At 71.3% G+C, this 53,029-nt stretch carries 62 protein-coding genes and 5 pseudogenes (2 of these 67 cut by a window edge); 34 read left to right on the forward strand and 33 right to left on the reverse strand.

The genetic code is table 11. The annotated features are described in order from the left end of the window. Positions 1-193, reverse strand: partial view of an NAD-dependent epimerase/dehydratase family protein gene (locus AC07FK_RS27830; RefSeq protein WP_479107705.1) — the start only. 749 nt of this gene lie to the left of the window's left edge; 193 of the gene's 942 nt are visible here — the first part of the coding sequence; it begins with the start codon at positions 191-193; its stop codon lies beyond the left edge, outside the window. Positions 194-461: 268 nt separating this feature from the next. On the opposite strand from AC07FK_RS27830, the gene AC07FK_RS27835 reads away from it, so the two are divergent. The 5 genes from AC07FK_RS27835 (at position 462) to AC07FK_RS27855 (ending at position 2,976) form a co-directional block, all read left to right on the forward strand. Then, complete coding sequence (locus AC07FK_RS27835) at positions 462-908, forward strand: DUF4383 domain-containing protein (RefSeq protein WP_479107706.1); 447 nt, start codon at positions 462-464, stop codon at positions 906-908. Positions 909-985: 77 nt separating this feature from the next. Next, complete coding sequence (locus tag AC07FK_RS27840) at positions 986-1,663, forward strand: hemerythrin domain-containing protein (RefSeq protein WP_479107707.1); 678 nt, start codon at positions 986-988, stop codon at positions 1,661-1,663. A 169-nt stretch (positions 1,664-1,832) separates the two neighbouring features. Then, complete coding sequence (locus AC07FK_RS27845; protein WP_479107708.1) at positions 1,833-2,321, forward strand: ATP-binding protein; 489 nt, start codon at positions 1,833-1,835, stop codon at positions 2,319-2,321. Continuing rightward, positions 2,318-2,647, forward strand: a complete 330-nt coding sequence (locus AC07FK_RS27850) for a hypothetical protein (RefSeq protein WP_479107709.1) — start codon at positions 2,318-2,320, stop codon at positions 2,645-2,647. The genes AC07FK_RS27845 and AC07FK_RS27850 overlap by 4 nt, the downstream gene beginning before the upstream one ends. A gap of 80 nt (positions 2,648-2,727) precedes the next feature. Then, positions 2,728-2,976 (forward strand): DUF5133 domain-containing protein, encoded by a 249-nt coding sequence (locus tag AC07FK_RS27855; protein ID WP_479107816.1) that lies wholly within the window; start codon positions 2,728-2,730, stop codon positions 2,974-2,976. Between the two features lie 228 nt (positions 2,977-3,204). Here the strand turns inward: AC07FK_RS27855 and AC07FK_RS27860 are convergent, their stop codons facing one another. Both AC07FK_RS27860 and AC07FK_RS27865 read right to left on the reverse strand, forming a co-directional pair. Further along, a complete protein-coding gene (locus AC07FK_RS27860; RefSeq protein ID WP_479107710.1) occupies positions 3,205-3,870 on the reverse strand; it encodes a GOLPH3/VPS74 family protein in 666 nt (221 codons plus the stop codon). 193 nt (positions 3,871-4,063) lie between these two features. Further along, positions 4,064-5,059 carry an NAD(P)/FAD-dependent oxidoreductase gene (locus tag AC07FK_RS27865; protein WP_479107711.1) on the reverse strand — a complete coding sequence of 332 codons (996 nt, stop codon included), beginning with the start codon at positions 5,057-5,059 and terminating at the stop codon, positions 4,064-4,066. A gap of 198 nt (positions 5,060-5,257) precedes the next feature. Here AC07FK_RS27865 and AC07FK_RS27870 point away from each other — a divergent pair, with 198 nt between their 5' ends. From AC07FK_RS27870 to AC07FK_RS27880, 3 genes are all read left to right on the forward strand, one after another. Next, a complete protein-coding gene (locus AC07FK_RS27870) occupies positions 5,258-5,734 on the forward strand; it encodes a hypothetical protein (RefSeq protein ID WP_479107712.1) in 477 nt (158 codons plus the stop codon). A gap of 89 nt (positions 5,735-5,823) precedes the next feature. Further along, the gene (locus tag AC07FK_RS27875) at positions 5,824-6,327 is read left to right on the forward strand and encodes a cupin domain-containing protein (RefSeq protein WP_479107713.1); all 504 of its coding nucleotides are present in this window, start codon (positions 5,824-5,826) and stop codon (positions 6,325-6,327) included. Between the two features lie 67 nt (positions 6,328-6,394). Then, positions 6,395-6,847 (forward strand): hypothetical protein, encoded by a 453-nt coding sequence (locus AC07FK_RS27880; protein WP_479107714.1) that lies wholly within the window; start codon positions 6,395-6,397, stop codon positions 6,845-6,847. An 83-nt stretch (positions 6,848-6,930) separates the two neighbouring features. Here AC07FK_RS27880 and AC07FK_RS27885 read toward each other — a convergent pair. After that, a pseudogene (locus tag AC07FK_RS27885) lies at positions 6,931-7,403 on the reverse strand (nucleoside monophosphate kinase). 147 nt (positions 7,404-7,550) lie between these two features. Then, a complete protein-coding gene (locus tag AC07FK_RS27890; protein ID WP_479107715.1) occupies positions 7,551-8,444 on the reverse strand; it encodes an NAD(P)-dependent oxidoreductase in 894 nt (297 codons plus the stop codon). A gap of 171 nt (positions 8,445-8,615) precedes the next feature. Here AC07FK_RS27890 and AC07FK_RS27895 point away from each other — a divergent pair, with 171 nt between their 5' ends. Continuing rightward, the gene (locus AC07FK_RS27895; protein ID WP_479107716.1) at positions 8,616-9,506 is read left to right on the forward strand and encodes a GNAT family N-acetyltransferase; all 891 of its coding nucleotides are present in this window, start codon (positions 8,616-8,618) and stop codon (positions 9,504-9,506) included. Here the strand turns inward: AC07FK_RS27895 and AC07FK_RS27900 are convergent. The 3 genes from AC07FK_RS27900 to AC07FK_RS27910 all read right to left on the reverse strand — a co-directional run bounded on the left by AC07FK_RS27900 (position 9,479) and on the right by AC07FK_RS27910 (position 11,566). Further along, a complete protein-coding gene (locus tag AC07FK_RS27900; RefSeq protein WP_479107717.1) occupies positions 9,479-10,087 on the reverse strand; it encodes a GNAT family N-acetyltransferase in 609 nt (202 codons plus the stop codon). The two genes, AC07FK_RS27895 and AC07FK_RS27900, sit on opposite strands and share 28 nt — an antisense overlap. Positions 10,088-10,095: 8 nt before the next feature. Further along, entirely contained in the window at positions 10,096-10,404 is a 309-nt protein-coding gene (locus tag AC07FK_RS27905) for a hypothetical protein (protein WP_479107718.1), read from the reverse strand. A gap of 193 nt (positions 10,405-10,597) precedes the next feature. After that, the gene (locus tag AC07FK_RS27910) at positions 10,598-11,566 is read right to left on the reverse strand and encodes a LysR family transcriptional regulator (RefSeq protein WP_479107719.1); all 969 of its coding nucleotides are present in this window, start codon (positions 11,564-11,566) and stop codon (positions 10,598-10,600) included. Positions 11,567-11,830: 264 nt separating this feature from the next. Here AC07FK_RS27910 and AC07FK_RS27915 point away from each other — a divergent pair, with 264 nt between their 5' ends. Both AC07FK_RS27915 and AC07FK_RS27920 read left to right on the forward strand, forming a co-directional pair. Then, positions 11,831-13,054, forward strand: coding sequence for a M20 family metallopeptidase (locus AC07FK_RS27915; protein WP_479107817.1), 1,224 nt, complete (start codon positions 11,831-11,833; stop codon positions 13,052-13,054). Further along, entirely contained in the window at positions 13,051-13,650 is a 600-nt protein-coding gene (locus AC07FK_RS27920; protein ID WP_479107720.1) for a hypothetical protein, read from the forward strand. The genes AC07FK_RS27915 and AC07FK_RS27920 overlap by 4 nt, the downstream gene beginning before the upstream one ends. A gap of 543 nt (positions 13,651-14,193) precedes the next feature. Here the strand turns inward: AC07FK_RS27920 and AC07FK_RS27925 are convergent. Continuing rightward, positions 14,194-15,117, reverse strand: a complete 924-nt coding sequence (locus tag AC07FK_RS27925) for an RNA polymerase sigma-70 factor (protein WP_479107721.1) — start codon at positions 15,115-15,117, stop codon at positions 14,194-14,196. Between the two features lie 291 nt (positions 15,118-15,408). On the opposite strand from AC07FK_RS27925, the gene AC07FK_RS27930 reads away from it, so the two are divergent. Then, entirely contained in the window at positions 15,409-15,891 is a 483-nt protein-coding gene (locus AC07FK_RS27930; RefSeq protein WP_479107722.1) for an MSMEG_6728 family protein, read from the forward strand. A 93-nt stretch (positions 15,892-15,984) separates the two neighbouring features. Here the strand turns inward: AC07FK_RS27930 and AC07FK_RS27935 are convergent. Further along, positions 15,985-16,511, reverse strand: a pseudogene (locus AC07FK_RS27935) (cytosine permease); the annotation flags it as partial. On the opposite strand from AC07FK_RS27935, the pseudogene AC07FK_RS27940 reads away from it, so the two are divergent. Further along, a pseudogene (locus tag AC07FK_RS27940) lies at positions 16,512-16,927 on the forward strand (amidohydrolase family protein); the annotation flags it as partial. Between the two features lie 419 nt (positions 16,928-17,346). Continuing rightward, positions 17,347-17,841 carry a lamin tail domain-containing protein gene (locus AC07FK_RS27945; RefSeq protein ID WP_479107723.1) on the forward strand — a complete coding sequence of 165 codons (495 nt, stop codon included), beginning with the start codon at positions 17,347-17,349 and terminating at the stop codon, positions 17,839-17,841. Positions 17,842-17,965: 124 nt separating this feature from the next. Here the strand turns inward: AC07FK_RS27945 and AC07FK_RS27950 are convergent, their stop codons facing one another. Beyond that, positions 17,966-18,535: a TetR/AcrR family transcriptional regulator gene (locus AC07FK_RS27950; protein ID WP_479107724.1), complete on the reverse strand. Its 570-nt coding sequence runs from the start codon at positions 18,533-18,535 to the stop codon at positions 17,966-17,968. A gap of 113 nt (positions 18,536-18,648) precedes the next feature. On the opposite strand from AC07FK_RS27950, the gene AC07FK_RS27955 reads away from it, so the two are divergent. Then, positions 18,649-18,795, forward strand: coding sequence for a hypothetical protein (locus AC07FK_RS27955; RefSeq protein ID WP_479107725.1), 147 nt, complete (start codon positions 18,649-18,651; stop codon positions 18,793-18,795). Beyond that, positions 18,792-19,340 carry a hypothetical protein gene (locus AC07FK_RS27960; RefSeq protein WP_479107726.1) on the forward strand — a complete coding sequence of 183 codons (549 nt, stop codon included), beginning with the start codon at positions 18,792-18,794 and terminating at the stop codon, positions 19,338-19,340. The genes AC07FK_RS27955 and AC07FK_RS27960 overlap by 4 nt, the downstream gene beginning before the upstream one ends. 43 nt (positions 19,341-19,383) lie before the next feature. Here the strand turns inward: AC07FK_RS27960 and AC07FK_RS27965 are convergent, their stop codons facing one another. Both AC07FK_RS27965 and AC07FK_RS27970 read right to left on the reverse strand, forming a co-directional pair. Continuing rightward, positions 19,384-19,791, reverse strand: coding sequence for a four-helix bundle copper-binding protein (locus tag AC07FK_RS27965; protein ID WP_479107727.1), 408 nt, complete (start codon positions 19,789-19,791; stop codon positions 19,384-19,386). A gap of 142 nt (positions 19,792-19,933) precedes the next feature. Further along, positions 19,934-20,458, reverse strand: a complete 525-nt coding sequence (locus AC07FK_RS27970; protein ID WP_479107728.1) for a DUF4396 domain-containing protein — start codon at positions 20,456-20,458, stop codon at positions 19,934-19,936. A 274-nt stretch (positions 20,459-20,732) separates the two neighbouring features. Between AC07FK_RS27970 and AC07FK_RS27975 the strand changes: the two genes are divergently transcribed. Next, positions 20,733-21,830: a glycosyltransferase family protein gene (locus AC07FK_RS27975; RefSeq protein WP_479107729.1), complete on the forward strand. Its 1,098-nt coding sequence runs from the start codon at positions 20,733-20,735 to the stop codon at positions 21,828-21,830. Here AC07FK_RS27975 and AC07FK_RS27980 read toward each other — a convergent pair. Continuing rightward, positions 21,726-22,169: pseudogene (locus AC07FK_RS27980) on the reverse strand (ATP-binding protein); the annotation flags it as partial. The gene AC07FK_RS27975 and the pseudogene AC07FK_RS27980 overlap by 105 nt on opposite strands. A 167-nt stretch (positions 22,170-22,336) precedes the next feature. Between AC07FK_RS27980 and AC07FK_RS27985 the strand changes: the two are divergent. Together AC07FK_RS27985 and AC07FK_RS27990 are read left to right on the forward strand one after the other, a co-directional pair. Further along, positions 22,337-22,570, forward strand: coding sequence for a DUF397 domain-containing protein (locus AC07FK_RS27985; RefSeq protein WP_479107818.1), 234 nt, complete (start codon positions 22,337-22,339; stop codon positions 22,568-22,570). An 87-nt stretch (positions 22,571-22,657) separates the two neighbouring features. Beyond that, positions 22,658-23,563, forward strand: a complete 906-nt coding sequence (locus AC07FK_RS27990) for a helix-turn-helix domain-containing protein (RefSeq protein WP_479107730.1) — start codon at positions 22,658-22,660, stop codon at positions 23,561-23,563. 179 nt (positions 23,564-23,742) lie between these two features. On the opposite strand, the gene AC07FK_RS27995 is transcribed toward AC07FK_RS27990, so the two are convergent. Together AC07FK_RS27995 and AC07FK_RS28000 are read right to left on the reverse strand one after the other, a co-directional pair. Next, positions 23,743-24,555 (reverse strand): SAM-dependent methyltransferase, encoded by an 813-nt coding sequence (locus AC07FK_RS27995; protein ID WP_479107731.1) that lies wholly within the window; start codon positions 24,553-24,555, stop codon positions 23,743-23,745. A gap of 187 nt (positions 24,556-24,742) precedes the next feature. Beyond that, positions 24,743-25,006, reverse strand: coding sequence for an HU family DNA-binding protein (locus AC07FK_RS28000; protein WP_479107732.1), 264 nt, complete (start codon positions 25,004-25,006; stop codon positions 24,743-24,745). 231 nt (positions 25,007-25,237) lie between these two features. Here AC07FK_RS28000 and AC07FK_RS28005 point away from each other — a divergent pair, with 231 nt between their 5' ends. The 3 genes from AC07FK_RS28005 (at position 25,238) to AC07FK_RS28015 (ending at position 27,557) form a co-directional block, all read left to right on the forward strand. Then, the gene (locus AC07FK_RS28005) at positions 25,238-25,867 is read left to right on the forward strand and encodes a hypothetical protein (protein WP_479107733.1); all 630 of its coding nucleotides are present in this window, start codon (positions 25,238-25,240) and stop codon (positions 25,865-25,867) included. Positions 25,868-26,027: 160 nt separating this feature from the next. After that, complete coding sequence (locus AC07FK_RS28010; protein WP_479107734.1) at positions 26,028-26,297, forward strand: hypothetical protein; 270 nt, start codon at positions 26,028-26,030, stop codon at positions 26,295-26,297. Positions 26,298-26,606: 309 nt separating this feature from the next. After that, positions 26,607-27,557 carry an alpha/beta fold hydrolase gene (locus AC07FK_RS28015; protein WP_479107735.1) on the forward strand — a complete coding sequence of 317 codons (951 nt, stop codon included), beginning with the start codon at positions 26,607-26,609 and terminating at the stop codon, positions 27,555-27,557. Between the two features lie 122 nt (positions 27,558-27,679). Here AC07FK_RS28015 and nadE read toward each other — a convergent pair whose 3' ends face one another. After that, complete coding sequence (gene nadE, locus AC07FK_RS28020; RefSeq protein ID WP_479107736.1) at positions 27,680-28,510, reverse strand: ammonia-dependent NAD(+) synthetase; 831 nt, start codon at positions 28,508-28,510, stop codon at positions 27,680-27,682. Between the two features lie 256 nt (positions 28,511-28,766). After that, positions 28,767-29,072, reverse strand: a complete 306-nt coding sequence (locus AC07FK_RS28025) for a hypothetical protein (protein ID WP_479107737.1) — start codon at positions 29,070-29,072, stop codon at positions 28,767-28,769. Positions 29,073-29,361: 289 nt separating this feature from the next. Here AC07FK_RS28025 and AC07FK_RS28030 point away from each other — a divergent pair, with 289 nt between their 5' ends. Continuing rightward, the gene (locus AC07FK_RS28030) at positions 29,362-30,312 is read left to right on the forward strand and encodes a helix-turn-helix domain-containing protein (protein ID WP_479107738.1); all 951 of its coding nucleotides are present in this window, start codon (positions 29,362-29,364) and stop codon (positions 30,310-30,312) included. Between the two features lie 142 nt (positions 30,313-30,454). Here the strand turns inward: AC07FK_RS28030 and AC07FK_RS28035 are convergent, their stop codons facing one another. From AC07FK_RS28035 to AC07FK_RS28050, 4 genes are all read right to left on the reverse strand, one after another. After that, positions 30,455-30,985, reverse strand: coding sequence for a GNAT family N-acetyltransferase (locus AC07FK_RS28035; protein ID WP_479107739.1), 531 nt, complete (start codon positions 30,983-30,985; stop codon positions 30,455-30,457). Positions 30,986-31,225: 240 nt separating this feature from the next. Further along, positions 31,226-32,704 carry a membrane-associated oxidoreductase gene (locus tag AC07FK_RS28040; RefSeq protein WP_479107740.1) on the reverse strand — a complete coding sequence of 493 codons (1,479 nt, stop codon included), beginning with the start codon at positions 32,702-32,704 and terminating at the stop codon, positions 31,226-31,228. A gap of 247 nt (positions 32,705-32,951) precedes the next feature. After that, a complete protein-coding gene (locus AC07FK_RS28045) occupies positions 32,952-33,857 on the reverse strand; it encodes a hypothetical protein (protein ID WP_479107741.1) in 906 nt (301 codons plus the stop codon). A gap of 11 nt (positions 33,858-33,868) precedes the next feature. Further along, the gene (locus tag AC07FK_RS28050) at positions 33,869-36,064 is read right to left on the reverse strand and encodes a hypothetical protein (protein ID WP_479107742.1); all 2,196 of its coding nucleotides are present in this window, start codon (positions 36,062-36,064) and stop codon (positions 33,869-33,871) included. Between the two features lie 103 nt (positions 36,065-36,167). On the opposite strand from AC07FK_RS28050, the gene AC07FK_RS28055 reads away from it, so the two are divergent. Next, entirely contained in the window at positions 36,168-36,683 is a 516-nt protein-coding gene (locus AC07FK_RS28055) for a RipA family octameric membrane protein (protein ID WP_479107743.1), read from the forward strand. A 97-nt stretch (positions 36,684-36,780) separates the two neighbouring features. Then, positions 36,781-37,272 (forward strand): hypothetical protein, encoded by a 492-nt coding sequence (locus AC07FK_RS28060; RefSeq protein WP_479107744.1) that lies wholly within the window; start codon positions 36,781-36,783, stop codon positions 37,270-37,272. 183 nt (positions 37,273-37,455) lie between these two features. On the opposite strand, the gene AC07FK_RS28065 is transcribed toward AC07FK_RS28060, so the two are convergent. Beyond that, complete coding sequence (locus tag AC07FK_RS28065; protein WP_479107745.1) at positions 37,456-38,040, reverse strand: TetR/AcrR family transcriptional regulator; 585 nt, start codon at positions 38,038-38,040, stop codon at positions 37,456-37,458. An 89-nt stretch (positions 38,041-38,129) separates the two neighbouring features. Between AC07FK_RS28065 and AC07FK_RS28070 the strand changes: the two genes are divergently transcribed. Next, positions 38,130-38,993, forward strand: coding sequence for a class I SAM-dependent methyltransferase (locus tag AC07FK_RS28070; protein WP_479107746.1), 864 nt, complete (start codon positions 38,130-38,132; stop codon positions 38,991-38,993). 365 nt (positions 38,994-39,358) lie between these two features. Further along, positions 39,359-39,739: an STAS domain-containing protein gene (locus AC07FK_RS28075; RefSeq protein ID WP_479107747.1), complete on the forward strand. Its 381-nt coding sequence runs from the start codon at positions 39,359-39,361 to the stop codon at positions 39,737-39,739. 249 nt (positions 39,740-39,988) lie between these two features. On the opposite strand, the gene AC07FK_RS28080 is transcribed toward AC07FK_RS28075, so the two are convergent. Then, positions 39,989-40,708, reverse strand: coding sequence for an SMI1/KNR4 family protein (locus AC07FK_RS28080; RefSeq protein WP_479107748.1), 720 nt, complete (start codon positions 40,706-40,708; stop codon positions 39,989-39,991). A gap of 166 nt (positions 40,709-40,874) precedes the next feature. Here AC07FK_RS28080 and AC07FK_RS28085 point away from each other — a divergent pair, with 166 nt between their 5' ends. Then, positions 40,875-41,000: a hypothetical protein gene (locus AC07FK_RS28085; protein WP_479107749.1), complete on the forward strand. Its 126-nt coding sequence runs from the start codon at positions 40,875-40,877 to the stop codon at positions 40,998-41,000. Positions 41,001-41,089: 89 nt separating this feature from the next. Here the strand turns inward: AC07FK_RS28085 and AC07FK_RS28090 are convergent, their stop codons facing one another. From AC07FK_RS28090 to AC07FK_RS28100, 3 genes are all read right to left on the reverse strand, one after another. After that, complete coding sequence (locus AC07FK_RS28090) at positions 41,090-42,625, reverse strand: hypothetical protein (RefSeq protein ID WP_479107750.1); 1,536 nt, start codon at positions 42,623-42,625, stop codon at positions 41,090-41,092. Continuing rightward, positions 42,625-43,806 carry an FAD-dependent monooxygenase gene (locus tag AC07FK_RS28095; RefSeq protein ID WP_479107751.1) on the reverse strand — a complete coding sequence of 394 codons (1,182 nt, stop codon included), beginning with the start codon at positions 43,804-43,806 and terminating at the stop codon, positions 42,625-42,627. Before AC07FK_RS28095 ends, AC07FK_RS28090 begins: the two co-directional genes overlap by 1 nt. 256 nt (positions 43,807-44,062) lie before the next feature. Further along, entirely contained in the window at positions 44,063-44,455 is a 393-nt protein-coding gene (locus AC07FK_RS28100; RefSeq protein WP_479107752.1) for a cupin domain-containing protein, read from the reverse strand. Positions 44,456-44,581: 126 nt separating this feature from the next. On the opposite strand from AC07FK_RS28100, the gene AC07FK_RS28105 reads away from it, so the two are divergent. Then, positions 44,582-45,109: a DinB family protein gene (locus AC07FK_RS28105; protein ID WP_479107753.1), complete on the forward strand. Its 528-nt coding sequence runs from the start codon at positions 44,582-44,584 to the stop codon at positions 45,107-45,109. Between the two features lie 33 nt (positions 45,110-45,142). On the opposite strand, the gene AC07FK_RS28110 is transcribed toward AC07FK_RS28105, so the two are convergent. The 3 genes from AC07FK_RS28110 to AC07FK_RS28120 all read right to left on the reverse strand — a co-directional run bounded on the left by AC07FK_RS28110 (position 45,143) and on the right by AC07FK_RS28120 (position 47,274). Continuing rightward, the gene (locus AC07FK_RS28110; RefSeq protein WP_479107754.1) at positions 45,143-45,595 is read right to left on the reverse strand and encodes a protein kilB; all 453 of its coding nucleotides are present in this window, start codon (positions 45,593-45,595) and stop codon (positions 45,143-45,145) included. Between the two features lie 318 nt (positions 45,596-45,913). Continuing rightward, positions 45,914-46,357 (reverse strand): hypothetical protein, encoded by a 444-nt coding sequence (locus tag AC07FK_RS28115; RefSeq protein ID WP_479107755.1) that lies wholly within the window; start codon positions 46,355-46,357, stop codon positions 45,914-45,916. Next, complete coding sequence (locus AC07FK_RS28120) at positions 46,354-47,274, reverse strand: LysR family transcriptional regulator (RefSeq protein WP_479107756.1); 921 nt, start codon at positions 47,272-47,274, stop codon at positions 46,354-46,356. The genes AC07FK_RS28115 and AC07FK_RS28120 overlap by 4 nt, the downstream gene beginning before the upstream one ends. 85 nt (positions 47,275-47,359) lie before the next feature. Between AC07FK_RS28120 and AC07FK_RS28125 the strand changes: the two genes are divergently transcribed. After that, positions 47,360-48,301: an EamA family transporter gene (locus AC07FK_RS28125; protein ID WP_479107757.1), complete on the forward strand. Its 942-nt coding sequence runs from the start codon at positions 47,360-47,362 to the stop codon at positions 48,299-48,301. A 109-nt stretch (positions 48,302-48,410) separates the two neighbouring features. Then, on the forward strand, positions 48,411-49,004 hold the full coding sequence (locus AC07FK_RS28130) for an NAD(P)H-dependent oxidoreductase (protein WP_479107758.1): 594 nt from the start codon (positions 48,411-48,413) through the stop codon (positions 49,002-49,004). Between the two features lie 214 nt (positions 49,005-49,218). Here the strand turns inward: AC07FK_RS28130 and AC07FK_RS28135 are convergent, their stop codons facing one another. Further along, positions 49,219-49,392 carry a hypothetical protein gene (locus AC07FK_RS28135; protein WP_479107759.1) on the reverse strand — a complete coding sequence of 58 codons (174 nt, stop codon included), beginning with the start codon at positions 49,390-49,392 and terminating at the stop codon, positions 49,219-49,221. Between the two features lie 207 nt (positions 49,393-49,599). On the opposite strand from AC07FK_RS28135, the gene AC07FK_RS28140 reads away from it, so the two are divergent. After that, positions 49,600-49,722, forward strand: coding sequence for a hypothetical protein (locus AC07FK_RS28140; RefSeq protein WP_479107825.1), 123 nt, complete (start codon positions 49,600-49,602; stop codon positions 49,720-49,722). Continuing rightward, a pseudogene (locus tag AC07FK_RS28145) lies at positions 49,719-50,165 on the forward strand (SAM-dependent methyltransferase); the annotation flags it as partial. The gene AC07FK_RS28140 and the pseudogene AC07FK_RS28145, both read left to right, overlap by 4 nt. Positions 50,166-50,263: 98 nt before the next feature. Here AC07FK_RS28145 and AC07FK_RS28150 read toward each other — a convergent pair. After that, positions 50,264-51,766, reverse strand: coding sequence for an FG-GAP repeat protein (locus tag AC07FK_RS28150; protein ID WP_479107760.1), 1,503 nt, complete (start codon positions 51,764-51,766; stop codon positions 50,264-50,266). A 404-nt stretch (positions 51,767-52,170) separates the two neighbouring features. After that, positions 52,171-52,524, reverse strand: coding sequence for a hypothetical protein (locus tag AC07FK_RS28155; RefSeq protein WP_479107761.1), 354 nt, complete (start codon positions 52,522-52,524; stop codon positions 52,171-52,173). A 218-nt stretch (positions 52,525-52,742) separates the two neighbouring features. Between AC07FK_RS28155 and AC07FK_RS28160 the strand changes: the two genes are divergently transcribed. Further along, positions 52,743-53,029, forward strand: the 5' end (the start) of a protein-coding gene (locus tag AC07FK_RS28160) for a pyridoxamine 5'-phosphate oxidase family protein (protein WP_479107762.1). 301 nt of this gene lie beyond the right edge of the window; the window shows 287 of its 588 coding nt (coding positions 1-287); it begins with the start codon at positions 52,743-52,745; its stop codon lies off the right edge, out of view.

Consider the following 53,029-nt stretch of genomic DNA (forward strand, 5'->3'; position numbering starts at 1 on the left):
AGATCGCCGCCGCGCCCCGCACGGCCTCCGTCAGTCGCCCGCTGTCCGCGGCGTCGAGTGCGACGTGCTCGATGCCGGGTTCCGGGCTGCGGCCCGACGCGGTGATCACCCGTACCGAGTGGCCCTTTTCCACCAGCAGCCGGGCGGTGGCCGCCCCGGCGGGCCCGAATCCTATGACGACATGAAGATTCACACCGGCACACTAGCGCGTGCGCCGTCCACTCCCGTTGGTGTTTCTGTCGTCACGAGCGGTAGTGCCTGGGGCGCGTGCCACGAAATGACCGTAATATCAGGTTTGGTAGCTGTGTGGGGGGAATTTGAAAGGTGTGTAAACGCTCGGCCTGTGGCGGACCCGGGGTTTGTCGTCTGTGGCTAACGCGGCAAGCGCGGGGTAACCGACGCCTTGAGCAACGGGAAGGGCGGCGACAGCAGCCGTCTTCGGGAAAGAAAGGGACTGGGTCATGACCACCCAGCATCGTCCGGTTTCCACCGCCCGCACCCCTGTACAGCAGGCCGCGCTGCTGGTCGGGGCGGTATTCCTCCTGGTGGGCGTCCTCGGCTTCATTCCGGGGATCACCACCGACTACGACACCATGAAGTTCGCCGAGCACCACTCGGAGGCGAAGCTGCTGGGCGTCTTCCAGGTGTCGATCCTGCACAACATCGTGCACCTGCTGTTCGGTGTCGCCGGTGTCGCCATGGCGCGCGCGGCCTCCACCGCCCGTACCTACCTCATCGGTGGCGGTGTCATCTACCTCGTGCTGTGGCTGTACGGCCTGTTCATCGACCACGACAGCTCAGCCAACTTCGTCCCGGTGAACACGGCGGACAACTGGCTGCACTTCGTTCTGGGCCTCGGCATGATCGCCCTCGGCGTACTCCTCACCCGCCGGCGCGTGGGCAGGTGACCGAACAAGCCCGCGTTTCCCACCCGGCCCTCCGCCGCACCCCGGTGCGGCGGAGGGCAGCCGAGGGAGAAGACCGTATGACAGTTTCCATCGCGGAGCAGAGCATTCAGGAACTCGGCGGCGATGCGAGCGTCCTGGCGCGGCAACGACGTGACCACGACGAACTCGACCGCCTCATGACCCTCTACGAATCGGGTGCCGGGACCCCCGCGGAACGCCAGGAAACGCTGAAGGACATCGTTCAGCTGACCTTCACGCACGCCTTCGCCGAAGAAGTCGTGCTGTGGCCCGCGTTGCGGAGGCTCGCCCGCGACGGTCCGGAACTCACCGCCCGGGTGGAGGAGGAACACCAGGAGATCAACGACCTGGTCGCCGAGATGGAGCGCACCGACCCCGCCGATCCCGCCCACGACCAACTGGTGCGCCGGGCCTTCGCGCTGATCCGGCAGGACATCCGCGACGAGGAGGACCTCCTGCTGCCACGCCTGCAGGAGGCACTGGACCGCGCCCGCCTGCGGAGGCTGGGATCGGCGTGGGAGACCGTACGCCGTACGGCCCCCACCCACCCGCACCCGGCGGTGTCGCGCAGGCCTCCCGCCAACGCGGTCGCCGGCGCAGTGCTCAGCGCCTTCGACCGGGCCCGCGACCTCCTGCCCGCCGGCGTACGCGCGCCGGGCGCGCGGAGGGCGGCGGTCGCCGGGGCTGGGGTGGTCGCCGTGTGGCTGGTCGCCAGGACGGTACGACGCCCGCACTGACCAGGGCAGACGGGCAGATCCGGACGGGCCCGCGGGCCCGTCCGGGCGGCGTGCCGACGTACCGGGCGGCCGACGTGATTTTCGTGTGACTAGGTTTGGATCTCCTGGGTACTCAGAAAGATTTTCCTCGTCCTGATTAGTGAAGGGGTGCGGGGGCAGACGCTCAGCCATGAACGGTGACCCGGATCTTCGCAGTCCACAGGCCGAGCGCGCTGCCGGAGACGAGCCCCGGGACGTCGCGACACCCGACGACCGGCGGGCGTGGGCCGAGGCGGCCTACGACGGGACGTCGGAGGCCATCGGCAACGCCCGGCGCTTCGTCGTCGGCTTCCTCACCCGGCTGCGGGAGGAGCGGCGACTCGACATCTCGTCACACGTGACCGGCGTCGCCCAGTTGGTCGTCAGCGAGCTGGTGACCAACGCCTGCAAGTACGCACCCGGACCGTGCGTCGTCAACGTCGAGCTCGCCGGGAGGGCTCTGGAGATCACGGTGTGGGACAGCGATCCGGTCCTGCCGGTGGCCCGCGCCGCGGACCCCGGCCGGGTCGGTGGCCACGGACTGGAGATCGTCGGCGCGTTGTGCGAGCGCGTCGAAGCACGTCGCGAGCCCATCGGGAAGCGGGTCAGGGCCCGGGTCCCGGTGGAACCCGTCGCTTGAGCGCCTCCGACTTCGGCACGGTCCGCGACTTGTGCCGCCCGGTCAGCGCCCGCCCGCTCGTCGTCCCGTTCGAACGAGAGGGGCGCGCGCCGCAGGGAACCCAGGTCGCTGCGTACGGCGGGCGAATCGGCGGCCGGGACCGCGATCAGCACCTGCCGGCGGTCGCCGAGCCGGTGGGCGAGCAGGGTGGAGTACGGACCGCGAGCGCCCGCCGCCTGGGCAGCGGTACGTGGCGCGTCGAGCGGCCACCGCCGCTGGGTGGTGAACAGCAGGTCCAGCGGACGGCCCGGGCCGCCGGCGCTGCCACCCACCCGGCCCATTGCTGAAGCTGGGGAATAAGTGTGGCGATGGGGGGCATTCGTACGGCACTTCCGCAGGATGAACTGGAGGGGCGGTAGCCGTGTTGATGCCCGATCGGCGCTATGTGAGATCTCTTCTTGCCCGGTACGCGAGCGCGCGCATCGCGCTGGCGCACAAGAGTGAGCCGGCGTGGCAACGAGAGCTGGAAGACGTCAGCTACACCCTGTGTGTGGTGACCGGGACGCGTTCGGTCGCCGATGCGATCGCCGCCGCCGACGAGATCCTGGCGGGCACCCGGCAGCCGGAGGCGGCGCCCGAGCCGTCGGCGGCACCCGACACAGCGCTGGCGGCCTGAGGCGACGGTGTCACCCCGTTCGCGGAGTGGTGGGGCACACTCCCTCGCTCACGCGAACCGATCGCCGTCCCCGGAACACGGCCCCGCGGCCGGTGTTCCGGGGACGGCGCCGTCCTGGGCCGGAAGTCCGTCCGGAAGTCCCGGCCAGGGACGGCCGCATGACCGCTGCTACGGCGGCCTACGACCGCGAAGAGCGCCCGCATGCGTACGGTGTCGCGCTCGGCCGGGTCACCCGAGGACCGCGGCAGCGGTGACGACGGTGGCCGAGGCCATCACGGCCTGCATGGTGCGGATCGCCTCCCGGACGCTGTCGCCCGTCCACTGACCGTCCGCGATCTTCTCCATCCTCGGCCTGAACTCGTTGCGCGGGACGCCGGGGAAGGCGAGACGGTGCAGCTTGGCCGCGTGCAGGAGGGCCACGAGGCCCGCCGTGCGGTCGTCAGGAGCGGCGCCCTCCAGGACGGTCACCGTGAGGCGGGCCCGTAGCTCACGTTCGACGGATCCGTCGGCCTCGGGATAGCGCCGGACCGGGAAGATGCCCAGTACCTTGTGCTCCTCCTCGCTCACCAGGCCCCGCTCGCGCAGGCTGTCGATCGTGTCCTGCACGGCCTTGGAGTGGTCTCTGGTCAGCCACTCGGAGACCTTCGGGGCCTTCGTCCTCTTGCCGGCCCAGGTGTTGATCTGCGCCAGGCGGCCGTCGAGGAGGCGGACTCCGGTGGGCGCCGTGTCCGTGACGCGCACCCGGCCGTCCCGGACGCAGACGCGGTCGGCAAGGACCAGGTCGAGCAGAATGCCCCCCGCGACCGCCCATCCGGCGGACTGCCGCTCCTTGGCGGCGCCGGAGTCGTCGTCCAGCGACAGCAGCATGATCTCCTCGGCCAGTGTGACGGCCATGCGGTGTTCCCCTCGATCGGTCGGCGCTCCGGGCCCGGGTCCGGACGGTGCGCGGTGTCGATCTTCTAGACAGGCGTACGCGCTCGCGGGTTCCGCCGACCGCCGATTCGTCCGGCGAGGGCTGATGACGTCAGCGATCGGGGTCAGGCCGTCGATCCGTCCGAAGGGGCCGCGGGCTTGGTACGCGAACCCGTTACGGCGTTGGCGTCGCGGCGCGTTCCAGGTCGCCGAAGAGCAGCTCGGCATTGATCGTCACTCCGGCCCGGTACCCCGCGCTCGCGGCGTTGATCACTTGCTCGGCAGGGCCCGTCGCGTTCCCGACGGCCCAGACGCCGGCGACACTTGTGCGGCCCGTCGCGTCGACCGCCGGGTAGTGACCCGCCGGCGTCTCCGTGGTCTCGGCGCCGAGTTCGCGGAGCAGGGAGTCCCTCGCCGCGGGGCGGCCGCCCGCGAACAGTACGGGCCGGGCGAACACCCGGCCGTTCGCCAGTCGCAGCCCGGACAGCCGGCCGTTCTCGGTCTCCAGCCCGGCGATCTCTCCCTCCACGACGGCGACTCCCGCTGCGGCCAACTGCCGCCACTCGGCCTCCGGGAGATCGCGGACCGTGTGCAGGAAGAGCGTCACGTCCTTCGACCACTGTGTGAGCAGCAGGGCTTGATGTGCCCCGAAAACCGGAGAGGCCAGCGCCGCAAGCGGCCGGTCGCGCACCTCCCAGCCGTGGCAGTAGGGGCAGTGTAGTACGTCGCTGCCCCAGAGCTCGGCCAGGCCGGGGATGTCCGGCAGCTCGTCGACCAGGCCGGTGGCCACCACGACCCGCCGCGCGTGCACGGGCCGACCGCTCGCGAGAGCGATCCGGAACCCGCCGTCGCCGTCCGGGCGTACCGCCGTCACCTCGTCCCCGACGAGCTGAACGCCGTACCGCTCCAGCTCCCGGCGCCCCTCGGCCAGGAACTCGGCCGGCGGCATTCCGTCCCGGGTCAGGTAGCCCTGCAGGTGGGCGGCAGGGGCGTTGCGGGGCTCGCCCGCGTCCACGACGAGGACGCTGCGCCGCGAGCGGCCGAGTACCAGCGCCGCGCTCAGACCGGCCGCTCCACCGCCTGCGACGACCACGTCGTAGGCGGCGTACTCCTCGTGTGCGGGCGTGTCCTCGACGGCATCCTGCCGCTTGTTCTCAGTACCGCGGGTCATGGTGACCACCTCCTCGCCCAACGTCGCACCGGGCGTACTGGGCGGCAATCGAATTTGCCGAGTCGGCAAGAGAGGTGCGGCCCACCCGAGTGGTCCGTCGTGGCTCGTGTGCGGCGTCACCTTGTTCGCCCGCGCCAAGACCGGTCGCGCCCAGCCCACGTGGGGAACGTCCGCCTCCCGAGCCGCGTCTCCCTTGGTATGACTGAACTCTTAGACTCCGGTTCCGGCGACTCCGAAGAGACCGTGCGGCCCGGGCCTCTGTGGCGTCACGCCCTGTGGGTCGCGGGCATCGCCGTTCTCGCGGTGGCAGTGGGCTGGGCGAGCGCGCTTTTCCGTATCGGCCCCGAGGAGTACGGGATGCCGTCCGCCGCGCCGGGCGCGGTGTGGCCGTACCTGGTCGCCTGGATCGCCGTCGGCCTGGTGGCGGCGACCGCGCTGCGGGCGGCCGCCGCCAGGGTGCCCGTTTACGCCCCGGGCCGGGTCGCGGCCGTGCTCACGGCCCTGGGCGCCCGTCTCTCGCTGGGCTGGCGGCCCGAGGCGCCCGTGCTCGCCGCCATGGCTGCCGCGGCACTGGCGGCCACTGCCCTGTGGTGCGGTTTGGCGCTGCGCGCCCGTACCCGTGTCCGCCCGGCACCGGCGGCGGAGGAGACCGGCGGGCGGATCGCAAGGCCTTGAGTTTCGCCGGGGCGTCCGGCGTGGCGACAATGGGGTGCGGCCCTCGCGCGATCTGCGCCGGGTCGCCCTTTCGGAACGGAGGTCGTGCGGTGGAGCCCAGCGGAGCGGCGAAGGCCACGGCGGCCGGCGGCGTGGCGGCACGCCTGCCGGAACTGCTGCACGACCTGTCCCCGGGCCGGGGCGGCGCCCTGTGGCGGCTCGACCCGGAGGGCCGGCAGCTGGACGCCAACGTGATCCGCCTCCCGGCCGGCGCCGATGTCGGGGCGTCGGTCGAACCGGATCTGGACGTACTGCTGTACGTGATGGACGGCGGCGGCCGCCTCGAAACGGACGGCGGCGCGCATGACCTCCGGCCCGGGTGCGTGGTGTGGCTCCCGCACGCCACCCGCCGGTCCCTGGCGGCGGGCGACGAGGGGCTGGTGTACCTCAGTGCGCACCGCCGCCGTGCGGGCCTGACCATCCGCAACGCGAGCAGCGAAGGGGGCGAGGCGCCCTGCCTGCTCGACCGCGTCTGCCTCGCGTGCGGACGCCTCGCCGCGGAGGGGGACGCCCTGTTCTGCAGCCGGTGCGGAGAGCGCCTGCCCCGGGAATGACCCTGCGGTCCCGGGGGCTGAACGGCGGACACCCGGGGCGACGCACGGCCCCGACAACCCGCTTCATGTGCAACCCGCAGGGTGCGCGGGGCGGGCCGGCCTCGGCGACGCGGCGGACGGGAGGTGGAACGCCGACCAGGTACTCGCCCACGTCCTCAGCGTCGACGCCGCAGTGACGGCGGTCGCCCTCGGCGTCGTCGCCGGCGCGCGGCCCGCCTTCGACAACCGGATCTCCCTCGACGCCTGGAATCTCGACCGGATCATCTCCGAGCACCCGGACAGGACTCACCTGATCGCCCACGTACGGAGTCAGGCCGGCGTCCTGTGCGACATCGCCGGGCAGCTCAGCGAGCGAGCCGCCGCGGTCCGGGTGCCGTCGCTGATCCTGTCCGACGACGCCCTCGTACTGGACCAGCCGGTTCCGCTGGCCGGTCTGGTCGACGGCCTCGCCGACGACCACCTGCCCGTCCATACGCGACAACTCCTCGACCTTCGCACCGCGGCCCCCGGGCACCCCTGAACGTCGGTGCGCGACGCCGGCCACGTACGCCCGCTCGGCAGTGTGCCGCCGACCGCACGGCTCCTGCGGTCCTCGGCGGCGGTTTACAGAGACGGCGGTCCCGCACGTTCATGGCGGAGGGGGCAGCAGCCCGACGTACCAGCGGCGTCGGCCTGGCCTCGGCCGAGTGCGTTCAGCGCGCGGTGCAGGACCTCCTGGACTTGGCCGTGGGCCGAGATGCTGGTCACCAGGCCCTGGGCCCGGGTAGTGGTCGACGACCGGCGCCGTCTCGGCGCGGTAGACCTCCAGTCGCCTACGAACGGTTGCCTCGCGGTCGTCTTCGCGCTGGTACAGCTCACCGCCGCAGAGGTCGCAGACTCCCGCCACTTCAGGAGGGCTGTAGGCGACGTGAAAGATGTGTTCGCGTGTGGGCGTTCTGGCCGAGCTCGGTGCCCTGGGTGATGTGCTCGCGAAACAGGTCACCGGTGGAAATGTGCTGGATCGACAGATGCGCGGCAAGGCGGACTGCCTGCGTGCCCTTGCCGGCCCCGGGCGGCCCGATCAGGAGGATGCGCATTGCTTCGTGAGATGGCCGCGCGGGATCCGGAACTCAAGCGGCCCGGCGACGCTGGTCACCGGTACGAGATCGGGTGCGCGCCGAGGCGGGACTGCGCGCCTTCGAGATTGCTTACGGCGTCCGGCCACCTGGCCACACCGTTCCGGTTCACCGCTTCCTGAAGTGCTCGACCAGGCGCGCGTAGCTGTCATGGGCGTGTCCCTCTTCCACGGCCTTGGTCACGAGGTCGAGCGTGTAGCCGGGGAATGCGGCGTCGATGTTCCGCGCCCCGCTCTCGCGAACCAGGTCCTCGACCGAGGGACGGTGGTGCTGGAGCGCTCCGTACTCCGTCGCGTACTCGCCTCGGTCGACTTCGTCGGCGATCATCGGCAAGGTCGCCAGCAGTGCGGAGACGGATGGGCCGGCGTCGTCCAGGAACCGCTTGACCTCGATGCCCTCGCTGGACAGCAGAGCGGCTGCGTGCAGGAATCCGTTGAGCGTGCCCCACATGGTGTCGTGCACGGCCATTCCGTACAGGGTCGGTACACCGGCGTCGGCCGCGATCAGGGATCCCCGACCGCCGATGAGCTGGAGCGTCCGCCGGCAGCGGTCGTACACGGCCTCGGAACCGCCGTAGAAGATCACCGTCTCCGCCGCCCCGACACCCGGAGCGATCGTCATGATCTGCCCGTGGAGGTACTGCGCGCCCCGGCCCTCGACCCAGTCGGCCACAGCCCTGACCTCCGCCGATGTCCCGTCCGTCAGGTTGACCACGGCGCGGCCTGACAGTGCGTCACCCGCCGACTCCAGAAGTTCGCGGGCCGTGGAGTTGCCCTTCACGCTGACCACCACGAGCGGACTGGCGGCGACGGCGTCGCGGACGGTCGGGGCCTGCTCGGCCCCCTTGGCGACCAGGGCGTCGGCCTTCTCCGGCGTACGGTTCCACACCGTGGTCGGATGCCCGCCGTCCAGGAAGGCGCTCGCGAGTGCGAAGCCCATTTCTCCCAATCCGATCACGGTCACGGCCGGCTGGGCGTCAGTCTGTGCTGCTGCAGTGCTCATCGGCGTCATCCTCATTCAGGTGCCGTGGCCCGCCCCCGTGGAGGGCCACCTACGGTGCTACGGAACGGCACGCTAGAAGCTGAACCGCACTTGAGGTCAAGAGCGGAAACACTTGAGGTCAAGAGCGGAAATCGGATGCGGCGCCTCCTCGCGGATCCTTACCCTGCCCTGATGGACGCTGCGCAGATCAGGCCGATGCGTGTGGGTGATCTCCCGTCGGCGGAACGGACGTCCGCGGCGACGTTCTTCGCGGCGGATCGAGCCAGCAGAAGGGTCAGCGACCCGCACCCTGAGCCTCGTTCGGCTGTCGCCTCGAAGCAGTGGATCGATCGGATGCGTTTCTTCCTCGGCGTCGACCCGCAAGGGTGCTGGGCCGCGGTGGACACCACCGCAGACGCAAGCGCAGTGGTGGGGTTCGCCGTCTCCCAGAATCGCGGCGATCTGTGGTATCTCGCGACGTACGGGGTCCTGCCCGGCCATCAGGGACAAGGCATCGGTGCGCGCCTGATGGACGCCGTGCTGGACCATGCTGACGGGCGCCCCGGCATCTTCTCCTCCAGCGTGCATCCCGGCGCCACACGTCGTTACCGGCTGGCGGGCTTCTCCCTGCACCCGCAGATGCGGATGGTCGGCACCGTCGACCGCTCCACACTCCCCGCAGTCCATGGACTCCGCGAGGGCCGGGCCGACGACATCGAGTGGATGGACCGGCTGGACTCGGACGTGCGACGCGCGGGCCATGGACCCGACCACGACTACATGCTCAAGACCTTGCGACTGGTCGTTTCGCAGGACCGGACCAAGCCGGGATACGTGTACGTCGATGACCGCGGGCAGGCATCGCTGCTGGCTGCCGCGCACCCCGAGGTCGCGCAGACGTTGTTGTGGGAGGCCCTGGCCTCGTCGAGGGGAAGGACTCTGGTGAACTGCATCACCGCCCCCAACGAGTGGGCGCTGGACGTCGGCCTGACCGCCCGTCTCGACATCGGTCAGGAGGGCTACATCGCCGTCCGTGACTTGCCTGTTCCTGCTCCCTACCTCGCCAGTGGGCACTTCCTCTGACCCGCAGGACTCTGAGCGTCCTCCATAGCGGCGCCGTGCGACTCAGATCTCGGAAGGGATGAATCGGGCGTCCAGGGGTGCGGTGCGTTGATGGCCCAGCGTTCGTGGTCCCGCCAGTCCCCGTCGATGTAGAGGTAGGCGGGCGAATCCCCCTCGTAGCGGAAATCCAGCCGCTGGACCAGGGCCGGGGATGCCTTGTTCGCCGGCTGAATGCTGGCCTCCAGCCGGTGGAGCCGCAGATCCGTGAAGGCGTGCCGCAGGGTGACCGCGAGCCCTTCGGTCATGTACCCGCACCCCGCGGACGGGGAGAAGGACGCACAGCCGAGGGAAGCGCCCTGGTAGCGGCCCCGGACAATCGGGTTGATGTTGACCATGCCGGCCACCGCGCCGGTCTCCCGGACCCGGACCAGAGACCCCCGGTTGGCGCCGTCGTCGAAGCGGCGCATCCAGACCTGGAACTCCTCTGCGGTCGTAAGCAGTTGCATCCATGGCCGGTGCAGCTCGGAGCTTGCCTGCACGAGCGCGCAGAGCTCGTCCTGGTCGGAGAGGGTGAGCGGGCGAAGTTCGACCCGCGGCGGCATGATCGCGCTCAGGGGCGCGGATTGACGCGGTGCCACCGAGGGCGGGCGTCGCCGCCGCGGCGGCCGGCGACCGAGGCGCAGCGCGGACATTGGAGCCGGACGCGGTCCGCCGCACCGCCCGACTCCGGGAAGGTGTCCGGCCAGGCGATGTGCGGGAAGCGCGTCAGCTGGGAGCGGCTGAGGGACAGGCCACAGACGGTCTGGTTCATGCCCGGTTCCCAGGCGTGGACTTCTCCGGCAGGCAGGCGGCGCCTGCCCTCCTCCTCGTCGATCCGCTGCCCGGAGGCGGCGACGGCGTACTGCTTGGCGCGTGGCATGTCCTACCTGTCCCGGCGCTCGCCGGCCGACCGCCGTGCCGGTTTGCATGACGCGGATCCGCCGGGATCGTCGGCGTGTCCGGAAGCCGGTCGCGTCGGCAGGGACTTCCCCGGCACAGTCGCCCTCCCGCTCTGCACCCGCGACCGCCCGCCCTCATGCCCCGCATCCGCGCCTGTGGAGGGCCAAGCGGCGTCACTCCGGCCGTCGGGCGTGCACTGGACGCCGAAGGCGATCGTCGGGGTGGGGAGATGTCGTCGCCTGTTGCGGAAGTGACCGCTGACGGCAGCTGTCCCGGAGCAGATCGCGCAGCGTCAGCGCCGCCGGCAGCGGAGTGGCGGGCAGCGCGACGTGGACGGTGCGCCGCACCGCCGGGTCGGTGAGCCGGCAGAGGACGAGTCCGTCCGGGACCGCCCAGGCGGCCAGCGAGGGGACCAGCGCCACCCCCAGCCCGGCCGCCGCGTAACCGAACTTCCCCGTCCACTCCGCGATTCGGATGATCTTCCGGGGGGTGAAGCCCGCTCGCGCGCAGGCGTCGGCGAGCATCGTGGGGCGGTCACCGTATGCGTCCTGCAGCCAGGCTTCGTCGCGCAGTTCACGCAGATCGACCACGTCGGCTCCGGCCAGGCGGTGCTCACGGGAGAGGGCTACGAGCAGCTCGTCCTCGCACAGCGGGGTCGTCGTGACTCCGTCGGCCGACGGCAGCCCGGACGGGTAGTCGCTGACGACGGCCAGGTCCAGTGCCCCGTCCGCGAGCCGCGCCGTCAGCGTGCCGCTGCGGCCCTCGACCGCGACGACCTCGACGTCCGGCCTGGCCTGCCGGAACGCCCGCAGAGCGGCGGGCACCAACGAGATGTTGGCGGTGGAGAACGCCCCCAGGTTCAGCAGCCCGCCGTGTCCGGCGTGCAGCACGGTCAGCTCCCGCTGAGCCCGTGACAGGCGGTCGATGACCTCCATGGCGTGGTGATGCAGGGCACGGCCCGCAGGGTTCAGCCGTACGCCTCGCGGGAGCCGCTCGAAGAGCGGCCCGCCTGCCGCCTGTTCCAGCGACGCGATGCGTCGGGAGACCGCCGACTGCGTGTAGTTGAGGCGGACCGCCGCCTTGGTGAAGGACCCCGTCTCGGCCACCGTGACCAGCAGCCGCAGCGCGTCGATCTCGAACACAACCCACCCCTTCTCCCGGCTTCTTCCGGCACATTCCCTGGACGCATGGCTCCCATCCGATCCAGTCGCTGGTGGAATGTATCGCCTCGTCCTAGCGTCAGCGGAGCGGCCGTGTCCGACGGAGGGGGCGTACGGACGCGGCCGCGCCGGCCACTTCGGAGGGCCGACCGCAGATGCCGTACGAGGGGGAAGTGTGCTGCCACCACGTCGAGTTGAGACAGGGACGGACCGGTGACCCGCGAGGGTGTGTGCGCGTTGCCGGTGATGCTCGCCGATCTGGAGGGGCTCGTGCGCTGCGAGTCCTTCTCGGGCGACCACGCGGCGGTCGCGCGGAGCGCCGGGGCGGTCGGCGCACTCGGGGCGAGGCTGCTCGGGACCGAGCCCGAGATCATCGTGGTCGGCGGGGTGCCGCATGTGCGCTGGGTCTTCGGCACACCGCGGGTGCTGCTGCTCGGGCACCACGACACGGTGTGGCCGGTGGGCACGCTGGCGACCCGCCCGTGGTCGGTGGCCGACGGGATCGCGCGGGGGCCCGGCGTACTCGACATGAAGGCGGGGCTGGTCCAGATGTTCCACGCGCTGGCGTCCCTGCCCTCCCCGGACGGGGTGTGCGTGCTGGTCAACGGAGACGAGGAGGTCGGCTCCCCGACCTCGCGCGAGTTGATCGAGGAGGCCGCGCGGGGGAGTGCGGCGGCGTTCGTGCTCGAGGCGTCCGGCGACGAGGAGGGGGCCCTGAAAACCGCGCGCAAGGGGAGCTCGCGGTACGAGGTGATCGTGCAGGGGCGTGCCGCGCATGCGGGGCTGGACCCCGCCAAAGGGGTCAACGCGGCGGTCGAAGCGGCGCATCAAGTGCTGGCGATCGCCGCGATCGGAGCGTCGGTGACAGGGAGCGCCGAGGCCCATGACACCGCCCCGGCCGCTCCGGCCGTCAGCATCGGCTGTGCACGGTGTGCCGCACCCGGGGCGGCCGCCGGTTCTGAATACGGCGGGGTCACTTCGTCCCCGGCCGCTGAGGCCGCGCCCCCCGGCCTGGACGCCCCGACCGTCACACCCACCCTGCTGTCGGCCGGCAGCACGCCCAACACGGTGCCGGCGCTGGCGCGCATCACGGTGGACGTACGCGCACCGACCTCCGCCGCACAGCAGCGCATCGACGCACTCCTCCGGGGGCTCACACCCCGTACGCCCGGGGCCCGACTGGAGGTGCTGAGCCGCGGCGGGCGGCCGCCCATGGAACCCGCGTCCTCGGCCGGACTGTTCGCACTCGCCTCCCGCATCGCCCTCGAACTGGGCCAGCGGCCACTCCGCGGGATCGCCGTCGGAGGTGTCTCGGACGGCAACTGCACCGCCGCCGTGGGCTGCCCGACGCTGGACGGGCTGGGGGCAGTGGGTGCGGGCGCCCACGCGGACGACGAATACGTGGAGGTCGCGCGGATGGGCCCCCGAGCCCGGCTGCTCGCCGAACTGATCACAAGGAGCTTGCGATGAACCGTCTCGTATCCGCCCGCGCCCTGCTGCTCACCGTCGTGACCGCCGGGTCGCTCGCCGGCTGTTCGGGCAGCGACTCCGAGGCGGCGCCGACCGCGGCGCCGGTGCGGACCAGCGCCACGCCGGTCGCGGATCCGACCCCGACCGCCACGCCGACGCCGACCACTGCCGCGCAGATCGCCGACAGCGTTGCCGAGTGGTACGAGACCGGGGGCGAGACGGTGATGGTCAGTCTGATCAGCGAGGCCGCGAAGGTCCAGGCCGCTCGCATTCCCGACAGAGTGGGCGTCGTGCGTGTGGACTTCGGACCTCTCCTCGACACCATTCCCACCGCCGAGGCGTACGGGGACATCGCCGACCCGAGGCTTCGGACCGCCTGGTCGGCCGCCGTCGTACACCTGCGGAGCGGCGCGCGCGAGGTGCTCGCTTCGTCGCCGAGGCTCTACACCTTCCCGTCCGCCGAGGAGTCCGAGCAGGCGCATCGGGGGTGGATGGAGTTCGACAAAGGCATCAAGGGCCTCAAGGCGGCGGAAGCGCGCCTCGACCACACCTTCGGTCTGCAGCCGCCGTCGGATCCGTGGAAGGCCAAGCGGTGAGACCCCGGTCCTGGAACGCGCCGCCGGAACGCACTCGTCCCCGCTCGCCCATCGCCCACGCCCCCCACGCACGGCCGGTGGAACCGCATGATGGCCGGAAAGCCGCCGAGAACAGGCTGAAACCCCCGCAGGGGCTGAATCCTTCGAGGAGGGCCGCGCCTCTTGTACCTGTGCTTGCCGGCGCGACGCCGAAGCAGGAACTGGGAGGTTGCCATGATCGTTTGACATCGCTGTGGCCGTCGGAGCCGTGCTGCTCGCTGCGCGGGTGCCCCATGTGCTGGACGATCGGCCTCGTGCAGACCGTTTCGCGGGGCCGTCTGCAGCGCTCCTGCGAAGACGGGCAGTGCACGCTGTCGGTGGGCGGCCACCGCGAGCGCGTGCCCGATGCGGCCGCGCAGGTGCGTTGAGTACGGAGGCATGCCCAGCCGCGCGTCACCGGTTCCGGCGCGGAGCACCGGCCCGGTGACGCCGGCTTCGCCCGTGGGGCCCGCCGCGGTCGAGTGAGCGGACGCCCCACGGGACGCGGCACCGGCGCCCCCACCGTCAACGCGCGTGGCGGCGCGCCGCGTCCGCCTCCCGTTTGACCGCCCAGGCGTCCGCCACCGGCCCCACGTGCCCGAGCTTGTCGGGGTTGAGCACCGAGCGGATCGTCTGGATCCGCCCGTCGAGTACGTCGAGCGCCAACGTGTTGAGGACTCTGCCGTCCCGGTCGCGCAGGATGGCCCCGGGCTGACCGTTCACCTCCTGCGGCTCCCACGTCACGTCGATCCGGACCAGCGAGGGGAACACCGAGGCAAGCACCCTCGCCACGTTGTCGGCTCCGGAGACGCGCCGGGCCGACTGCGGGGCTTTGCCGCCGCCGTCCCCGACCATCGACACATCGGCGGCCAGCAGCTCCCGCAGGCTGTCTACGTCGCCCTCCCGGAGCGCGCCGAAGAACCGCGCCGCCAGTTCCTCCCGCTCCCGGCGGTCCGCCTCGAACCGGGGTCGGCCCGCTTCCATGTGGCGCCGCGCCCGCACCGCGAGCTGACGGCACGCCGCCTCCGAGCGCTCCACGGCCGCCGCGACCTCGGAGAAGCCGAAGCCGAACACTTCCCGCAGTACGAACACCGCCCGCTCCAGCGGGCTCAGCCGCTCGAGCAGCAGCAGGGCGGCCATCGACACCGAGTCCGCCAACTCCGCCGACCGCGCGGGATCCTCGTAGGGGTCGGTGAGCAGAGGCTCGGGGAGCCAGGCACCGACGTACTCCTCCCGGCGGACGCGGGCCGAGCGCAGTACGTCGATCGAGATCCGGGTGACCACGGACGAGAGGAACGCCTTGGCCGACACGGGCCGCGTCGCGGAGGTCTCGTAGCGCAGCCAGGTCTCCTGCACCGCGTCCTCGGCCTCGCTGACGCTGCCGAGGATCCGGTAGGCGATCGAGAACAGCAGCGGTCGCAGCCGCTCGAACTCCTCGGCGCCGGTCATGCCGGCACCTCGGCGCGGGGGTGGGGCCGCTCGGCCGCACTCGTCGTCGCAGCCGTCACCCGGTGGCCGGCCCCCATGAGCCGCGGCATCGGCCGCAGTCCCACTTTGCCGGCCCCACCCGCCACACACACCCGCACGAACATCACCGTCCCGATCGCAGAACCGACTCTCTTCATGGAGACGAGACAGCTCGGCCGTTCATGACATGCGGGAGAAACGCCACGGTGGTATTCGACGTACACCACGGATGATCGTGCGGCACACGCGGAGGTCTGCGGGTAGACAACACCTATGCAGACATTTCTCCCCTTTGAGAGTTTCGCGGAATCGGCCGCCGTGCTCGACCCCCGGCGGCTCGGCAAGCAGCGGGTGGAAGCGCTGCAGGTGCTCCGCGGTCTCATCGTGCCGGGATACGGCTGGCGCAGGCATCCAGCGGTCCGTATGTGGGCCGGTTACGAAGAGGCGCTCGTCCGGTACGGGCTGGAGATGTGCCGGGTGTGGACGGCGGAGGGGCGCGCCGACACGTGTGCCGCCACCCTGATGAGCGACCTCATGGCGTGGATGCCGGGCGTCAAGGTGCGTACCCAGGAGCGGCTGGCATCGGACGGGGACGTTCCGCCCTGGTCCGGCGCCACGGAGTTCCACCGCAGTCACCAGTCGGCGCTGGTGCGCAAGGATCCCGATTTCTACGGCGATCGGTTCCCCGGTGTGCCGGACGATCTGCCGTACGTCTGGCCGAAATCGGACCGCGACCCGGAACCCGGACCGGTGTGAAGCGGCGGGCTTCCGTGTCACCCCTCCCATGGGTGGGCGTGGGCTGCCGACGGCAGCGGCCGCCCACGGACGTCCGGTGGTGGGTGGTGACGGTCAGGCGCGGGCGGCGGGGTGGTGTGCGCCGACCGTGCTGCGACGCGTGAGCAGCGCGTACAGGGCCGACGAGACGGCCATCCCGGCGGGCAGTGCGAGGTCCAGGCCGCCCAGGGCCCGCGCGATGGGCCCGGTGTAGAGGGTGTTGACGCACAGGGCGCCCGCCGCGACGCCGCCCGTGAGGGCCAGCGCGCCCGCCGCGTTGACGCCCGCGCTGTACCAGAAGGGGCTGTTGCGGGTCTCGTCCATCAGGGTGGGGCCGTCGTAGCGGTTGCGGCGCAGCATGATGTCCGTGGCGTAGACGGCCATGGCCGGGCCGAGCAGGACGACCGTGAGCTGGAGGACGTTGCTGTGTCGAGGAAGTCGGAGACGAGGAGCCCGTACAGGGTGAGGGAGACGGCGGCGACCCCGTCGGCGATCACGCTGAGGGAGCGGCGGACGCGGATGCCGACGGCCTGGAGGGCGAGTCCCGCGCTGTAGGCGGTCAGGGCGTTGATGGCGATCGTGCCGAGGACCAGGGCGAGCAGGACTGGTCGCGCCGCCTCGGTGAGGAGCGCGCCGCACGTGCGTGGCGCTGCCGCGACCTGCACGACTCCGGCGCCGTTGGTCGTCCTCGGCTCCGACTGGCCCATCGCCCCTACCCGCCGCTGGGCGTCATGGCGGGAGCCCGTCACCGGCGGCCGTCGCGCGGGACCTCGACCGGGCGCCGCACGGCCCGGAACAGGCGCTCACACCCCTGGAGGCCCTTCAGGGCATGACCGTCAACGCCGCCTACGCGGCGGGGGAGGAGCACGAAGCCGGCCGCATCGCGGTCGGCCGTCGCGCCGACCTGACGGTTTTCGCCGCCGACCCGCTCACCACCGCGGCAACCGAACTACCGGACCTCCCGGTGCTGCTGACCGTTCTCGACGGCGAACCGACCCACCGCGACGCGCGTCTGTGAACGGCAGACGGGGGCGGCGACGCCCCGCCCGGCCCGGGCGGGGCGGCCGTACGGCGCGATGGGAGGATGCACCGAACACGACGGTGAAGAGGGGGAAATGGGCATGGCTGTACTGGTGCTGTCCGGGGTCCTGTTGCTCGTGGCCGGAGGGTGCGTCTGTTGTGTGGTGTGGGCGGCACGCGGCGGTCCCCGCTGGGTGCGCGCGGTCTCCGCCGTGAGCCTGGGCGCGGCCGAGCTGGTGTCCGTGGCAAGCCGTAGGAGCAGCAGTTCGGGCTCCCGCGGCGGCTCGGACGACTGACTCGCCGCTCCACCGGCCGTAACGGCGGATGTACGCAGAATTACTTGAAATGGTAATCAGGCGTTCATCGTGTCGGTAGGCTCCTGTTTGCTCATCGGCACTACTGAGGGGGGACCTCACCTTGCGTTACACCCATGCCGCCGCTGCCGCCGCCGTCACGGTCGGATCGCTCGCCGTTCTGCTCGCGGGCCCGGCCCAAGCCGCCGAGTACTCGTCCGCACTGAAGATTCGCGGCATTCAGTACGACGCACCGGGGCGGGACTCCAACAGCTGCTCGTCGGGCAACACCCGCGACGAGTACCTGACGGTCAAGAACTACTCGGCCACGGCGACCGTGAACCTCAGGGGTTACGTCGTGAAGGACGCCACCGGCAACCGCTTCGCCTTCACCGCCGACCACTACCTGCAGCCCGGCGACTACGTGAAGCTGCGCGGCGGCAACGGCACCGACTCGGACGCCAACAACGTCGTCTACCGCGACAACTGCAACTTCATGTGGAACAACGATCGCGACACGATCTACTTCTACAAGCCCTCCGGCAGCCGCGCCGACGTCCACTCGTACAGCAAGAGCGGAAACGACAGCGACGGCAACGGCTACATCACGTTCCACTGATCCGCGGTCTCCGGCCCCCTTCGCCCAGTGGCGCAGGGGGCCGGAGCCGTACCCGGCCCCGATGGGCGGCCGCTAGCGCTGCCCGCGCCCTCGGAGGGCGCCGGCGAGGGTTGCGCCGCGACAGTCAGGCCGGCGGGCGCAAGCCGCTGTACGTGACGTCGACGAGTCGTTGGACGGCGGGGCGAGTGGTGAGCCCGGCCGCCGCGGTCAGGGCGTGCAGGCAGTACTGGGCGAGCTCGGCGGGTGGGACGTCGTCGCGCAGGGCGCCGCTCCCGGCCCCTTCGGCGATCAGGCTCTCCAGCAGCTGCGTCAGGTGCTGCTCGGCGTGCGTGACGTGGTCGCCCTGGTGGAGGAGGGCGGAAAGGTCTCCGCCGTGACGACGGCGGGTGATGTCCGCGAAGGCGGCGAGTACGGCCCGCAGGCGCTCAGGGGCGGTGCCGGACTGTCCGGCGACCTCCGCGAGCCGGTGAAGGTGGCCGGTGACCTGCCGCTCGTGCCAGGCCACCAGTACCGCCTCGACGTCGGAGAAGTATTTGTAGAGAGTGGCCCGACCGATACCGGCCCCCTCGGCGATCCGCGACATGGTCACCGAGCGCAGGCCGCCGGCCTCCACCAGCGTGGTGGCGGTGTCCAGGATCGCCTCCCGCACCGCGTGGCGGTGCGCGTCGATCGTCTCGTTCCAGAGCTTCGGCACGCGTGAAGACTACAGATGAGCGCAGGGGGGATACACTGCGCCGCGAGAGAGACACTGTGTCTCGTAAAACCTCTGTGGCGGGTCCGTTCCGTCCTGATCACCTGGAGGCCGTCATGGCCGATTCGCCGAACTCCGGCAGTCCCGACGAGGACGGCGCCCCGCGCTGGGTGAAGATCTCGGCGGCGGTGGCTGTCGCCCTGGTCGTGGTGTTCGTGATCGTGCACCTGGCCGGGGGCGGAATGGCCGGGCACGCGCCGTGAAGCTGTATCCGCCCAGGCTGCGCAAGGCCGCGCTGACCGCCCACGTCGCCGCGTCTCTCGGCTGGTTCGGCGCGGTCGTCGCGTTTCTCGCCCTGGCCGTCGCCGGTCTGGTCAGCAGCGGTCCGCAGACGGTCCGAAGCGCCTACGTGGCGATGGAACTCGTGGCATGGGCGGTCGTCGTGCCGCTCGCCGCCGCGTCGCTCGTGACCGGTGTGGTGCAGTCGCTGGGCACGGTATGGGGTCTCTTGCGCCACTACTGGGTGATCGCGAAGCTGTTGATCACCGTGTTCGCCACCGTCCTGCTGCTGGTCCACATGCAGCCGGTCGGCCACCTCTCCGACGCGGCCGGGCGGGCCGTCCTGGCGGAGGGGGAGCTGGAGGGCATGCGCGTCCAGTTGATCGTGGACGCGGGCGCCGCCGTCGTCGCGCTGCTGATCGCTGCCGGGCTGTCGGTGTTCAAGCCCCGTGGAATGACCCGGCGCGGCCGCCGCAGGCAGCGCGCACAGCCCGCGCAGGCATCGGAGAACGCCGTGGCCCCGGCGTGAAGCGCGGGCCGCCGGACCCGGGTCCGGCGGCCCCGCCCGTCGGTCAGCCCAACGTCTGCAGCAGTTCGTTGCACGCCTGCTCGCAGGAGCGGCAGGCTTCGGCGCAGACGCGGCAGTGCTCGTGCATGTCGGCGTGGGACGCGCACTCGTCGGCGCACGCCTTGCAGGCAGTGGCGCATGTCTGGAGGACCGCGCGCGTGATGTTGGCGTCGTAGCCGGTGTGGCGCGACAGCACAGCCGCGGTGGCGGTACAGATGTCGGCGCAGTCCATGTCGGTGCGGATGCACTTCGTGAGGTCGCCGACCATGCCTTCGGAGAGGCAGGCGTCCGCGCACGCCGTACACGCCTGCGCGCAGGCGACGCACTCCTCGATGCAGCGGGTGAGCTTGTCGCGGTCGACGCCGCCCAGGTCGGCCGGGTAGGTGGCGAGCATGTCCTTGACCATGGTCATCGCGGTGGCCTCCTTCGCAGCGGAGGCCGGCGCGCCTGGTGGCCGCGCCTGTTCGAGCCCCTGGATTCAGCGTCCAACCGGGGCGTGGGATGCGCAAACGCGTCGGGGCGTCCCCGCTCCGGTCCGGTGGTGGGCCAAGGCGTCAGTGGTAGGCGTGGACGACGGCGTGGCCCTTGCCGCGGCCGATCATCCACTTGTTCACCGGCGTCGTGATCAGGAAGGCGACGGCGAAGCCGCCCAGGAGCGCGGTCCAGAACAGCGAGTCGGACAGATGGGCGTCCATAGCCCCGGGGGTCAGGGCGATGATGGCGTTGTCGACGAACTCCATCACCGTGATCGAGACGGTGTCTGCGGCCAGCGCCACCTTCACCGCCGACTTGAAGTCCAGCCCGGCCCGCCGGACGGCGAACAGGGTGAAGGAGTAGCCGAAGACGAAGGCCAGCGCGATCGCGAAAGCCATCGTCGGAACGTTCCCCCACAGCAGAGCGGTGCCGACAGCCATGCCGAGGATCTCGCCGATCGCGCATCCGGTCAGGCAGTGCAGCGTCGCCTTCGCCGCCGTGCTCCAGGACGCCCCGCCGTGCCCGTGGCCGCCGGGCTCGTGCTGTCCGTGCACGTCATGTGCCGCGTGGTCGTGCGCACCGGTCTGGTGAGCGGTGTGGTCCATGGCCTGTCATCCCCAATCCGGTTCACCGGAGACGTCGATCCCTGCTCACGCCCTCCACTTTATACCCCTGGGGGGTAGGTGGCCAGTGTGGTGTGCAACGTCCTGCCGTCCCCGTCCTCCTCGACGCCATCGAGAAGCCCGACGAAAGAGGGAAGGGGGAGCACCCACTCCTTCCATTGTGAACGTACAGCGCACTGGGGCGCTTGCGGCAAGACCCCGGTCGTGCCGCAGAATCACCGACCGAAGCCACAACTGCTGCAAGGGGAGCTGCGGAATGCGTGTGTTGGTGTCGACGTACGGGGCGCGGGGGAGCGTCGAACCGATGCTGGGGCTCGCGGTGCGGTTGCGGGAGCACGGTGCGGAGGTGTGGATCTGCGCGCCGCCGGACGAGGAGTTCGCGGAGCTGTCGGCCGCTGCCGGTGTGCCGCTGGTGCCGTTCGGCCGACCGGTGCGTCCATTGGTGACCTCGGTGGCTCCGGGGTCGGCGGCGGGACTGCCGCAGCGTGCGGCGGAGTTGATCTCCGCGCAGTTCGGCACGGTGGCCGAGGCGGCCAGGGGGTGTGACGCGCTGGTGGCGACCGGCCCGTTGCCGGTCACGGCCGGCGCGCGGTCGGTGGCGGAGAAGCTGGGCATCCGCTACGTGCACGTGAGTCACCAGCCGATCAGCCTGCCGTCGCCGCACCAGCCGCCGCCCGGGCGGCGAGGCCGGCCGTTGCCGGCGGAAGTGAGCGACAACCGGGAGCTGTGGGACCTGGACGCCCGGAACGCGAACGACATGTTCGGTGCGGTGATCAACTCCCACCGTGCGTCGGTCGGCCTGTCGCCGGTGGCCAACGTCCGCGACTACGCCTTCACCGACCGCCCGTGGCTGGCGACGGACCCGGTTCTGAGCCCGTGGCGGGCGACCGAGCTCGACGTCGTGCAGACCGGCGCGTGGATCCGTCACGACGAACGCCACCTCTCCCGCGAGCTCTCGGCGTTCCTGGACGCCGGCACACCGCCGGTGTACGTGGGCTTCGGCAGCACGCCCCTGCCTGCCCCGAAGGACGTCGCCCGGGCGGCCGTCGAAGCCGTCCGGGCGCAGGGGCGCCGTGCGATCGTCTCCCGGGGCTGGGCCGAGCTGGACCTGATCGACGACCAGGACGAACCGACGTCCCGGCTGCCGCCGTGGAGGCGGGACGTCGGGTCAGCTCGCGGGGAGGTGCAGCGTCGCCCAGACCGTCTTGCCCTGCGGCGCTGTCGGCTCCCACGACCAGCTGTCGCTCAGTGCGCTGATCAGCTGAAGACCTCTGCCGCCGACCGCGCAGGCGTCCGCTGCGCGCTCGCGGGGCGCGGCCGGGCTGGGGTCGGACACGGCGCACATCAGGTGTGAGGGGTACCGGAAGAGGCCCAGCCACAACGGGTATTCGCCGACATCCGGTCGCATGGGCTCTACGGCATGCCGGACCGCGTTGGTGACGAGTTCGCTGACGACCAGCTTCGCGTCGCCGGCCGCCGCCCCGAGGGCCCACCGCTCGAAGGTGTGCCCGACGAACCGGCGTGCCCGGCCGGCGTTGTCGGGGCGGCCGTCGAGACCGCAGGCGGCGAAGTCGTCCGGCAGTACGAATGGTTCGGCCTCGCTCGCCACCGCCGGGGGCGGCGCGGAGTCGTGGGCGGTGGCCAATCCGCCCCGGCCTGCGGGTCCGACGTGCGGGCTCGCCGAGTGCGCCATGTGAATCACCACGGATCACGTCCCTTCGCAGGCTTCGGAGCCCGATGCTGCGCCAACCGGTGGTGGACGAGTATCGTCGACCTGGCCCACGAAGTGCAATTGCAGTTGGGATTGCACTGTCCGGAACTGTGGGCTCGGTGGACGTGTTGCAAGAGGGAGCGGTGGGCGTGGAGTTGTTCAACGGGGTCAGTTCACGAGCGCTGGGGTCCGCGAAGTGGATCAAGAGCGGCCGCAGCAACGCCACAGGCAACTGTGTTGAGCTGGCCGCACTTCCGGACGGCCGGGTTGCCGTCCGCAACAGCCGCGACCCGCAGGGGCCCGCCCTCATCTATACGCGCGAGGAAATCGCCGCGTTCGTGGCGGGAGCCCGGGACGGCGACTTCGACTCCTTCATCGGCTGAAATCCGTCGCCTCACCGCGGAACCCCTGGCTCATGTGTGCGGCGGGTCGATAGTGTCGTTCCTCCTCATCGTCCGCAGGAGAGCGTGATGGCAGCCGCAGCCGAATCAAGCCCGTCCCTCTTCGCCCGCCCGCTGGGAGCGGCTGAGCGCAACCCGACCGCGCTGAAGGTCATCCTCGGTGGGAAACTGCGCGAGCTGCGCGTCGCCGCGGGGCTCGATCCCTCGCACGTCGACTCCAAGCTCGGCTTCTCCCGCTCCAAAACCAGCCGTATCGAGCTGGGACGCCACGGCTGCAAGCAGAGCGACGCCGCGGCGCTGCTCCACCTGTACGGGGTGGACGACGACGTGCAGGTCGCGGAGTTCATGCGGCTGCTGGAACAGTCCCGCCGACCGGACTGGTGGCGGTCCTACAGCGACGTGCTGTCCGACTTCTTCGCCCCGCTCGTGGCACTCGAAGGCGCCGCGTCGACCATCAGGACGTACGAACCCTTCTACGTACCGGGCCTGTTGCAGACGCCCGCGTACACCCGGGCGGTGGTGCAGTCGGGCCCGGGGCATCTGCTCACGCACGAGGTGCAGCGCAGGGTGGAGCTGCGGCAGGAGAGGCAGCGGCAGCTCGACAACGCGGACGGGCCGCGCCTGTGGGCGGTGATCGACGAGTCCGTGCTGATGCGCACAGTGGGCGGCGTGCCGGTGATGCGCGAGCAGTTGGAGCACCTCGTGGTGATGATGCAGCGCGCCCGCGTCACCCTGCAGATCGCCCCGCTCGACGTGACGGCCTCGGTCGGGGTCGGAACCGGCCTCACGTATCTTCGGTTCGCGCCGGGTGATCTCAAGGACGCCGTGTACATCGAGCACCTGACGGACAGCACGTTCACGCAGAAGCCGCGGATCGTCGAGCAGTACCGCGACATGATGGACCGGCTCGGCGCGTGCGCCCTGACGCCCCGGCACTCGCTCGAAACGATGAGGGAGCGGCTCGCCGGTCTCTGACGTACGAGCGCCCGGTCTGCGATGGGCCGAGCCCGCTCTCCGGCCTGCCGAAACCCCGGTCTCTCGGTCACCGTGCCCAGCAGGGTGCCGGTGGGGGAGCGCACCGGAGACCGGAGTGCCGTCGGCCCCGCCCCCGTCGCAGCTGTGCGGCGGGGGCGTCGGCATCGTGGGGCCCTGGATCAGGGCAGCCGGGCCACTCCGCCCCATTCGAGCCACTCGTCGGACGGCTGCACCGGTGCCAGGTCGTTGTCCGGGCGCCAGGTGGACACTTCCACCAGGCCGGGGTCGAGAACCTCCAGGCCGGCGAAGTACGCGGCGACCTCGCTCTCCTCACGCACCCTGCCCCAGTGGCCGCCGGTCGCCTCCGCCATGAAGTCGGTGACGAACTTACGGATCTCCGGCCGGTCGCTGACCAGTTGGCAGACGACGAGGAAGCTGCCCGGCGCCAGCCGCGCGGCCACACGCCGGACGAGGGCGGCCGGGTCGTCCTCGTCGGGGATGCAGTGGAGCACCGAGACGAAGAGCGCCGCCACCGGACGGCTGAAATCAATCAGGCGTGTCGTCTCGGGGTGGTCGAAGATACCGTCCGTGTCGCGCATGTCGGCCTGGATGACGGCCGTACGGTCGTTCTCCTCCAGCAGCGCCCGTCCGTGCGCCAGGACGATCGGGTCGTTGTCGACGTAGACCACGGTCGAGGAGGGGTCCACGGCCTGGGCGACCTGGTGGACGTTGTCCTGCGTGGGCAGACCGGATCCGTGGTCGATGAACTGCCGGATGCCGTGGTCGGCCGCCAGCGTGCGCACCGCACGGCGCAGGAAGCGCCGGTTGTTGACCGCCAGCACCTTGGTGCTGGGCACCTGCTCGAGCAACTGCTCGCAGGCTTCACGGTCCGACTGGTAGTTGTCCTCGCCCCCCAGGAAGTAGTCGTACATCCGTGCCACGCTCGGCACCTTCGTGTCGATGGCGTCCGGCCGCCACGACTCCTGTCGCATCCAGTTCTCACCCGTACCCAGAGGGAGCCAGCTTCTTAGGACCGACATGCTAGGACCGTTGCGGCCCGGGGGAGGCCCATGTCCGTACTGACCGAAATGCTGGGTGTGCTTTCGGCCGACTTGGCAGATAGTCACGGCTCCGCGTCAGGTCACGGCTTCACCAGTCGGCCGAGGGCCGGCCGGGCCGTCATCGCGTGGCGCCCCGAAGGTACTCGCTGAGCGCTTTTCCCGGCCGGAAGGACGCCGTACCGTCCGCGGGGTCGAACCCGCCGAAGCTGCCCAGCAGGACCGACTCGCCCCCCGCCAGCGCCTCCGCGATCGCGCCCGGGCGCTCCACCGTCCCGAAGAGGGCGTCGAGCACTCGCTCGACGTCCTCCCGCCGCAGAGCGCCTGGGGACTCCGCCGACGCGGTCTTCTCCACGGTCGCTTCGATCAGGCGCGACTTGTCCATGCGGCCCACCCGTTCCCATCCATCCGGAAGTCCGGCTTCGTACGGTCGTCGATCGACCCAAGCCTGACGGCACCGCGCGCCGCCCGCACCCGCACGGCGCGCCCGCGCCGTCCACCGGTGGCCCGGGCCCGTAACCCGTGTGCCCGCTCTGCGGTGGTCGGCGCCCGCGATCACGCGGAGGCTGTTTGCGGTGCCCTGAACCGACGGGGCATGCGTCTCGGAAGGATTCGAATGTCAGAACGCATCACGGCCCTGCGCAGCCTGCACGACGTCGGCCTGGCAGCCTGGTTCGGCGGTTCCCTGATGGGAGCCGTCGGCCTCAACGGGGCGGCGAGAAGGACCGGCGTCGACGAAATGTCGACCGCGCGCATCGCCAGCGCCGGCTGGGCGGCCTGGACGCCGGTGAACGCGGCGGCGATCGGCGCACACCTGGTGGGAGGCGCCGGCCTGCTGGGCGCGAACAGCGCCCGGGTGGCCTACCAGCAGGGGGTGGCCGCCTCCACCGTGGCCAAGCTGGTGCTCACCGGAGCCGCCCTCGCCGCCACCGCCTACACCCGTGTCGTGGGGAAGAAGGTCGAACTCGCCTCGTCCCCGGACCCCGCGGACGCCGAGGCGGCCGCCGAGCACCCGGTCAAGCTCAGCCAGGCACAGCGCCAGCTCATGGTGCTCCAGTGGGCGGTGCCCGCGCTGACCGCGGGCGTACTGGTCCTCAACGCCCTGCACGGCGAGCAGCAGCGTCCCGAGCAGCAGCAGCTGGGGATGATGCGCCGGGCCGCCTCGCCCCTCGTCGCGGCGGGCGGAACCGGCATGGCGGCCGTTCGCCGCGCCCGTGAGCGGGGTCTGCCGGGGCGGCACTGCTAGGCACGGTTTCCGCCGCCGGCCGTTTCGCGGCCCCCGATGCGGCGCGAGCGTACGCGTCCGCCGCGCGGCGAGCACTCGGGCGCGGCACGTTCGGAAGGACAACAAGATCAGCCCACAGCGGAACCGCAACCGCCCGTCCCCACGCCACAAGGAGAGACTCATGGCCAAGGTCACGCAGCCCGTCACCGACGACAGCATCAAGGTGCGCCAGCTCAGCCACTACCAGTTCAGCTGGGTCGCCGGTGGGCCGGCGGCCCCGGGCACCATCACCCTGCAGCTGGTGCTCGACGAAGGCGCGTGGGAGGAAGTGCTGACCGTTGACGCCGCCGACGCCGACGTCCTGCAGGACCTGCTTTCCGAGACGGAGACCGTCCACTACGACGTCGGCCGCCGGACCCTGATGTTCGGCGTCACCCCGGTCGGCAGCTGACCGCCCCCGCACGGACGCCGCTCACCCCGCCCGTCCGGGCGGGGCGGGCGGCGCTGTGCGTACGGGGGCGGTCAGCGTCGGCAGCCGGACAGGGTGCCGGACGGTCGTCCGTCGACCGGATGGCCGCTTCCAGCAGGTGCCTCCGGCCGCGCGGTGCGTTGCTGGAGTGATCGAGGAGCAAGGCCGGGACGCGCCAGGAGGAACGCCGTGGCCGTGCGGACGCGCGCTTCCGGTGTGGTCGCCCCCTGCGGGACGCGAGCGCCCGGGATGCGCCTGATCACCTGCAGCAGCGAGGCAACGGAGGACGAGATGCCCACGCCCACAGACGACCGTACGCGGGACACGCGCCGGGCCGGCGCTTCCGGCGATGTGCGGGCAGCCGTCCGGGTCCATCACTGGGAAGGATTCCGGTTCGAGTCCCGCCTGGTACGGGCGCCCGAGCGCAGTCTGCCGCCGGTGCTGCTCATCGGCGGCGCCTTTCAGCGCAAGGAGCGGTGGGGGTACGTCGAACAGGAGATCCTGCGGTACGCCGATGTCCTGACCGTGGATCCACCGGGGTGGGGGAGCGCCGACCTGCTGCCGGAACAGCACGGGGTGGAGATCATCGCCGACTGCCTGCACCACATGCTGGGCGAACTGGGTCTGCGACGGCTCAACATCGCCGCCGGCTCGTACGGAACGGCCATCGCCTACCGTCTCGCCCAGGCACATCCCGAGGACGTCGGCCGGATGCTGCTGTTCGGGACGATGCGCCGGATTCCGGAGCACGCGCAGACCGCGATCCGGCACACCCTCGACCTGCTCGACGCCCAGGAGATGCACCTCTTCGCCCAGGCGACCGTCGACCTGTTCATGTCGCAGAAGCCCGGTGCGGGCGTCGTCAACGGCCGCGCGCTTCGCCGCATCCTGCACACCCGCTTCGCCACCGCCGACGCCGACGAGACCGACAAGTACCGTGCCAACACCCGGCGGCTGCTCCGCCACACGACGCTCGACACGACCTCGCCGCCGCCTCACCCGGTTCTCGTCGTCACCGGCGAGCACGACACGTTCACCACGCCCGAACTCTGCCTCGAGATGGCAGCCTGCTGCGCCGACAGCCAGTACGCGGAAGTCGCGGACGCCGATCACATGGTCCACCTCGAGAGGGCCCACGAGATGAGCGAACTCGCCGCGCGCTTCTACTCGGGGCTTCCCCTCGCCGACCTGCCCTTCATCCGCAGCGTGCGGCGGGTCAGGGGCGAGGGGGCCGCCGGCTAGTCACCGGTCGTCCCCCGGCGGACCGGCAGGTGATCGTTCCCGTGTCCGCCGGGCAGCCCGGCCGGCCACGGACCGGGTAGGCGCGGCGCCCGCCGCACCTGCCCCCGGTCGTTCCCGAGCGCTCAGGGCGCGATGGGCAGCCGGCGCTTGTGCTCGGTGAGGCGGTAGCGGTTGACGATCGTCTCGAAGGCCCGCTCCTCCACCGGCTTGCCCTCCAGGAAGTCGTCGATGTCGTCGTACGTGACCCCGAGCGCGTCCTCGTCCGCCTTGCCCGGGTCGAGGGTCTCCAGGTCGGCCGTCGGGACCTTCCACACCAGCTCGGCCGGCGCGCCCAGCGCGTCCGCGACGGCGCGCACCCGTCGCTTGGTCAGGCCGGTCAGCGGGACCAGGTCGGCGGCGCCGTCGCCGAACTTGGTGAAGAACCCGGAGACCGCCTCGGCGGCGTGATCGGTGCCGACGACCAGGCCCTCGTGCGCGCCTGCCACCGCGTACTGGGCGATCATGCGCTGACGTGCCTTGATGTTGCCGAGCACGAAGTCCTGGTGGAGGGCGTCGCGAAAGGCCACGTCGGCCGCCAGCGCAGCCGCGAGAGCGGCGTCGCTCGCGGGCTTGATGTCCACGGTCAGTACGTGGTCGGCGCGGATGAAGGAGAGCGCGAGCTGCGCGTCGTGCTCGTCGGCCTGGACCCCGTACGGCAGCCGCATCGCGTAGAACCGCGCCTCGTGCCCGGCGGCGCGCGCCCGCTCGACCGCGAGCTGGCACAGCCGTCCGGCGGTGGTGGAGTCCACACCACCGCTGATGCCGAGCACGAGGGAGCGCAGACCGGTGGAGGTCAGCCGCTCGGCGAGGAAAGCCACCCGGCGCTCGATCTCCTGATCGGCGTCGAAAGTCCCGGCGACCTGCAGGTCCCGGGCGATCTCCTGCTGCAGGGCGATGGACGCCGGCTCGCTCACGTCTGCTCCTTGTTCCGGTTCACGATGTCTGTAGTGCCCACCCTACCCAGGGAGCTTCCGAAGACACGGGGCCGGAGGCCGGGCGGCTCGTGCGTGATGATCGCGGTGGCGGGGGGAGGCCCGATGTCCCCCAGCCGTGGCTGGAGGACATCGGCGACCGACGCCAGGGCGCCGGATCGCGGTCCGCGGGCTCTTCCGTACGGAGCCCTGCCGGGGCTACCCGGGCTCCTCCCTACGAAGCCCTACCTGGCGGGGCTCAGCCCTTCTGGAGCCACAGCTGGTAGTTCCTGTTGGCGGAGCTCCAGCGGCAGTCCCAGCTGTAGACGGTCGGGTAGTTGTCCCAGTACCACTCACCGCGGGTGTTGCAGGGGGCAAGCCGGTTGAAACGTTCACCGGAGTCCACCCAGCGCAGTGCCTGGCTGTCCACGGGGGCCGCCGTCACCTCGGCCGACCGTACGGCCGGCTGGCCGGCGGGAACAGCGGCAGCGGCCGGGACGACTGTCGCCCCGAGCGCGAGTGTGGCGCCGATCCCCGCTCCCACCAGCAGTGTGCGCATACGCATGATTCGACTCCTCGTCGGTCGTACGGATTCTGCGAACGGTCCGGGTGAGGTTCTTCGGCCAGGAAAGGGGCCGTACCTCCGGGTCAGCCGGACGGACAGAACGCTGGTGCAGGTGGAGGGGGCGATGCAATGGCTGGTCCTGTCCCGGACAGGTTGCGGCTGTCCGGCCTGGTCACGGCCTGTCCGGCTCTTGTCCGGATGCCGGGGCACACGGCTTGCGCCGAGCAGATCGCGCGAATGGCCACAATGGTGATTGCCGCGACGGACGCCCCTGGCAAGGATTGACGCCATGGACACCGGGGACTTACGACCCGAAGCGGCGGGCTCGGCGCGCGAGTTCGCCGAGCAGCTCCGCGAACTGAAGAAGCACTCCGGACTGACCTACCGGGAGTTGGAGGAGCGGGCCCGCCTCCGGGGCGACGTACTCGCCCGCAGTACGCTCTCCGACGCTCTGCGGGGCGAGAGCCTGCCGCGCCCGGAAGTCCTGGCCGCATTCCTGCGGGCCTGCGGCCAGGAGGCCGCACTACCGGTCTGGCTGGCGGCGAGAAACCGTATCCGCAGGGCGCCACCCCCTCCCTCGGCCACGCCCGCCGCGCCTGCCACGCTCCGACCGCGGGCTCCGGTGCTGATAGCCGCCGCGGTGGCCGTGCTGACGCTCGTCGCCGGAATCTGGTTTCTGGCGGCACAGGAACGGGAGCCGGAGGGAGGGGTGAACGGCAGCCCGCACGCGCAGGTCCCGGTCGGGGCGGGAAGCCCCGGGCCGGGTGCCCTCTTGCGGGGCTATGTGGAAATACGTCCGGTGCGCGCCCAGCACCTGTGTCTGAGCGAGGGCCGGGACGCCAAGGGAAACTACGCTCACGCCATAGCCGTCCAGCAGCCGTGCACCGAGGCCCGGCCGCCGCACACCCGCCTCAGGCCGCTCGGCGCGGCCGCGGCGGGACCGTACTACGTCGAGTGGCAGCACCCCCGGCACGGAACGGGCTGCCTCACCCTGCGCCGCAGCGGTCTCGCGCAGGGCGCGCTGGAACCGTGGGACAGCTGCTCTTCCACCAGGCGTTTTCAGCATTTCTGGATCGAACCCGTCGGCACGCCGGAAAGTGATCGCTTCCGGCTGCGGATGCGCGGAGGGTCCGCGTGCGTAGGCATGAGCGGGGAAGCGGCGGCGGTCGGGGCGCAGGCGCTGGTTTCCCGTTGTGATCGGGGCCGCGACCAGGAGTTCGTGATCAGACCGGTGGCCTGATCCTGCCGAGGAGACCTGCGCCGGTCGCCTTCCTACCCGCCCGCGCCCGAGCCGACCCCTTTTCGCAGGACACGCGGAAGCGGTTGCCTTCCGGTCAGACCGAAGCTTGCGCAGCGCCGGCCGATCCGCCGACGGGCGCCCGTCAGGCGACGCGTCGGGCCAGCACTTGGCCGGGCCAGGAACCGGACAGGAAACGGTCGGTGGGGGTGAAACCGTTGCGCTCGTAATACGCGACCAACTCGCCCCCGCCGCCCGCCCAGCAGTCGACCCGCAGCAGCTTCACGCCGGCCCGCCGGGTCTCCTCGGCGGCATGGGCCAGCAGTGACGCTCCGATGCCCAGTCCGGCGTGCCGCCGGTCGGAGACAAGCAGCCGGACGTACCGCTCGGGCTCCTCGGCCGGTGCGATCGGCACCTGGGGGCTCGGCCCGGAGTCCAGCACCAGGGCTCCGACAGGCACTCCGTCCCATTCCGCGACGTACGGCGCGTTCTCGGTCGTGTACCGCTCGACCCGCGCCACCCCGCCGGGCAGCTGGGAGTACGGTGTGGTGCCCCACTGCTCGGTGTTGCCGCGCTGGTTCATCCAGGCGATCGCGGAGTCGAGCATCTCCAATATGGCGGGTGTGTCGGCCGGACCGCCGGGCCTGATGCGCATGCCGTGTGTGGTGTCGTTCACGCCCGGAAGCTTAGGCACGGTCGAGGGCGTGACGAGGGCGTGACGAGGGCGAGGGCGACGCGAACAGGCCCTCCGTACACGGCTCCACGCCACGCAGTGCCACGCCGCATCGGTCCGGAACCTCCCGCAGCCAGGACCGCTCCGCGCGACTGGTGGCGCGGCGGTGGTGAGCATGAGCGTGGCTACCCTCCCGCCCGGGGAGGGGGCGTCCGGCGCGGTGGTCCCGGTTCTCGGCGGGGGTCATTGGCGGCTGACCGTACGCGTCACGCCCGTGACGATCGTCGTCGCCAGGATCCAGCCCGTGATGATCAGGGTGTACGCCAGCCACTGATACGGGCCGTCCGGGGCGAACGCCGGCTCCTGACCGAAGCTGATGACCGGCAGGAGCAGGTCGAGGGTGTAGAAGACGGGGTTGAAGTCGGGGGCCTCGTCCGCCTTGACGGGGCGGGGGTGGTCCAGGCCGTACGCGATCGACCCGACGGCCACCAGGGACAGCAGCCACACGGCCGCGCGCAGAGGGCGGAAACCGTAACCGACGGTGGCGTCCTGGGCGTACCCCCACAGCCGCCCGTACCGGGTCAGCGTGGTGCGTCGGCGTCGCTGCTTGGCGAGTTGGACGAGTCGGGCCGCGTCGTCGTCCCCGACATGGCGATAGGCCGCCGTCAACTGCTCGTAGCCGTACGGCTCGTACCGGTCGCCATCCCGCTCCAGCATCGGAAGGCGGCGCTCGGCGGGCTCGTGCGGGGCGAGCACCGTGTAGGTGAGATTGCTGAGAAACACCTCGTCCGGCAGCATCTCCGGGTCAAGCGTCAAGATCTCTATCTGGGAACGCCGAAGATTCAGGGCGCCCTCGATCCGATCGCCCCCGCGCAGCCACAGTTCGCCGATGACGCAGCTGCTCGCGCGCAGCGCAGTGTCCCCCGGATGTGACAAGTGGGCGTGGAGCAGGTCGAGCCGCCCCGATATGCGCGAGCCCCGCAGCTCGATCCGGCCCCGCGCACGGATGTACCGGGCTCGCACATGGGCGCCCACGTTGAGGTTCTGCGCGTCCAGCGCGGTGCCGTCAGGCGTGATGAACTCGGCGTCCTGCACGTTGATCCGCCCGGCGACGGACGCGCCGGTGAGCCGTACCTGGCCGTGCGCGCGCATCTCGGGCGCCCACAGATCGTCCCCGATCGCTGCCTGGTTGAGCTGGAGCACCGGCTCGGAGTCGTCCGGGGCCGTGAACTGCGCCCGCTCCATGAACAGCGCCCCCGAGATTTGCGCCCCTCCGAGCCGCACCGGCCCCCGCACCCGGCAGTCCGTCATCCTCAGCACCCCCTCGACACGCAGGGTCGCCGCGGCGAGTCCCGGCAGAACGGAGTTGCTCAGGTTGAGCTGACGCAGTTGGGCGCCGTACAGGTCGGGTGCATCGTCGAACCGGCAGTGGCTCAGCCGGACGGCAGCTTCGACGGTGGCGTACCGCAGGTCCAGTACGCCGGTGATGCGCGCGCCCGTGATCTTGAGGGCGGCGATCTCCCCCTCCTCCTGCGGAGCCCTGAGCAGCAGAGCCCGCAGCACACTCGCCCGTACGGTCCGCTGCGCGCCCCACGACTCGTCGAGCGCCGGATCGTCCTCGTTCCCGTCGGCCCCGTCGGCGCGGAAGTCCACGGACGCGCCGCGCGGAAAGGCCCGCCATACGCGTACCTCGGCCGGTGTCAGATCGTCGGTCTCGTTCACGCGGGGACTCTGACGTGGTGCGTTCCCCGCTGTCAACTGCCGCACGCCGGGACGACACAGGGCCCGGCAGTCACCCGCGAACACCCGCGCACCACAAGGCGGGGAAGCGGACAGCCGCCCCGGGCCGCCACGCCTGAGCACCCGCGGCGCCCCGCGCGACCGCCGGTGCGGCGGCTGGGACGCGTACGCCCGCCGACCTCAGCACTCGCCGCGGACGTCTACGAGCAATCACCTCATCAGGTGCGGACTACCGACTGCGGCCGATCTCCCTCAAGTTGGCCGTGTAGACCTCCTCGCCGGTGCGGTCGCCGTGTCGCCGGCACTCCCGCACGGCTTTGCGCGTCCAGGCCCTGGCCTCGTCGCGTTCGCCCACGTGGTAGTGGTTCAGTCCCATCAGACCGCAGAGTTTGCCCATGAAACGGCGGGCGGACGCTTCGTCGGGGAGTGTGTCCAGGTCGTCGAGCAACCGCAGCAGCACGTCATTGCTGTCGGTGAACAACGCCCGGTCGCTGAGCTGCTGCGCGTGGGTCAGGGCGTCCCGGCAGGCGACGAGCCGGCGTCCGTCGGGCGTGCCGCGCCGCAGTTCGCGGGCGGTGAGCAGAGCGTCCAGGACCGCTGCGGCTGTCGCCACGTCCCGGCCGCCCGCGCGCAGTGCCAGGTCGTGCGCACGGCGAGCGTGCTCCACGGCCGCGTCGAGTTCGTCCCGCAGGGCAGCGTGCGCGGCCAGGCGGGAGTGAATGGCTGAAACCGAGGCGTCGTCGGCCGACCCCGGGCCGAGTTCTTCGCGGAGCAGCGCGTCGGCGGCCTCGTACTCCCCGTCCTCGGCGAGGACATCCGCCTCGTGCAGCCTCTCCAGCAGATTGCCCGGCCGGTCGGCCCCCGACAGCCGGCGCAGTGCGGCTGGACGGCCCAGCCCGTCCAGCTCGCGCGCGAGCCGCTGCAGCGTCAGCGGGTACGCCCGCATGGCGTTCATGTTCCGGCGGAAGTGCTCTCGAAGCTCCTCCGGTACCCGTAGCCATTCGTCACTGCGGGCGTCGAGTTCGGCGGCGTGCTCTCGGCACAGCGCGTGGAAACCGGCGTCGTCGCCGCTCCGGTCGGCCGTGCTGAGGGCGCGCAGCACACGGCCCAGCTCCCCGTCGATGAAATCTCCCACATGCGGCACCCTCACCGGACCGGAGCCCCCCACTGCAGCAGATGGCGGTACAAGTGCATGTAGAGCAGTCCTGCCGGGTGCTCGTGCCCGGTGCTCCACCCGGACAGGCGGGCGCTGTGCGGCGCGCCGGGCGCCACGTCACCGACGATCTGTTCCACATTCTCGCCGGTCCGGTCCAGGGACACGGTGACGGCCGGGAGGCGGGCCTCGAACACCACGCGGCACAGGGCCTGGCCCACGTCGTGCGCCAGCAGCCCCGACTTGCCCACCAGCACCCACACGTCGGCCCGAACCGGCCGAGCCAGCAGGCGCCCGTACGGCAGGTGCCCGACGGGGACGGGGTCCACCGCGGTCCAGCTCCCCGAGACGACCCGCACCCCCAGCGACTTCTCCAGATCCGCCCGGTGTCGCCGCGCCCAGGACGAGATCAGTACGGCCTCCCCCTCGCACTCGGCGACGACCGCGACGTGGCAGGTCGGCGCGGTGCTCGAAACTTCGGACGGGGGGACGCGCCAGTACGGCGTCACGTCGGGGGGCCCGGCGTCGGGGCGTCTGTTCTTTACGTACGCGCGGAGGTCCAGGCCGTCCCACCCGTCGAGGGAGCCGATCACGCGGACCGGCCGCTCACCGTCGACCGGCTGCAGGCCCTGGTAGTCCGGCGCCGGAATCAGAACGTTTCGCTCTCCCATGTCCGGCAGCGGAACCACGCCTGTGACCAGGGCCTGCCGGCTCGTGCGGCCGTTCGGCACGGCGAAGGACAGCAGACGGTCGTAGAGGTAAGGGAGGTCGTCCGCCTGGGCCATGGACAGTTCCAGCCGGCGTACGCACTCCTCGCGCGTCTGCAGCCGGAACAGTTCGGTGTCCAGCAGCCCGCGCCAGACGACCAGCTGACGGTCCTGTACGAGGCTGCGCAGAGATTCGGCGTCCGTGGAAGGGCCCGATGGCCGCGCCGATCCGCCGGTGTGCAGTACGTCGGGGCGCCCGCCCACCGTGCTCACCAACGAGGTCGCCGCCTCCAGACTGCACCAGGCCCGGCCCAGGTAGTCGGAGACATCGTCCAGCAGCACCAGGGTGCGCCCGGCGAACTGCAGCAGGGACAGCGACTCGAGGGTGCGACGGAACAGCGCTTGCTCCTCGGGGGTGCGTGGAGCCTGCGGCATGCAGCTGAAGTCGTACCAGAGGTGGATCCGCTCCAGCAGCGGCCGCAGCGAGGGCAGGTCGTCGAGCAGGGCGCGCAGGCGTCGCAGGCCCACGTCGGCGGACGCCTGCGCCGCCCCGGACTCGACCGCTTCCACCCCGGCCCGGTCCACCTCCTCGGCCACCGGCACGAGTGACGCGTCGTCCAGCGTTTCCCTCAGGACTCCGACCAGCAGGCACTCGGCGAGATCCGAACCGGCCGGGCCGACGGGCATGTGCATCGCGGCGGGAGCCACCCGGCGAGGGGTGCGCAGTCCGCGCCGGTGGGCGACTCGGACCGCCTCGCACAGCGAGGCGAACAGGTGCCACGCGACCAGTCGCGCCTGGGTGCCGTCCGGGTCGGGCTGATTGACGTCGAACCAGCGGTGCGAGACGAACACATGATGTCGGCCGGGGAAGACTCCGCGCGCCAGAGTGGATTCCACCTCACGCATCCGCGGGAAGCGCGCGTACGCGATCAGTTCGTCCAGGGGCAGCCAGCGCGACTCCGTCAGTTGCCGCGACACCGACATGGTGGGCTGGGGACGTATGTCCTGCGCCTTGGCCGCCTCTTCCAGCATGCGGTGAGGAACCGCCAGGGGAAATCTGCCGATGACCTCGCCCCCGGGTTCCGCCATGGCGTACAGCAGCCCCCGCTCGATTCCGACGCGGACCTGGCCGTCAGGAATGACGAGGTGCCGGTGGGCCAGGAAGTCGTGCTGCCCGGCGAGCCGGGCCACGTCGGGGGGCAGCCCCGCCCGCTGCCGCCGCCGCTCACCTACCGCGAGGCCCGCCAGGGTCTCCACGCCGGCGAACGGAACCTGTGGGCAGGCGCACCCGTAGCGGTGTGCGATGTCGTCGTACGTCCGCACGCCCCCGCCCCGCAGTCCGCCCCGTGCGTAGCCCAGCGCCTTGGCGGCCGCCTCGCCGGCGCGCCGTGCGTACAGCAGCCGGGGATGCCTCCGTAACTTCTCCGGCGGGATCGACAGCATGGCCTTCATGTCGTCGGCCGGCGGTTCACTCCCCGACATGCAACTCACCTTTCGACAAAGGACGTTGTGACCGGTCCACGATCAAAGCACGGAAGGGCTCCGTTAGGCTTGGCCGACCTGACGACTACGGGGAGATGCCGCCATGGCCGACATCGGTGAATCGCTGTGGAACGACGGCGTCGGCACGGAGGGCTACCGCGACGCGAAGGCCGCGTATCACGCCGCGATCTTCGAGCAGTACAAGTTGTGCGTGGAGATGGCCGACCGGGTCAGCGCCCGGCGCAACCTCGCCAACACCTTCTTCCTGACCCTCCACACGGCCCTGCTCGCCTTCCTCGGAGCATGGCTGACCCAGGATCCTCACCGCGCGGTGCCGGTCGTCCTCGCCCTCGCGGCCCTGCTGGTCCTGCTGGGCACGTGTGTCACCTGGTGGTTCACCGTCCGCTCCTACCACCAGTTGAACCGGGGCAAGTTCGCGGTGATCGGAGCGCTGGAGGAACGGCTGCCGGCCCGCACCTTCGTGGAGGCCGAATGGCGCGCTCTCGGTGAGGGCCGGGACTGGCGGGTCTACCTGCCGCTGAACCTGGTCGAGCGGTGGATTCCGCTGCTCTTCGCCGGGGCCTACGTTCTGGGATTCACGGCCGCCGTCGCTTCGTGAGACCCGCGGACGCTGCGCACCGCGCGATCAGCGCGCCGCCACCGCCCACCGGGATAGAGTGACGGCCACCTCGCCCGGGCCGAAAGGGGATTGCCGCGTGGTCACGGTCGCCGTCACCGGTCACATGGACCTGGCCGCCGAGGCGGCGGAGCCGGTACGCACGGCCCTGCGCGACCTCCTGGTGGCTCTGCGCGGCGACGCGCTCGTGGGGCGGTCGTGTCTGGCCCGCGGCGCCGACAGTCTCTTCGCCGAGGAAGTCCTGGCGCTCGGGGGCCGGCTGTCGGTGATCATCCCGTCCCGCGACTACCGGGACGCGGTGGTGGAGCCGTCGGACCGCGTCAGCTTCGACGCACTGCGCGAGGCCGCCGACGAGGTGGTGATCATGCCGTACGCGCACGCGGGACGCGCGGCCTACGAAGCGGCCAACCACCGCCTGCTCCGGGGCGCGGACCGTCTGCTGGCCGTCTGGGACGGCAGCGCTCCCACCGGCCGGGGCGGCGGTACGGCGGACACCGTGGCCGCGGCCCGCTCGGCCGGCCTGACCGTCGACGTCGTATGGCCCCCCGGCGCACGCAGGGCCGGCGCCTGACATCCCCGCACGGTCACGGTTCCTGTTGGACGCGACGGCGATGCCACAGTCGTCGAACCCGCGGCCTCGTCCAGCAGCACTGCATCGGCTGCCGACCAGCGAGCCGACTTGTGGGAGCGGCAGGGCCCGTCGTCGAAGGGCGGTCCGTGCCACAGGGGCCACTTCTGCCGGGGCCCTCGCCGGTCAGTGGCCCACCAGCAGCGTGACCAGGCGTTCCACCTGCTCCTCGGGCGGGGGGCTGCCGGGGGCACGGGTCATCAGCATGTGGTGCAGGGTGCCGACGAGGGCGAGGGCGGCCGCCGCCGTATCGGTGTGCGCCGGAATCCGGCCCAGCTCCTGCTCGGCGGCGAGATAGGTCGCGACCGCCGCCTCGAGCACACCGAAACCCGGTGCGCCCTCCTCCCAGGCGCGACGCGTGTGCGAGGAGGCGCCCGGCATGGTCAGGGCCAGCCCGACGATGCCGGGGTCGAGGGAGTTCATGAGCGTCAGGGCCGCCGAGAGGACGTTGTGCACCACCGTGTCCTGCCCGGCGCGGGCGGGCAGTGTCTCCGTCAGCCGTGCCGTCGTCGCGAAGCGGTCGAGCACCAGCTCCGCCACGAACGCGTCCAGCCCCGCGAAGTGCGTGTGCAGCACCCCCTTCCCGCAGCCGGCTTCCTCCGTGACCGCGCGGCTGGTCAGCGCGCCTGCTCCGTCACGTGCCACCACCCGTTCCGCAGCCGCGAAGAGGCGCTCGCGCAGGTCGGGAATGGCCACTCCGCGTGGTGACATCGGCTCGCTCCGGAGAGAACGGTAGACAGTATGGGCGCTCGCCCATACTGTTTGGGCGCATGCCCATTCTAACGGGGAGGCCGACCGGCATGGAAGAGAACGAACGCGTCGTCAACAGCCGCCAGGCGCAGGCGTGGAACGGGGAGGAGGGGAGTGCCTGGGCCCGCCACCAGGACCGCTGGGACGCGGTGAACGACGGCTTCAACCAGTCGTTGCTCGACGCCGCCGACATCCGCGGCGATGGCCGTGTCCTGGACATCGGCTGCGGCGCCGGGCGCACCACCCGCCTCGCCGCCCGACGGGCGCCCGGGGGCGGGGCCGTGGGACTGGATCTCTCCGGCCCCATGCTGGACCGCGCCCGGGCCGCCTCGGCGCGGGAAGGGCTGGGCAACGCCGAATTCGTGCAGGGGGACGCTCAGGTCCATCCCCTCGCGCCCGGCAGCTTCGACTGCGCGATCAGCCGCTTCGGGATCATGTTCTTCACCGACCCGGTGGCTGCCTTCGGCAACATCGGCAGGGCCCTGCGGTCCGGCGGCCGTCTGGCGTTCGTCACCCCCGCCGCGGCCGCGGACAACGACTGGGCGGTGGTGATGGCCGAACTGTCCCGCGCCCTGCCGGAAGCCGATCCCGGGGACTTCGGCGCAACCGGCGCCCCCGGCATGTTCTCCCTGACCGACCCCGACCACACCCGCACGGTCCTGGAGGCGGCCGGGTTCGCGGACGTCGCCCTCGTTCCGGTCGAGGCGTACGGGGACTGGGGAGCCGACGCGGCGCAGGCGGCGGACTTCGTGTCGACCACCGGACCGGCGCAGCACGTGCTGGCCCAGACGACCACTCCGGGGCGGCGCGACGAGGCGCGGCACGCGTTGATCGACGTACTGCGCCCGTTCGAGCAGGAAGGCGCCGTACGGCTGCGCAGTGCGGCGTGGTTGGTGACGGCCGAGCGCCCCTGAAGTTCCGGTTCGAACCTATGGCCGACGACTGCTCGTCCACGGTGGTGCCGGGGGTGGAGGGCGGCCCCGGCAGGCGGTCCGGAACCCCTGCGTAAAGGGTTTTCCCGTCGATTTGCCTGGTCAGCGAGCCGTGGTTCCCGCTCGCGCCGAAACATTTGACACAGGGCAATGATTCTGTGGGACGCTGTGGGGACGCCAGCCTGGTCTGGTGGGAGGCCCCGCGCCGCCCTTGTTGGTCACGATCGGTGGCCGGGGCGCGGTACGGGTGGTCTTACTTGGCTGTGCACGGCACATGCCGTGCGCTTGACGGCACCGGTTCCACTGGTGGCCGTGATGGGCTCGACCCCTGGATTGAGGGGCGAACCGTGAAGGAATTCACCGTAACCGCCGAACAACACCCTGACCTGACCCTGCTCACCGTCGCCGGTGAAATGGACCTGCAGACCATACCGGCGCTCGAGGAAGCAGCTCTCGTCGTCCCGCTCGGCGGCAAGACCCTGCACCTGGAACTCTCAGGCGTGACCTTCATGGACTCCAGCGGCTTGAACCTGCTGCTGCGCCTGCGTCATCGCATGCGCTCGGACGGCGGTCGTCTGGTGGTGTCCGGGCTGCGGGAGCAGCCGGCCAGCCTGCTTCGTCTGACCGAGACCTATGAACTGCTCGCCGCGGCCGAACTGCTCGCCGCGCCCGACAAGGCCGTGCTCAAGGCGCCCCCCGCCCAGCGGCAGTCACCCTCGCGCGTGTGACTCGGGCATGAAACGTCCCTCACCCGGTGACGTGGCGTCGGGTCAACGGCGCGCAGCCGAGGGCGAGTGAGCGCAAGCCACGCCGTCTACGGCATCCAGGACAGCGACTTCCCGTACCGCCAGGCTTGCAGCGTTTCTTCGCCGTCGCTGACGCGCCACCTCCACTCCGCGACCGACCTAGCCGGTCACCCGTGGAGCCGGTCACCTGTGGAGCCGGTCACTCGTCGGGCCGGTCAGCTGTCGAGCTGGTCACCCGTCGAGCCAGTCACCCGGAATCAGATCGCGGACGCGGTCGAGGTCAGCCTCTGTCCGGCCGCGAGCGAAGACGGCCGTGCCGTCGTGGCGCGCGAGTACACCGTCGCCCAGGAACCAGCGGGTGGCGTGATTCCCCTCGCCGACCGGACAAGGCGGGAACGGCAGCTGGACGCAGTGGCGCTCCAGCAGTGCGACATCTTCGTCGTCGGGGTCGAGGAAGTCGCAGAGTGGCCCGTCGGCCTGCACGGACTCGGACAGAACGATTTCGACGAAGCAGAGGGAGAGGCGTTCCAGCCAGCCCTCCCACCGTTCGGCGGTCTTGTCGGCCAGGTCGAGCCGGACGGACACCGCCGGGTCGTCGTCCCGCAGACCGCCGAGCAGGATGCCCCACGACGCGGCTCCCTGGTTCTCCTCCCGGAAGACCAGAGCCTCCTTCGCGTCATCCACATACAGCTTCGCCGGGCTGAGCAGGACATCGTGGTTACTGGTGAGATCCTGGCGACGCCCGAGCAGCCGGTAGCCTTCCCGCAACGCGGTCGGCAGGCGAAGGCCCAGCCGCTCCTCCGCCGCGGCCAACTCCGCCTCGGCGTACCCGTCGCCGCTTGCCAAAGGGCTTGCCCACTGGGCGGCGAAGCCCTGGATGAAGGACCAGGCGCCAACGCGGCTCTCCACCCCCCGGGCGAGAGACGAGGCGAAATCCAGCTCTTGTGTCATGGCAGGACGATAAGGGGCCTGTCATGACGGGCCGAGGCCGGGCATGTCGAGGCTGCTTGTCGCGGTATCCCAAGGGCCGGGGACCGCACGCCTACCGCTGTTGTTCCGCCAAGGCGGAGTGCGGAGGATGTGACGTACGGGCCTTGTCGGCAGCCTGGACCGGATCATGGTCGACTGGCCGGACGAGGACATCGCGGCTTTCACCGACTGCCTTCAGCGCTTCGACACGGACATCGAGCGGTTGCACGGAATGCCCTGGCCGCGTCCGCAGACGGCGGATGGGCCCGCCTGACGCGCCCTGCTGCTCCCCGGGCGCCGCACACCGCCCCGTACGACGGCAAGGGGCGGCGCCGAGAGCGCCGGAAATGCTCGGGCCGTGCGTCAGTCCTCCACCTTCGCCGAGGTGCTGGCGCAGAGGTACGGACGCGCCAGCAGCAGGCCGGTGGCGGTCATGACGATGCCGCAGTAGACCGGGGCGAGGTGGATGAAGTCGGTGTAGTGGATGGCGCCGTGCACCACGACGGCCGGCAGGAAGCCGGCTGCCGCCGCCGCGGCCAAGGTCCAGAACACCCAGGCCTCACCGCGCCGCCAGCCCCACGCGCTGAGCAGTGTGATCGCCACGGCGGCGGCCATCAGCGCGCCGCCGAACCCCGCGCGGTCGTGCGCCACGAAAGGGACGAGTCGCGGATTGACCGCTTCCAGCATCTGCGCGTCGGCGCCGAGGAAGGTCAGGTCGGTCGGCACGAAGACACCGGTCAGACCGACCACCGAGATGACCGCCCCGCCGGCGAACAGCCCCGCTCCCGTGACGATGAGCAGCAACTGGCCGGCCAGCGCCCTTCGGCGCTCCGGCTCCGGCCCTTCGGGCGCGAGGCGCCACCGGGGTGTGTGCGGGGCTCGGCGGACCCCGGCGACGAACATCGGGAACAGCACGACGACGGTGGCCGTGTGGAGGGGTTCCACGAAGCCGGTGGCCAGGAAGTAGAACAAGGTGGGGAAGCCGATCGCCCCCGACAGGAGGTAGACCTCGCGGGCCCAGGGCCAACCGCGTCTGATCCCGCCCACGGCGAGGCCGGTGTAGAGGGCGCCGATCGCCACCATCGTGCCGGCCATGGTGATCCGGTCGTGCTGCAGGAAGTGCACGAGGTGGTGATTGGCGGCGTGCAGTTCGCGCAGCGTCATGCCGAGGTAGTCGCGGTCGTACCAGAGCAGCACCGGACCGAGCGTGATCGCCGCGGCGCCGATTCCGGCTCCCGTCATGCCGAGCCCCACGAGCAGCGCCCACCACCAGGCGGGCCAGCGCCGGGGGTCGCGGCCGACGTCCCGGAGCGCCGGAGCGGGCGAGGCGGGCGTGGCCGCTTCGGTGACCCGCGCGAACCAGCCGGGTCCTGCCTCGACGAGCACGCCCGGCCGGGCGAGCACGACGGTGCCGGGCTCTTCGAGCGCGGCGGCCGCGGCGGTGGCCGACGGGTCCGACACATGGACGACGTGCGGGTCGTCGCCGGTGAACCCGTCGACGTGGCGCTTGAGGGCGGCCTCGGTCTCCGGGTCGCAGGCGCCGACGACCAGCGGGATCATGCGGTCGGCAGCGGCCTCGCGCACGGTCCGCGCGTCGGCCGCCGAGACGGGCGTCACCTCGACGACACCGGCCCCGAGCGGGGGCATGGCCCGTACCGCGTCGTGGGCGAGCGACGGTGGGACGGATATGCCGAGGCGTACGGTCACGGGCACACCGGCGATCTCGCCGGCGAGCCGCTCCGGCGGATGGCGGTGGCCGAACCCGCGGGCGATCAGCCGTGCGCCGGCGGGACGGGAGCCGATCGACGCCAGCATCCGCAGCGCGGTGCGCTGCGAACGGCGCCGGCCGAGGACGGCGGCGGCCGCGCCGCGCAGCGGGTGATACGTCCAGTCCGGCATCAGTGGCCGCCGCCGTTCGTCGCGGATCCCCGGTGACCGGGCGCGGTCCAGCCGAGCACCGGTGCCATGGACCGCAGCGTCGCCCGCGTCGGCGCCAGCCGGGCAGCCGTGTCGCGCAGTAGCACCGCGGGCTGCCGCGACAGCTGTCCGACGGCCCCCAGCCGGGCGGAGCGGCGCGTGATCGCCTGGGTCCTCGGGCGGCGCAGGAGATCGTACGAGCGGAGCGCGCCGGCCACGTCCGCGGTCTCGTCGAGGCAGTGGGCGAGGGTGACCGCGTCCTCCAGCGCCTGGCACGCGCCCTGGCCCAGATTGGGAGTCATGGCATGGGCCGCGTCGCCCAGCAGGGCGACCCGGCCGCGGACGAAGGACGGCAGCGGCGGCAGGTCGTACAGGTCGTGGCGGAGCACCTCGTCCGGTGGGACGGCCGCCAGCAGGCCGGGAATGGGATCCGGCCAGGACCCGAACCGGCGCACCAGTTCGGCGTACTCGGACGAGCCGGAGGCGGTGCCCTCCGGCAGCGAAGCGGTCGCGAAGCAGTACTCCCGCCCGCCCGGCAGCGCCGTGTAACCGAACCTCTCCCCGCGGCCCCAGGTCGCCGCGCCCTCGGAGGGCGGCGGGGCGAGGGGCTCGGTGACCATGCGCCAGGCGGTGTAACCGGCGTACCGGGGGCCGGCCGCGTCGGGCCACACGTCGCGGCGGACCGTACTGCGCAACCCGTCGGCGCCGACCACGAGGTCCGGCCGGGACTCGCCCCAGCGGTGATCGACGACAGGGCGGCCGCCGACCTCGCGCACGGCGGCCACCTCGCTGCCCGGCCGCAGGCAGCCGGCGGGGAGCGCCTCGGTGAGTGCCCGCAACAGGTCCGCCCGGTGCAGGACGACCAAGGGATGACCGAAACGCCGCGCCAGCTCCGCGGTGTCCGTACGGGACAGCCAGCGGCCCCGGCGGTCGCGTACGCCGCCCGACGCCTCGACGGCGCCGAGTGCCCGGACGGTGTCCGCGAGGCCGAGGGCTTCGAGGGCGTGCAAGGCGTTCGGCCACAGGGAGATGCCCGCGCCGATCTCGGTGAACTCCGGAGCCCGTTCGAGCAGCTCGACGCGCCAGCCCCGGCGGTGCAGGGCGACGGCTGCCGCCAGGCCGCCGATCCCGCCGCCGACGATGGTCGCGGCGCGCTGCGGCATGGTTCCTCGCTCTGGATTCGTTCGGGGGCGCCGCTCTCGGTCGAGTGGCCGTCGATCCGGTGCCCGACGGGCAGACGGCGCGGCGCAGGTCTGAGCAGCGCCTCATGGCAACATGTCGACAGCGGCCTGTCAACGTGCCGAGGCAGCGTGCCGAGCCGAGGTGCCGAGCGGCGGCCGGCCGGCCGGTTCACGCCCGGTCCGGTGCCGCCGTACGACCGGGATGACACGAGCGTCGGCGACAGGAGCCTCTGCGCGGTCAGTGATGCGCCCGAGCCGGTGGTGCCTCCGGCGTCACCGCGTAGCCGGGCACGGACGGCCACCGCACCGTCAGCACGACCGACTCCTCCTCCGCGAACCAGGAATGGTCGATTCCGGCCCCCCAAACGACGTAGTCGCCCTGTTGCCGCAAGAGAACGCTGCGGTCGGGGAGTTCCACCCGGAAGCGCCCGCTGATGAGGACCAGGAGAGCTGTGCGTGCCTCGCCTCGCACCCATCGCACTCGCTCGTCATGACGTGGGTGGACGCCCCACTTGATCTCCACATCGTCACTGTGGCGGGGATCGGCCGCGTCCCTGAAGTGCCCGAGGAGCCATCCCCGGTCCAGTGCCGCGTCCTGGCCGGCGTTGCCCGCGTACACGCTGTCGGTCACACACGCGGACGCTAGCAGCAGACCGGAGCCTGCCAGTCGGGACCGCGCCCTGCGGTCCGTGGCCCTGCTGTCGCACGCTCACCGAACAGGACAAGATCTGGCCTATATGCCTCCTACCGTCGGCCCATGACCACTTCTTCGAGCACACCGGCCTCAGCCCTTCCGGACGAGCGCGACGAGCTGTTGTGTGCACTCGTCGAGCAGCGGGCGTTGCTGCTCATCACGGTGCGCGGGATCAGCGAGGAGCAGGCGATGCGGCGCACGACCGTGAGCGAACTGACGCTGGGCGGGATCGTCAAGCACATGGCCCGCGGCGAGCGGGTGTGGGCGCAGATTCTGACCGAGGGGAACGGCGAACTGCCGGAGGGCATGCTCGACACCGGGCAGTACCGCATGGCCGAGGACGAAACACTCGCCGGCTTGCTCGAGGCGTACGAGACCGCGGCCCGGACGACGGAGGAGGCCGTGCGCGCGTTGCCGAACCTGGGCGTGAGCGTGCCGCTGCCCACGACTCCGTGGTCACCGCCGGAGACCGTCTACTGGTCGGCGCGCCGGATCCTGTTGCACCTGATCCGGGAAACGGCCCAGCACTCCGGGCACGCGGACATCATCCGGGAAGCACTGGACGGGGCCGGCACTACCGCTCAAAGGTGATCACTTCTCGTTGCGGAGACGCTGACCGCCCTGTCAGGCCATGGCCCGGCTCGCGGCGGCGATCAGAGCGTCAGTCGCCGCGATGGCGGCCTCGCGTCGCGCGGCCAGGACGGAGTGGTCGGCGGCATTGCGCAGGTCGAACGCGGTCCTGGCAGCATGCCGGGCCGGTTCGGCAAGCGATTGCTCGAGAACGGCGACCGCGACCAGAGGGCCGGTCACGGCTGAGCGTGTGGCGTGGGAGGCCGTGCGGGCCGCCTCGACGGCCTCCTCGCTCGCGCCGTCCAGCCGCAGGGTTTCGCGATGCCACATGGCCCGCCGATGGTCGCCCAGGGCGGCGACCAACTCGCCCAGCGACCTGCGCAGCGCTTCCGCCCGCTGGTCGGCGCGGGCGGCGCTTTGGGCCATGCGCGCGCTCTTGATCTGCAGCAGCCCGGTGAGTGCGCCCCCGAGCAATGTGCCGACCACGGCGATGATGCTGGGCCACATGGCGAAGTCCTCCCTGGGAGCGGTGAGGAGGCGCGGAGACGCAACGGCCCCCCGTAACGCTGTGTCCGGGCGCAGTGTACGGAGCAGAACACCGGGCCGGGGAGGCTTCCGGCGATGTCGCCGGCCAGGCATCCGGCCTCCCGTCCGAGGAGTGCTCGGCGCGCCCCGTGACCTTCCATATGCAGGCTCAACCGAGTATGCGCCTCGGCATGCACGGCTGATCCGCTCCCGGAGCCCCGAAAGGCCCCCTTGGGCCGCATTCCGAGTGGCGGGGCGCCGGAGCGCAACCGCATCCGCCCCCGCGTACGACCCGCAAGATCAGGACATCGCCTTGCTGAATGTCCGGCACGAGGGGAAGCTGGGAGCGTGACCAACCGGACGTATCACGGTGATGCGCTGCTCGTCGCTGGGCGGCTTCAGCTGCCCGTCGAGGCAGATCTGGTGGCTCTCGGTCCTGATCTCGAAGAGTGGCGCGGCATGCTGCGCGGAGTCCCGACGAACCGGATCTTCGATCTTCAGGACAGCGGGAATCTGCGCCTCCAGCTGCCGGGCGGCGAGGAGCGTCAGGTGCATGAAGAGCGTGTCAGTCATGCGCACGAGAGCGAGTTCACCACGGTCCCGATTTCCGGGGACGGCGCGCCGCCGTTCTAAGCCTCCGCGGACGGTCAGCCGGGCCGGCGGCGACGCCTGGTGCGCGACGCCGACCCCGCTGCGACCACCGAACACCAGGCCGACAATCGCCGCTCGGGTTGCCACGTTCACGTACCCCCACTCCTCTCGGCGTTGACGGGAGCCGCCGGGCCGAGCATGCCGGGGATGTCGAGGACGGTGAGGAACGCGGTCGCCGCGGGCGTGCGGCTGCCACGGCTCCAGATGACGTATTCGGAGCGGGCCGGCGCGTCGGTGACCTCGACGGTCGTGACGCCGGTGAGTTGCGGCACGTACGCCGAAGGGAGCATGGCGATGCCGAGGCCCTGCCCGACCAGTCGGGCGAGGTAGTCCGCGTTGGTCACTTCGTAGGCGACGTCGCGGCTGAGGCCGGCGGCTGAGAATGCCTGGTCGGACTGGACCCGGCCGGCGGTTCCGGCCGGCAGGTCCACGAACACCTCCGAAGAGAGCCTGCGCAGGTCGACCGCCCGTTCCGCGGCGAGGGGGTGGTCCGGAGCGACCACGGCGACGAGGCGGTCGCGGGCGAGTTCGTGGGCGGCGACACCACGCGGCCGCGCGGTGGTCGGCAGCCCGAGGAAAGCCACGTCGACCGCGCCCTGCTCCACCTGCTCGGCGAGTTCCTCGCTCGCGCCCACCCGCAGGCCGATGCGTACGTGCGGGTACCGCTCGTGGAAGTCGCGCAGCGCCCCCGGGACATCGACCGCGGCGACGGTCGGAATCAGTCCCACGGCGAGCCTCCCGCGCACCTCACCGACAGCCGCGGCGACCTCGGCGGCCGCGCGCTCGGCGGCGTCCAGACACTGACGGGCGGCGGTGAGGAAGGCCGCGCCTGCCGGTGTCAACCGCACCCGGCGGCTGGTGCGCTCGAAGAGTCGTGCGCCCAGTTCCCGTTCCAGACGCGCGACTTGATGGCTGAGGGCGGACTGGACCACCAGGCATCGTTCGGCGGCCCGCGTGAAGCTGTTCGTCTCGGCGACGGCGACGACGTAGCGCATCTGCTGAAGTTCCATGGACTCTCTTCTATCGCGATCCGCGATGGATCGGGTGACGAACATGTGTTGGACTCATTGATCGGCCCGCGATGAGACTGCGGGCATGACAAGTCCAGCAGTACAGCGGGCCTCCACCGGATCCGACAGCGGCCTTCCCGGCGGCAGTTGGCCCACCACCCTCCTGACGGCGCTCGCTCCCGCGGCGTGGGGTACGACGTACGTCGTCACCACCGAACTGCTCCCACCCGGGCACCCGTTGTTCGCAGGGCTCCTGCGTGCGCTGCCCGCCGGCCTGATCGCGCTTGCGATCTCCCGGACGCTGCCGCGCGGGGTGTGGTGGGGGAGAGGCGCGGCGCTCGGCGTGCTGAACATCGGCATACTCTTCCCGCTCCTGTTCGTCGCGGCCGAACGCCTGCCGGGCGGCGTAGCCGGCACGCTCGCCGCCGCCCAACCGCTCGCCGTCGCCTTGTTGGCCGTGATCGTCCTCCGCGAGCGCCTGTCCGCCTGGCGCCTGGCCTGGGGAGTCGCCGGGGTGCTCGGCGTCGGCCTGGTGGTGATCGGACCGGACGCGGCACTCGACGTCACCGGGATCGTGGCGGGCCTCGGCAGCGCCGCCACCATGGCACTGGGAGTGACGCTCACCAAGCGCTGGGGACGTCCGCCCGGGGTCACCCCCACGGCCTTCGCGGGCTGGCAACTCACCGCGGGGGGCCTGTTCCTGCTGCCGGTGACCGTTGTCTTCGAGGGGGCGCCTCCCGCAGTGGACACGGCCGGTGCTGTCGGTTACCTCTGGCTCGGGCTGGTGGGGGGACTGATCTCGTTCGTGCTGTGGTTACGGGGTGTCACCGCACTGCCCGTCACGTCCGTGGCGGTGCTCGTCCTGCTCTCGCCGCTGGTCGCCGCGGTTCTCGGAGCTGTTCTGCTCGGCCAGACACTCGGCCCGGTGCAACTGATCGGGTTCGGTCTCGCGCTCGGCGCGATCGTCGCCGGCCAGTTGCCGGGACCGCCGATGCGTCCACGAAGATCTCGAAACCGGCCCCGGTGAGCCGCGGCGTACGGACAATTGAAGATCAGCCGGACGCGGAGCAGCCACACCGGCCCGCGCGCATCGCAATCCGGCGACGTTGGTGCGAAATGGGGGATGAGTCATGCGTATGCGCGTAGGAGTTTACGTCGCACACCCGCGGCCAGGGAGCTTCAACCACGCCATATTCGAGGCCGTTGTGGAGGAGCTACGGGGGCGAGGGCGCCAGGTGGTGGCGCACGACCTGTGCGCCGAAGGGTTCCCAGCGCTGCTGTCCGCCGACGAGACGGGGACGGTCGGATCGGCGTCACGATCCCACGATGAACAAGTGGCGCTGCACCGGGAAGAGGTGGCGACTCTCGATGCCATGGTGTTCGTCCACCCGAACTGGTGGGGAATGCCCCCGGCCGTACTCGCCGGATGGCTGCAGCGGGTGTTCGTGCCCGGCGTCGCCTACAAACTCGGCACTGCGGAGGGTGAGCCCACCGGGCTCCTGAAGGCCGGCAAGGCCCTCGTCCTGAACACCTCCGACACTCCCGCCGAGCGCGAAGAATCGGAGTTCGGGGACCCGCTGCACAGGATCTGGTCGGCGTGCGTCCTGCCGTACGCAGGAGTCGCCGACGTACGCCGGGTCGTCTTCCGCACCGTCGCGGACTCGGACGGCGACCAGCGTGCGGCCTGGCTCAACGAGGCGCGTCGGGAAGCGGGTTCGCTGCTGGACTGAACGTGACGTGTCGGCGCGCTGCCCTCGTTCGCGTGGACGGGGGGCGGTCCGTCCGCGCGCCGGACAGCGACCTCAGGTGGACGGCGGCGGCGAGGCCCCGGGGCAAGCGAGTGGGGACGCGCGTCGGGTCGTACCCGATCACGCGTCCCCGGAACCCCGCATGCCCATGCGCGCACACATCACGCAGGTCATACCCATGTCCGCCCGGCGGGGGTCAGCGCCTGAAGGTGTCCTTCGACTTCTCCTTGGTGGCGCGAGCCTCGCCGCGAGCTTCCAGGGCCGCGCCCTTGGCGGCGGTGGTCTCCTTGCCCGCCGCGTGGGCCACCTTCCTCACGGCCTTCCCGACAACCTGCTCGGCCTTGGCCTTCGCTTTCTCTCCGGCACTCATGTCGGTCCTTTCGTAGATGCTCATTCATCCGCCTGCCCCTGACTTCGCAACGGAAACCGGTGTCAGTCCGGGTGCGAGGCGGCCCGGCCCCGCGATTGGAAGCGCGCGATTCCCGCCGCCATACTCGAAAGCGCAGGGACGGACGCGCCGATGCGAGAGGCGGGACCCGTGATGCCGGCTCCAGGAAGCAACCGGTACGGCGAGCGAATGTTCCGCCCGCAGGAGACCGGGGAAGAGGATCGGATCGATCTCGGGGCCCTGGCGTACGACGACGTGACCGTCGCGCGGCTGCAGGAGCTGGGCGTCGGGCCGGGCTGGTCTCCCGGCTGAGTGCGCTGGTCGCCCCGGGCGGGGTCCTCGTGCTCAGTGACGCCATCGATCTGACCACTGCCGCGCTGCCGTCCACCCCGTACACCCGCGTCATGCAAGCCATGTGGGAAGGGCTCCGCGCGACCATCGGCACCGACGTGTCCTGGGTGCCGCAGTATCCGCAGCTCCTGCGGAGTGCGGGTCTGCACTCCGTAGCCGCGGAGATGTACGTCCCTCCCCTCATCCCCGGCAGCCCCATCAGCCGCTTCTGGGCCGACACCTGGAAACGCGCCCGGGAGGCCATGGTCGCGACCGGGCTGGTGGACGACGGCCGGCTTGACGAGGCCCTTCTCGGTCTGGCCACGCCCGATTGGGCAGGTCTGTCACCTGGGATGATCACCGTGTGGGGCCGGCACGTGACGGAGCCCCCGCCGGGGCCGACTCACCGGCCCGCGGAACTCTGAGACGGTCCACAGGATGGCCTGCCCAGTGGCAGCGGCAGTGGCAGCGGCATCGGCGTGCGGGCGTCAGCGACCACGCAGGCGCCCGCCCGCCGGCCTGTCTACTCGTCGATCGCCGCCCCGAACCGCGCATTGGACGCCGGCGCCCCGAGGCGTGCCCCGTCGTAGGTCCACGTGCCCTTGGCGATCAGCCCCGAGGACGACGTGGGTACGACCCACACGAAGCCGTCGTTGGTGTTCTCGCCCGGTGCCGCCGCCAGCAGCCCGAAGCGGCCGTCCCTGTTGGCGTCGATGAGCCGCACCTGGCCACCCCAGCGGTCCGAGGTCTCCGCCGCGCCGGGGATGTCGGGGTGATTCTGGTCGAAGCTGCGTGCTCCGGTCGCCGTCAGCCCACCCGGTGCGCCGCGCAGCGCCCAGACCGCGCCCGCGTTGGAGACGGAGCCTATGTCCTCCCCGGGCGCGCCGATGGCGAGGTCCGGGAAGCCGTCGCCGTCGGTGTCGCCGGAGGACATCTCGGCGCCCCACTGGTCGCCCGTCTCGGCCGTTCCGGGGACGCCGGGGGAGTCCTGCGTCCATGTCTGTGCCGCGGTGGGCTCGAGGCCGGAGAGGTCGCCCCTGCCCAGATGGACGGAGACGGATCCGCCGGTGGGCGAACCGACGCCCGTGTCGCCGATGGCCAGGTCGTCCTGGCCGTCCCGGTTGAAGTCACTGGAGACGACCGCCGGACCGCCTTCGAACGCGCCGCCGTCCCCCAGTTCCTCGACGCTCGGGGCGCCGTGCAGGACCTGGGTGGCGCCGATGCCCGGCTGGTCGCCGGTGGTCACCCCGGAGACGGCCAGGTCCGCCCAGCTGTCCTCGTTGTAGTTGCCGTGGCTCAGGCTCCGGAAGGCGAAGCCGGTCTCCAGCGGGGCCACGTCCCGAGACCGGACGGTCTTGTCCACCTGCCGCAGCCGCTGGGCCGTCGCCTCCGGCGGGGCGGTGAAGAACAGGAGCGAGTCGTTCTCCAGGACGGCGATACTGTCGCGCAGGTTGGCGTCGGGATCCGCCGGGTCGGGGGCGAAGTAACGAGCCGCTTCGAGCGCCCGCCCGAAGTTCGCGCCGGCCCGCAGTTCACCGGGGTTTTCCAACCAGGTGCTGTCCGACCCGTGCAGCCCCGTGGGGGAACCCCAGAAGACGGTGGCGCCGCCCGCGTCGGACAGCCCGGCCAGGTCCTCCCCGGGTATGCCGACGATCGCGTCGTCGTAGCCGTCGTTGTCCAGGTCGCCGGAGGCAACGGCCTGCCCGAAGCCGTCGCCTGCCTCTGAGCCCCCGGGGACGCCCGTGGTGTTCTGATGGAGAACGCTCTTCTTGGTGGTGCTGAGACCGCTCGACGAGCTGTACTGCACGGTGACGTACCCGGCGCCCGCCGCGCCGCCCACCGTGGCGCCCGGGGCGCCGATCAGCACGTCGTCGAACCCGTTGCCGTCGTAGTCGCAGTTCCGCTGCTGCCAGCCGATGGACGGAAAGGGCGCTGCGGCCTGCGCGGCGGGGGCCGCTACGACGGCTCCGCCACCCAGGGTGAGGAGTGCTGCGGCCGCGAGGGCCGCGCTTCTGATGTGACGCACCGGAGAAACTCCTTGGTCTCCTAGTTGCCTACGACGTCCTGCTCGGCCCGGTGAAGCACGGCCCGGTGCAGGTTCCCGGGCGCGCCGGGCAGCGCCGCCGCTCCCACACATAGGACGCCGTCGCACAGAGTGCGGCCCGCTGGTGGGGTGGTGCGGTGAGGTGGGGTGATGCGATGAGGGCAACACCCGTATTGCCCTCACCCAGAAGACACCCGGAGCAGGCCAAGGGTTGTACGCCCTCGTGCAACCGCACGCGTCGGCATCCCTGCACCGGCTCGGGGCAGCAGCTGGGGCGGTCCATTCAGGTGCCTGATCACCGGCCGCGTGGACAGCGTGGTGGGCGTCTACGGGGACGAGTGGACAACGCACCGGACCAACACGTCCGGCAGCCCGCGATCCCTGCCTCAGCGGAACTCGTGGACCACCTGTATCCTCCCGACGATGTGGGCGTTGAACTCGTCCAGCTCCTCTGCCGGAACCCAGAGCTCGAGGATCGTCTGTCCGCCGGCCTGCTGGACCGGATACCGGCTCACGAAATCCGACCCGACCTCGAAACGCGTGACGAAACCGACGCCGCTGTGCTTCACGTTCCAGTCCCGCGCGATCCTTATCGCGTAGTCCTCGTTGAGGACCGGGTAGAAGATCGGCTGCTCGGGCAGCCGGGGCGGCCAGGCACGCCAGTCGAGCTCGCGGACCAGGTCCAGTTCCTCGGGGCCGGTGGGACGCCACAAGGTCGTCACTGCTTGCTGACCGGTCATCTGCGTCGCCCCTTGCAAGTAGGCCGCGAGTGCGGCGGATCCTGGGACCGGACAATATCGTCCTCTCCCACTCGCGCCGCGATCACACAGTAGGGCTGCTCAACTCCGTCAACTCCGGTACGGAAAAGCCATGTTGCCGGACAGGTGCGCCAATACCGGTGACTGAGCCGGGCGGTTTCGTTAGACACGCGAAGAGTTTCGTTACATAATCCTTAGGCATGGGAAAGACTTACGAACGCATCGACGGTCGGCTGCGCACCTTCATAGAGCAGCAGCCGATTTTCTTCACCGCGACCGCCCCGCTGGACGGCGACGGCACAGTCAACCTCTCCCCCAAGGGCCTCAAGGGCTCTTTCGCGGTGCTCGACGAGAAGCGGATCGCCTATCTCGACTTCGCCGGCAGCACTGCCGAGACCGTCGCGCACCTGCGGGAGAACGGTCGGATCACGGTGATGTGGTGTGCTTTCCAGGGGCCGCCCAACATCGTTCGGGTGCACGGCAGGGG

Source organism: Streptomyces sp. NPDC046122 (assembly GCF_056429965.1).

Excerpts from the sequence above, each read along its gene's own strand:
- AC07FK_RS28070 (WP_479107746.1), top strand. The coding sequence starts at position 38,130 with ATGGAAGAGAACGAACGCGTCGTCAACAGCCGCCAGGCGCAGGCGTGG.
- AC07FK_RS27860 (WP_479107710.1), bottom strand. The coding sequence starts at position 3,870 with ATGGCCGTCACACTGGCCGAGGAGATCATGCTGCTGTCGCTGGACGAC.
- AC07FK_RS27990 (WP_479107730.1), top strand. The coding sequence starts at position 22,658 with ATGGCAGCCGCAGCCGAATCAAGCCCGTCCCTCTTCGCCCGCCCGCTG.
- AC07FK_RS28095 (WP_479107751.1), bottom strand. The coding sequence starts at position 43,806 with ATGCCGCAGCGCGCCGCGACCATCGTCGGCGGCGGGATCGGCGGCCTG.
- AC07FK_RS28000 (WP_479107732.1), bottom strand. The coding sequence starts at position 25,006 with ATGGACAAGTCGCGCCTGATCGAAGCGACCGTGGAGAAGACCGCGTCG.
- AC07FK_RS28130 (WP_479107758.1), top strand. The coding sequence starts at position 48,411 with ATGCGCGTAGGAGTTTACGTCGCACACCCGCGGCCAGGGAGCTTCAAC.
- AC07FK_RS27890 (WP_479107715.1), bottom strand. The coding sequence starts at position 8,444 with ATGAGCACTGCAGCAGCACAGACTGACGCCCAGCCGGCCGTGACCGTG.
- AC07FK_RS28005 (WP_479107733.1), top strand. The coding sequence starts at position 25,238 with ATGTCAGAACGCATCACGGCCCTGCGCAGCCTGCACGACGTCGGCCTG.
- AC07FK_RS27970 (WP_479107728.1), bottom strand. The coding sequence starts at position 20,458 with ATGGACCACACCGCTCACCAGACCGGTGCGCACGACCACGCGGCACAT.
- AC07FK_RS28050 (WP_479107742.1), bottom strand. The coding sequence starts at position 36,064 with ATGTCGGGGAGTGAACCGCCGGCCGACGACATGAAGGCCATGCTGTCG.
- AC07FK_RS28065 (WP_479107745.1), bottom strand. The coding sequence starts at position 38,040 with ATGTCACCACGCGGAGTGGCCATTCCCGACCTGCGCGAGCGCCTCTTC.
- AC07FK_RS28125 (WP_479107757.1), top strand. The coding sequence starts at position 47,360 with ATGACAAGTCCAGCAGTACAGCGGGCCTCCACCGGATCCGACAGCGGC.
- AC07FK_RS28015 (WP_479107735.1), top strand. The coding sequence starts at position 26,607 with ATGCCCACGCCCACAGACGACCGTACGCGGGACACGCGCCGGGCCGGC.
- AC07FK_RS27905 (WP_479107718.1), bottom strand. The coding sequence starts at position 10,404 with ATGCCACGCGCCAAGCAGTACGCCGTCGCCGCCTCCGGGCAGCGGATC.
- AC07FK_RS28110 (WP_479107754.1), bottom strand. The coding sequence starts at position 45,595 with ATGTGGCCCAGCATCATCGCCGTGGTCGGCACATTGCTCGGGGGCGCA.
- AC07FK_RS27920 (WP_479107720.1), top strand. The coding sequence starts at position 13,051 with ATGAACCGTCTCGTATCCGCCCGCGCCCTGCTGCTCACCGTCGTGACC.
- AC07FK_RS28085 (WP_479107749.1), top strand. The coding sequence starts at position 40,875 with ATGGTCGACTGGCCGGACGAGGACATCGCGGCTTTCACCGACTGCCTT.
- AC07FK_RS28155 (WP_479107761.1), bottom strand. The coding sequence starts at position 52,524 with ATGACCGGTCAGCAAGCAGTGACGACCTTGTGGCGTCCCACCGGCCCC.
- AC07FK_RS28030 (WP_479107738.1), top strand. The coding sequence starts at position 29,362 with ATGGACACCGGGGACTTACGACCCGAAGCGGCGGGCTCGGCGCGCGAG.
- AC07FK_RS28135 (WP_479107759.1), bottom strand. The coding sequence starts at position 49,392 with ATGAGTGCCGGAGAGAAAGCGAAGGCCAAGGCCGAGCAGGTTGTCGGG.
- AC07FK_RS27895 (WP_479107716.1), top strand. The coding sequence starts at position 8,616 with ATGGACGCTGCGCAGATCAGGCCGATGCGTGTGGGTGATCTCCCGTCG.
- AC07FK_RS28025 (WP_479107737.1), bottom strand. The coding sequence starts at position 29,072 with ATGCGTATGCGCACACTGCTGGTGGGAGCGGGGATCGGCGCCACACTC.
- AC07FK_RS27835 (WP_479107706.1), top strand. The coding sequence starts at position 462 with ATGACCACCCAGCATCGTCCGGTTTCCACCGCCCGCACCCCTGTACAG.
- AC07FK_RS27900 (WP_479107717.1), bottom strand. The coding sequence starts at position 10,087 with ATGCCGCCGCGGGTCGAACTTCGCCCGCTCACCCTCTCCGACCAGGAC.
- AC07FK_RS27845 (WP_479107708.1), top strand. The coding sequence starts at position 1,833 with ATGAACGGTGACCCGGATCTTCGCAGTCCACAGGCCGAGCGCGCTGCC.
- AC07FK_RS27865 (WP_479107711.1), bottom strand. The coding sequence starts at position 5,059 with ATGACCCGCGGTACTGAGAACAAGCGGCAGGATGCCGTCGAGGACACG.
- AC07FK_RS27925 (WP_479107721.1), bottom strand. The coding sequence starts at position 15,117 with ATGACCGGCGCCGAGGAGTTCGAGCGGCTGCGACCGCTGCTGTTCTCG.
- AC07FK_RS27855 (WP_479107816.1), top strand. The coding sequence starts at position 2,728 with ATGCCCGATCGGCGCTATGTGAGATCTCTTCTTGCCCGGTACGCGAGC.
- AC07FK_RS28105 (WP_479107753.1), top strand. The coding sequence starts at position 44,582 with ATGACCACTTCTTCGAGCACACCGGCCTCAGCCCTTCCGGACGAGCGC.
- AC07FK_RS28090 (WP_479107750.1), bottom strand. The coding sequence starts at position 42,625 with ATGCCGGACTGGACGTATCACCCGCTGCGCGGCGCGGCCGCCGCCGTC.
- AC07FK_RS28140 (WP_479107825.1), top strand. The coding sequence starts at position 49,600 with ATGTTCCGCCCGCAGGAGACCGGGGAAGAGGATCGGATCGATCTCGGG.
- AC07FK_RS27930 (WP_479107722.1), top strand. The coding sequence starts at position 15,409 with ATGCAGACATTTCTCCCCTTTGAGAGTTTCGCGGAATCGGCCGCCGTG.
- AC07FK_RS27840 (WP_479107707.1), top strand. The coding sequence starts at position 986 with ATGACAGTTTCCATCGCGGAGCAGAGCATTCAGGAACTCGGCGGCGAT.
- AC07FK_RS27955 (WP_479107725.1), top strand. The coding sequence starts at position 18,649 with ATGGCCGATTCGCCGAACTCCGGCAGTCCCGACGAGGACGGCGCCCCG.
- AC07FK_RS28120 (WP_479107756.1), bottom strand. The coding sequence starts at position 47,274 with ATGGAACTTCAGCAGATGCGCTACGTCGTCGCCGTCGCCGAGACGAAC.
- AC07FK_RS27975 (WP_479107729.1), top strand. The coding sequence starts at position 20,733 with ATGCGTGTGTTGGTGTCGACGTACGGGGCGCGGGGGAGCGTCGAACCG.
- AC07FK_RS27995 (WP_479107731.1), bottom strand. The coding sequence starts at position 24,555 with ATGCGACAGGAGTCGTGGCGGCCGGACGCCATCGACACGAAGGTGCCG.
- AC07FK_RS28055 (WP_479107743.1), top strand. The coding sequence starts at position 36,168 with ATGGCCGACATCGGTGAATCGCTGTGGAACGACGGCGTCGGCACGGAG.
- AC07FK_RS28080 (WP_479107748.1), bottom strand. The coding sequence starts at position 40,708 with ATGACACAAGAGCTGGATTTCGCCTCGTCTCTCGCCCGGGGGGTGGAG.
- AC07FK_RS28010 (WP_479107734.1), top strand. The coding sequence starts at position 26,028 with ATGGCCAAGGTCACGCAGCCCGTCACCGACGACAGCATCAAGGTGCGC.
- AC07FK_RS27965 (WP_479107727.1), bottom strand. The coding sequence starts at position 19,791 with ATGACCATGGTCAAGGACATGCTCGCCACCTACCCGGCCGACCTGGGC.
- AC07FK_RS27870 (WP_479107712.1), top strand. The coding sequence starts at position 5,258 with ATGACTGAACTCTTAGACTCCGGTTCCGGCGACTCCGAAGAGACCGTG.
- AC07FK_RS27915 (WP_479107817.1), top strand. The coding sequence starts at position 11,831 with ATGCTCGCCGATCTGGAGGGGCTCGTGCGCTGCGAGTCCTTCTCGGGC.